Below are 55,811 nucleotides of genomic sequence, written 5' to 3'. Positions count from 1 at the left end.
GTACGCCGCCAAGGCCCGCAAGGAGCTCGGCGCGCAGACCACGTTCAACATCCTGGGCCCGCTCACCAACCCGGCCCAGGTGCGCGCCCAGGCCGTCGGGGTGGCCGACGTCCGCATGGCGCCCATCGTCGCGGGTGTCCTGGCCGACCGGGGCAACTCCGCGCTGGTCTTCCGGGGGGACGACGGGCTCGACGAGCTGACGACCACCGCCACCTCCCGGGTCTGGGTGGTCCGCGACGGCGCGGTCCGCGAGGAGCCGTTCGACCCGCGTGACGTCGGGCTGCCCATCGTCCCGGTCGAGGCGCTGCGCGGCGCCGACGCCTCGTACAACGCCGATGTGGCCCGCCGCCTGCTGGACGGTGAGAGGGGCGCGGTGCGCGAGGCGGTGCTGCTCAACTCGGCGGCCGCGCTGGTCGCGCTCGACCCGCGACCCGGCGCGCTCACCGAGCAGATCGCGGCGAAGATCGCCGTGGTGGCCGAGGCCATCGACTCCGGCGCGGCCAGGCGCGCCCTGGAACGCTGGGTCGCCGCCAGCAACGCCTGAGCACGCCGGAGAGACACCTCCAGCGCACACGGTGTGACGCAGGGCGCAGTCCGGATACCGGACTGCGCCCTTGCGCGCGTGCGGGCGTATGGCAAGATGCTGCGCAGGTCATGAGTGACAGCGACTACGGCCCCGGCCCGCTGTCCGGCAACCCTCCGTCCGTGGCGGGGTGCCCCGGGTGAAGACCAGGCCGTAGGCAGCGAGGTCTGCGGCAAGCGCGGGCCCCTCGGCATCCAGCGGATGCCAGCCCCCGGGGTCCTGGTCCCTAGGGAGCCTCTTGTGAGCAAGCGAATGCGTTAGGGCCCGTCGTTCGGCTCCGGCCGTGCTCGCGGGCCCAGGGCTGACCGCCCTCTTCCGCGCACTTTTTCCTTTCTTCTCCCGCGCTGCCGCGTACCCGCCGGCGCGTGGATCTCGCCTGCCTGTTACGGGAGTTCGTCATGCCTGTCTCCACCGCTGCCCTCGACCCGTCAGTTTGTGCCCCGCTGCCCGTTCTGGGGCAGGACGTCACCGTTCCGCTCGTCACCGGCGGTGAGGTCGTCTACGCCGCACTCGACTACGCCGCCAGCGCCCCGGCCCTCCAGCGGGTCTGGGACGACGTCGCCGCGTACGCCCCGTACTACGGCAGCGTCCACCGCGGGGCCGGATACCTCTCGCAGCTCTCCACCGACCTCTTCGAGAACAGCCGCCGCACGGTCGCGGAGTTCCTCGGCTGTCGCGCGGAGGACCAGGTGGTTTTCACCCGCTCCACGACCGACTCCCTCAACCTGCTGGCCGCCGCGATCCCCGCCGACTGCCAGGTGTTCGTGTACGAGACCGAGCACCACGCCTCCCTGCTGCCCTGGCGCGACGCCCAGGTCACCTACCTCAACGCGCCGCGCACCCCGGGCCAGGCCGTCGAGACCCTGGAGCGCGCGCTGGCCGACCGCGACCCCTACGGCCCCGCCCTCGTCTGCGTCACCGGGGCCTCCAACGTGACCGGTGAGCTGTGGCCGGTGAGGGAACTGGCCGCCGCCGCCCACGCGCACGGCGCCCGGATCGTCCTGGACGCCGCCCAGCTCGTCCCGCACCACCCCGTCGACCTCGCCGAACTCGACGTCGACTGGGTCGCGTTCTCCGGGCACAAGCTGTACGCGCCCTTCGGCTCCGGGGTCCTGGCCGGACGCGCCGACTGGCTCCGGGCGGCCGAGCCGTACCTCGCAGGTGGCGGGGCCTCCCGCAAGGTCGCCCGGCGCGCCGACGGCGGGGTGGAGGTCGACTGGCACACCACGGCCGCCCGCCACGAGGCCGGTTCGCCCAACGTCATCGGGGTCTACTCCATCGCCTCCGCCTGCAAGGCCCTGACCGAGGCGGGCTTCGACACCCTGGTCGCCCGCGAGCAGGAGTTGGTGCGCCGGGTCCGCGAGGGGCTCGCGGACGTCCCCGAGGTGCAGGTGCTCTCGCTGTTCGGCGACGACGCGCCCCGGGTCGGGGTCATCTCCTTCGTGGTGCGCGGCTGGAACAGCTCGCACTTCGCCGCAGCCCTCTCCGCGGAGTACGGCATCGGCGTCCGCGACGGCCTCTTCTGCGCCCACCCGCTCGTACGTACCCTCCTCGGCAGCGACCCGCAGGACCCGGGCGAGTGCGGCGCCCCCGAGGCCGAGCCGGGCGAGCGGTCCCTGAACGCGATCCGGGTCAGCTTCGGCGCCGGTACGCCGGACGAGCACATCGAGCGCTTCCTGCGCGCGGTCACCGAGCTGGTCCGCGAGGGCGCCCGGTGGAAGTACCGCACCGAGGGCGGCCGTTGCGTCCCGGACCGGGGCCAGACCGCCCAGGTCCGAGAGACCTCGTGAACCGCTTCGGCCGGGGGCAGGCGCGCCGCCTGTCCCCGGCCGAAGCGGTTCGCCTACGCGTCGAGGCCGATGGCGAACGCCGCTTCCAGGTCGTGCTGGGAGTACGTACGGAACGCCACATGGGTGTCGGTGCCCTCGACGCCCGGGATCTTGCTGATCCGGCCGGGGATGACATCGGCGAGGTCGTCGTGGCGGGCCACCCGGACCATGGCGATCAGGTCGTAGGTGCCGGTGACGGAGAAGACCTCGCTGACACTGTCCAGCGCGGCGATGGCCTCGGCGATCTCCGGAATCCGGTCCACGCTGGTCTTGATGAGCACGATCGCGGTGATCACGGCTGGCTGTCTCCCTCGGTGGCCGTGGCTGGAACCTTCACTCTAGCCCTACGCCCATAGCACCCCCAGGCGTACAGGAACCCGACGGCGAACCCGGCCACATGCGCCAGATACGCCACGCCGGGCCCGGCGTCCGCGCCCTGCGCCGCCGCCCACTGGAGCCCGAACCAGAAGACCAGCACGATCCAGGCGGGAAAGCGCAGCGGCAGAAAGAAGAGGAACGGGAACAGGCTGGTCACCCGGGCCCTGGGGAACAGGTACAGGAACGCGCCGAGCACCGCGGAGATCGCGCCCGACGCCCCGACCAGCGTCTGTCCGGAGTCCGCGTGCGCCGCCGCGTAGCAGACGAGGGCCACATAGCCGCAGCCCACGTAGAACAGGGCGAACCGCACCCGGCCCATGCGCTCCTCGGCCATCGCGCCGAACACGTACAGGAACAGCAGGTTCCCCAGCAGGTGCAGCCAGCTGCCGTGGACGAACAGCGCGGTGAACGGCGTGATCAGCGCATGCGCCGAGCCGTCCCACAGCTCCGCGGGGATCACCCCCCACCGCTCGAAGTACCCGGCCTGCGCGGCGAGCAGCGCGTCCTCGGCGCCGTACGGGGCGTGGAAGCCGGACAGCGGGCTGACCAGGAAGATCACGACGCACAGGGCGATCAGCCCGTACGTGACCGGGGCGCCGCTCGCCGTCGCCGTCTCCCGGAGCCTCCCTGCCGTGGCCCGCCAGTCGACCTGCCGCCAATCGATCATGTACAGAGCATGACGTACCGGCGGAGAAGGGGACGGAGCGCCTCGCCGTGCCGATGCTTATACGCGAGGCCGTAGGGTTACGCCAGGACTTCCGCAGTTCGACGGCGCACCGCGAGATCCTTGGCGTAGGACAGGAAGAGACGCGGCGGCGCGCCCGGCGCGGGCTCCGGCAGACGACGAAAGAGGACGCAACGATGACGACGGTTCCCCTGCCGACGGACGGGACCCGCTGGCGCTGCACGCTGTGCGGCAATCTCACGCGCTTCGACGTGACCCGCTCCTCCAAGGTCGTGGAGTACGTGCACCTCGACCTGGCCGGTGAGTCGAGTGTCGAGGAGCGGGAGGTGGTCAGTGAGACCATCGAGTCCGTCCGCTGTCGTTGGTGCAATGCGGTGGATCAGATCGAACTGGTGGACAGGCCGGGTGCCGCTTCCTGAGGGAGCGCACCCATCGACATATCTATGGGGTGACGGACGGTGGATCAGCCGACCAGCGGCGCCGAACCGGCCGATGCGGCCGACGGCGGTGCAGAGGCGCTCGACCGTCCGCTGCCCGAAGGTGTACGGCGGCGGGTCGTCGCCCTGGTCTCCGATGCCTTCGGCGGACTGACCGTCGCCGAACTGCCCACCCAGTTGCGGCAGTATGCCCGGTTCACCCCGACCCGTCGGGCCAAGTTCGCCGGGAACGCGATGGCCGCCGCGCTGGAGAGCGACGCCCTCTTCCGGCAGCGGATCGGTGAGCGGCTGGGCCAGTCCCAGCCGGAGCTGGCCGGTGCGCTGGAGGCGGGTTCGCCGCCCGCGGCCGCCGACCCCCTCGATGTGGCCGCCGCCGCGTACGTGCTGCGCCCGGTGGGCTGGGTCAAGCTCGTCGAAGCCGCGGGCGAGGAGGTCCAGCGCGCGGACGCGGAACGGGCCGACGAGGAGACCCGGCGCGAACTGGACCAGCTGCGCGAGGAGCTGGAGCGGGCACGCGCCCACACCCGCGCCGAGACGGAGCGGCTGCGCACCGAGCTGGAGGCGGCCCGCAAGGAGGCCGAATCGCTCCACCGCAAGCTGCGCAGCGCCCTGAGCGAGGTCAAGCGCGGCGAGGCCGCCCTGCGCCGCAGCGCCGCCGCCGCCGACGCCGTACGGGCCGAGGCGGCCGCCCAGGTCTCCGCCGCCGAGAGCGAGTCGCGCCGGCTCAAGGGGCGGCTGGGGGAGGCGGAGTCCGCCCTGGAGGCGAGCCGCCGGGCCGCCCGCGAGGGCCGCTCGGTGGAGGACATGCGGCTGCGCCTGCTGCTGGACACCGTGCTGGACGCCGCCTCGGGGCTCCGGCGCGAGCTGGCCCTGCCCCCGGTGACGACGCATCCCGCGGACACCGTGGACGCGGTGGAGCCGGGCCGGATGTCGCCCAAGGACATTGCCGCCAGAGCGCTTTCGGAGACGGATCCGGCGCTGCTGGACCAGCTGCTGGCGCTGCCGCAGGCCCACCTCATCGTGGACGGCTACAACGTCACCAAGACCGGCTATCCCCAGATGCCGCTGGAGAAGCAGCGGTTGCGGCTGCTGGGCGGCCTCTCGGTGCTGGCCGCGCAGACCGGCGCGGAGATGACCTGCGTCTTCGACGGCGCCGAGCTCGCCGTGCCCGTCCTGCTCGCGCCGCCGCGCGGGGTGCGGGTGCTGTTCAGCAAGGCCGGGGTCACGGCGGACGAGCTGATCCGCCAACTGGCCCGCGCGGAACCACCGGGACGGCCCGTGGTGGTCGTCTCCACCGACCGGGAGGTGGCGGACGGCGTGGCGAAGGCCGGGGCCCGGCCGGTCGCGTCCATCTTGCTCCTCAAGCGGCTTTCGCGCGTCTAGAGGGCCCTCTGGGGCGGATGTTCTGCATGTGTGGCATGTCGGATTCGCGGGAACGTACCGTCAAGTCGCTGCTACACGCGGTGGGGTGAGAGTAAAGAAGTGCCTGGTGTGACGAGAAAATTCCTGTGAGGATTTGAACTGATCACGAGATGGTCACTAGGGTCAGGCCTCGAACCTTCGCACGGTTGATCACCCACCCGGGGTGGCAGCGGAGGAACCGCCGAGTCCGTGACGTTGCTCCGTGACGTTGCACGGAGCCGGGGATTCTTTCCCCCACAGCCCGGTAGGCGGCTCAGAGGAAGAAGGAGCTCGCCTTCGTGGCGTCCCACCGTCGTCCCAAGCAGCCGAGCCGCACTCGTGTGACCGTGCTCACCGCGACCGCCGCTGCGGCCGTGGCCCTGACCTCCCAGGCCGCCCACGCCGACCCCAAGCCGAGCAAGAGCGAAGTCAAGGCGAAGGTCGACAAGCTCTACCACGAGGCCGAGGCGGCCACCGAGAAGTACAACGGGGCCAAGGAGCAGCAGGAAAAGCTCAAGAAGCAGGTCGACGCGCTCCAGGACAAGGTCGCCCGCGGACAGGGCGAGCTCAATGACCTGCGCGGCGAACTCGGTTCGATCGCCACCGCCCAGTACCGCTCGGGCGGCATCGACCCCTCGGTGGCTCTCTTCCTCGCCTCCGACCCGGACAGCTTCCTCGACCAGGCCTCCGCGCTCGATCAGCTGACGGTCAAGCAGACGGAGTCGCTGCAGAAGATCCAGTCCAAGCAGCGCACCCTCGCCCAGCAGCGCAAGGAAGCGCAGGACAAGCTCGGCGACCTCGCCGACGTCCGCAAGGCGCTCGGCGAGAACAAGAAGAAGTACCAGGGCAAGCTCGCCGACGCGCAGCGCCTCCTCAACAGCCTGACCGCCGCCGAGCGCGCGAAGATCCAGGAGGAGGAGAACCGCGCCAGCCGCGCCTCCACCGAGCGGGTCGAGCTCGGCAAGGAGGCCCCCGCCTCCAACCGCGGTGCGGCCGCCCTCGCCGCCGCCGCCACCCAGATCGGCAAGCCGTACGTCTCCGGCGGCTCCGGCCCCAACTCCTACGACTGCTCCGGGCTGACCCAGTGGGCGTTCGCCCAGGCCGGTGTCTCCATCACCCGGACCACGTACACCCAGCAGCACGACGGCACGAGGATCGGCCGCAGCCAGCTCAAGCCGGGCGACCTGGTCTTCTTCAACGGCCTGTCGCACGTCGGCTTCTACGCGGGCAACAACCAGATCCTGCACGCCCCCAAGCCCGGCACCGTCGTCCGCTACGAGTCGATGGACTACATGGGCACCTTCCAGTTCGGCGTCCGTATCTGACGCCACGGCGCGCCCGAACGAGGGAATCGCCGCACCGCACGCTGACGCCCCGCCCCGCCGGAGACCCGAGGTCACCGGCGGGGCGGCGGCGTTCGGCGCCCTTGTGCACCCCTCCCGTCCTCGGCGCGGTCTTTGGCCGGTGCGTAGTGGGCCGATTACTGTCTGGCTGCTGTGCAGCTCCCGGTCGTCGGTCCGCCCGCCCGGGCGGCAGGGGCTGCGCACGACCGCGTCAGCGGAAGGGAGTGCGGTTACCTGTGGTGTCCCATCGCCGTTCCACACAGCCCGGCCGGGTCCGGGGCGTTCGCGTCACGGTCCTCTCGGCCGCCGCCGCCACCGCGGCCGCGACGCTGACCGGGGCCCCGGCGAGCGCCGACCCCAAGGACACCCGGGAGAGCGCGAAGGCCGCCGTCGACCGGCTCTACGGCGAGGCCGAGCAGGCCACCGAGCGGTACAACGAGGCCGGGGAGCGCGTGGACCGGCTGCGCGGCGAGGCGGACCGCGCCCAGGACGCCACGGCCCGTGGCCAGGAGCGCGTCAACCTCATGCGCAACGAGCTCGGCGCGATGGCGGGCGCGCAGTACCGCAGCGGCGCCATCGACCCGGCCCTCGCGCTGCTGCTCTCCTCCGACCCGGACACCTACCTGGAGCGGGCCGCCGTCCTCGACCGGGTCGGCGCCCGCCAGGCGATGACCCTGGACCGGCTCCGCCAGGCCCAGCGCAAGGTCGCCCAGACCCGTGCCGAGGCCACCCGCGCCCTGGCCGCTCTGGAGCGTGACCGGGCCGCCCTCACCCGCCACAAACGCACCGTCGAGGCCAAGCTCCGTCAGGCCCGGCAGCTGCTGAACTCCCTGCCGCCCGAGGAGCGCGCCGACTTCGACCGCGCCTCCCGCTCCGGCCGCGACGGCGCGCCCGACCTCTCCGGCGTCGCCCCCGGATCACCCCGCGCCATGGCCGCCGTGGCCGCCGTCCACCAGGCGCTCGGCAAGCCGTACGTATGGGGCGCCAACGGGCCCTCCGGATTCGACTGCTCCGGGCTCATGCAGTGGGCCTACGCCCAGGCCGGGGTGACCCTGCCCCGCACCTCGCAGGCCCAGCGGTACGCGGGCCGCATGGTGCCGCTCTCCCAGGCGCAGCCCGGTGACCTGGTCGCCTACCGGGCGGACGCCAGCCACATCGGCATGTACGTCGGCAACGGCCAGGTCATCCACGCCCCGTACCCGGGCGCCCCGGTCCGCTACGACCCGGTCGGCATGATGCCCGTCTCCTCCGTCACCCGGATCTGACCGCCGCCCGGATCTGACCGTACGATCGGCAGGGTGGCCGTACGCAGACCTGATGTGCGACGGGGAGGCCCCCGTGGACGGCGGCGAGCGGCGGGACTCGTGCTCGCCGCCCTGCTGACCGCGTCCGCCTGCACGGCCGCCCCCGAGGAGACCCGCACCTCCCTCACCGCCGGGGAGATCACCGCCGTACTGGACGGCCGGGCCACCGCCGTCCTGGCGCGCGACCCGGCGGGCTACCTCGACGCCCTCGCCCCCGACGCCGAGAAGCTGCGGGCCGTCCAGCGCACCGAGCTCGCCAACCTCGCCGACGTACCCCTGAAGTCCTGGACGTACGAGGTGAAGGACATCGGAGGGCAGGACGGCGACTGGGCCACCGCCGAGGTGGAGCTGCGCTACCGGATCAAGGGCTACGACACCGCCCCGGTCACCACCCGCCGCACCCTGGAGCTGATGCGCGACGGCGGGCGCTGGTACATCACCGCCGACCGGCCCGCCAAGGGCTCCTCGGGGCAGCTGTGGCAGCAGGGGGACGTGGAGGTCGTGGAAAGCGCTCACAGCATCGTCCTGGGCGTCGGACGGACCGAGGAGGAGCTGCGCCGGATCGCCGACACCGTGGACCTCGCCGTACCGGCCGTCTCGGACGCCTGGCCCCGGCCCTGGAACCGCCGGGTGGTGGTGCTCGTCCCGGACTCCGTGGAGGACATGGCACGGCTGCTGGGCTCGCCGGAGGCCAGTTACCGGGGGATAGCGGCCGTCACCACCGGCGAGGTCGGCGGCGGCACCGGCAAGCCCCCGGCCATCGCCGACCGGGTGATCGTCAACCCGCAGGCATACGCCACCCTGGGCAGTTTCGGGCAGCGGATCGTCCTGACCCACGAGACGACCCATGTCGCCACCCGGACCAGCACCTCGACGGCCACCCCCGTCTGGCTCTCCGAGGGCTTCGCCGACTGGGCGGCCTACCGGGGCGAGGACCGCCCCGCCGACGTCGTCGCCCCCGAACTGACCACCGCCGTCCACGCCGGTGAGACGCCCGCCGGGCTCCCCGCCGACCGGGACTTCGGCTTCGACGGGGACCCCGCGAAGCTCGCCCGGGCCTACGAGGGCGGCTGGCTGGCCTGCGCGCTGATCGCGGAGAAGTGGGGCAAGGAGAAGCTGATCGCCTTCTACGCGGCCGTGGGGGCCCATCCGGGGCGTGAAGGGGCGGTGGAGCAGGCGATGGACGCGGTGCTCGGCACCACCCCGGAAGAGTTCACCGCCGACTGGCGCGACTACCTCGGAACCCGGCTCGGCTGACCGCCGCCCACCGGGCGCGCCGAAGCCTTCGGGCCCCCGCCCGGCACCGTCGACCGCCACAGCCGCCGCGCGGCGAGCAGCGAGGCCGCCACCAGCAGCCCGTTGCGGACGAACAGCAGCGTCACGCCCCACAGGTCGCTCGCCACCACATGGCCGAAGCCGATCGGGAACTCCAGCAGCGTCACCCCCGCCGCCACCACGACCAGCACGGCGGGCAGGGTCATCGCGGCCCCCCGGAAGACCAGGCACACCGCCGCGAGGCCGACCAGCCACACCACGTACTGGGGGCTGATCACCCGGCTCGTGACGGTGAACAGCAGCACCGCCGTGAACGCCGCCTCGGCCGGGGTGTGCACCGCGAACGTCCGGGCCCGCAGCCGCCACAGCAGCAGCCAGCCCAGCGCCAGGACACCCAGCCACAGCGCCAGCGCCGAGACCAGCTCCACGTGCGGCCCGACGAACTCCAGCGAGCCGTAGCGCAGCTCCACCCGGCCCTCCCAGCCGAACCGCCGCGCCACGTGGAGGACCAGCGCCCCCAGCGACTCGACCTCGGTGCCCCGGTCCCGCTGGAAGGCCAGGAACGCGAACGCCCCCGGCATCCACAGCGCGAAGGACAGCGCCAGCCCGCCCGCCGCGAGCGCCGCCGCCGACCAGGCCGCCCGCGTCGGCCGCCCCTTCCGCACCCCCACCAGCAGCAGTACCGGCCATCCCTTCAGCAGCGCCCCGAACGCCGCCAGCGCCCCCAGCGCCCGGGGCCTGCGCACCCCCGCGAGCAGCGCCGCCACCGCGACCGCCGTCACCATCAGGTCGTAGCGGGCGTACACGGTCGGCCCCAGCAGCGGCACCCCCGCGATCCACACCCAGGCCCCCGCCGCCCGCATCCCCGGCCGCCGCCCCGCGTACAGCAGCAGCCCCAGCACCAGCGCGTCGCACAGGAGCACCAGCACGACGAAGGCCGTCGCGTACTCCCAGAACGGCAGCAGGGCCGGGGAGAGGATCGCCAGGGCGGCGCCGGGCGGATACTGCCAGGTCACGTCGGACAGCGGATACGTGCCCGTCAGCAGCACCTCGTACCAGCCCCGGTAGATCACCGACACGTCCACCGTGACGTCCGGCCCCGGCACGGCAACGGCCTTGAACGCACACAGCAGCAGCCACACCCGGCTCAGCGCCCACACCACGTACGGCCACGGCCCGGTGCCGGTGGGTCCTCGTCCCGTCATCGCCGTCCCGTCGTCGCCCGCCCCAGGGGGTGTCCTGTCCCGCCGGATTCCCGGCGGCCCATGATGCCGCCGGGAGACGGCGTCAGCGGTGAAGCGCGGCCGTTCGGTACTGTCGGCCGCGATGGACAAGACCTTGATCGTGACCAATGACTTCCCGCCCCGCCCCGGCGGCATCCAGGCGTTCCTGCACAACATGGCGCTGCGGCTGGACCCCGACCGGGTCGTCGTCTACGCCTCCACCTGGAAGCGGAGCGCCGAGGGAGTGGAGGCCACCGCCGCCTTCGACGCCGAGCAGCCGTTCACCGTCGTCCGCGACCGTACGACGATGCTGCTGCCGACCCCGCGCGTCACCCGGCGGGCCACCGCCCTGCTGCGCGAACACGGCTGCACCTCCGTCTGGTTCGGCGCCGCCGCCCCGCTCGGACTGATGGCCCCGGCCCTGCGCCGCGCCGGCGCCCGGCGGCTCGTCGCCACCACCCACGGGCACGAGGCCGGATGGGCCCAGCTGCCCGCCTCCCGGCAGCTGCTGCGCCGGATCGGCGAGGGCACGGACACGATCACCTATCTGGGTGAGTACACCCGCTCCCGGATCGCGTCCGCCCTCACCCCCGAGGCCGCCGACCGCATGGTCCAACTGCCCCCGGGCGTCGACGAGAAGACCTTCCACCCGGCGTCCGGCGGCGACCGGGTCCGCGCCCGCCTCGGGCTCTCCGACCGCCCGGTGATCGTCTGCGTCTCGCGCCTGGTGCCCCGCAAGGGCCAGGACACGCTGATCCTGGCCATGCCCGCGATCCTCGCGCAGATCCCGGACGCGGTGCTCCTGATCGTCGGCGGCGGACCGTACGCCAAGGACCTGAGGCGGCTCGCGGCGGAGACCGGCGTCGAGGACTCGGTACGGTTCACCGGGCCCGTGCCGTGGGCGGAGCTGCCCGCGCACTACGGGGCCGGGGACGTCTTCGCGATGCCCTGCCGGACCCGGCGGGGCGGCCTCGACGTGGAGGGCCTCGGCATCGTCTACCTGGAGGCGTCCGCGACCGGACTGCCCGTGGTGGCCGGCGACTCGGGCGGCGCTCCGGACGCGGTGCTGGACGGCGAGACCGGGTGGGTGGTGCGCGGCGGCAGCGCCGAGGAGTCGGCGGACCGGATCGTCACGCTGCTCGGGGACCCGGAGCTGCGGCAGCGGATGGGGGAGCGGGGCCGGGCCTGGGTCGAGGAGAAGTGGCGCTGGGACCTGCTGGCGGAGAAGCTCAAGACACTGCTGTGAGTACGCGGAAGGGGCCCGCGCCGTCACGGGCGCGGGCCCCTTCTCCGTAGCGCTCAGGCGCGGTAGATCGACTCGACCTCGTCCGCGAAGTCCTTCGCCACCACGTTCCGCTTCAGCTTCAGCGACGGCGTGATGTGGCCCGCCTCCTCGGTGAACTGGGCCGGCAGGATACGGAACTTGCGCACCGACTCCGCCTTGGAGACGGCCGCGTTCCCGTCGTCCACCGCCCGCTGCACCTCGGCCAGCAGCTCCGGGTCCTCGCGCAGCGAGAGCGCCGTCGAACCGGCCGGCTTGCCGTGCTCCTCGGCCCAGCGGCCCAGGAACTCCTCGTCCAGGGTGACCAGCGCGCCGACGAACGGGCGGCCGTCGCCGACGACCATGCACTCGGCGATCAGCGCGTGGGCGCGGATGCGGTCCTCGATCACCGCCGGGGCGACGTTCTTGCCGCCCGCCGTGACGATGATCTCCTTCTTGCGGCCGGTGATCGCGAGGTAGCCGTCCTCGTCCAGCGTGCCGACGTCACCGGTGTGGAACCAGCCGTCCGCCAGCGCCTCGACGGACGCCGACTCGTTCTTCCAGTAGCCGGTGAACAGGTGCTCGCCGTGCAGCAGCACCTCGCCGTCGTCCGCGATCCGCACCACCGAACCGGGCAGCGGCTGGCCGACCGTGCCGATCTTCTGCCGGTCCCACGGGTTGAAGGCGGTCGCCGCACAGCTCTCGGTCAGGCCGTAGCCCTCCAGGACCGTGAAGCCGATGCCCCGGTAGAAGTGCCCGAGCCGCTCGCCCAGCGGGGCGCCGCCGGAGATCGCGTGCTCGCCCCGGCCGCCGAGCACCGCGCGCAGCTTCCCGTAGACCAGCTTGTCGAACAGCTTGTGCTTGAGCCTCAGCCCCAGCGAAGGCCCCTGCGGGGTGCTCAGCGCCCGGCTGTAGGCGATCGCCGTGTCGGCGGCCCGGTCGAAGATCCTGCCCTTGCCGTCCGCCTGCGCCTTGGCGCGGGCCGCGTTGTAGACCTTCTCGAAGACCCGGGGCACACCGAGGATCAGCGTCGGCCGGAACGAGGCCAGCTCTTCTGTGAGGTTCTTGATGTCGGGCACGCAGCCGAGCTTGATCGGCGCCATCACCGAGGCCACCTCGACCAGTCGGCCGAACACATGGGCTGCGGGCAGGAACAGCAGCACCGAGCAGTCGCCCGTACGGAACAGCGGCTTCAGCCGCTCCACCACGTTGCCGCACTCCGCGAAGAAGCTGCGGTGCGTCAGCACACAGCCCTTGGGGCGGCCCGTGGTGCCCGAGGTGTAGACGATGGTCGCCGGGTCGTCCGCCTTGGCGCTGACCATCCGCAGGTCCATGGTCTCGTCCGAGACCTCGGCCCCGGCCTCGACCAGCGCCTCGACCGCGCCCGCGTCGATCTGCCGGACCTGCGTCAGCTCCGGCAGCGAGTCCCGCACGGAGGCCACGGCCGCCGCGTGCGCGTCACTCTCCACGAGCACCGCCACCGCCCCGGAGTCACCGAGGATCCACTGCAACTGCTCGGCGGAGCTGGTCTCGTACACCGGCACGGTCACCGCGCCGGCGCTCCAGATCGCGAAGTCCAGCAGCACCCACTCGTAGCGGGTGCGCGACATCAGGGCGACCCGGTCGCCGGGCTGCACGCCCGAGGCGATCAGCCCTTTGGCGGCGGCTCGCACCTCGGCCAGGAACTGGGTGGCGCTGACGTCCGTCCAGACACCGGCCACCTTGCGGCTCATCACCGCGACTTCGGGATGCTGAGCGGCGTTGCGGCGGATGAGATCCGTCAGATTGCCGTCCGTCGGGACCTCGTACAGGGCCGGAAGGCTGAACTCGCGCAAGACTGCTGCTCCTCATCGGGCTCCGGTGCCACGGCTCTGTGTGACGCACCGGCTGCGGTCCAAGAATGGCGGGTGCTCAGTGGGGTGAGCACGACTGGACTGCCCGGACGTTACCCACCAGTACTCGGTTCCGGATAGGGGGTTCCGGCCAGATGTCTTATGCATCACACATATAAATGGCCCTTTCGCGCACAGTAGTCCACTGCTGTGACGACTCGGAAGTAACCGCAGGTCCGGAACGGTCTACCCAGCGTTGGAAGGGGCGCTCTAGGGTGATCCCATGCGAGGCAGCGAACCGGACAGCCGGGACCGGACCGGGAGGTCGACCCGGATCCATGTGATCAGCGATGTGCACGGCAACGCCGAGGCCCTGGCCCGCGCCGGGGACGGCGCCGACGCCCTCATCTGCCTCGGTGACCTGGTGCTCTTCCTCGACTACCGGGACCACTCGCGCGGTATCTTCCCCGCACTCTTCGGCAAGGAGAACGCGAGCCGCATCGTCGCGCTGCGCACCGCCCGCCGGTATGAGGAGGCCCGCGCCTTCGGCCGCGAGCTGTGGGCGGGCCGCGACCGCCACACCGAGATCCTCGGCGCAGTACGCCGGCAGTACGCCGAACTCTTCGCCGCCTTCCCCACTCCGACGTACGCCACCTACGGCAACGTCGACGTCCCCGACCTCTGGCCCGAGTACGCCCGCCCGGGCACGACCGTGCTGGACGGGGAGCGGGTGGAGATAGGCGGCCGCGTCTTCGGCTTCGTCGGCGGTGGCCTGAAGACCCCGATGAACACCCCGTACGAGATCAGCGACGAGGAGTACGCCGCCAAGGTCGAGGCGCTCGGCCCGGTCGACGTCCTCTGCTCGCACATCCCGCCCGAGGTCCCCGAGCTGACGTACGACACCGTCGCCCGCCGCTTCGAACGCGGCAGCCGAGCCCTGCTGGAGGCGATCCGCACCACCCGCCCCCGGTACGCGCTTTTCGGCCATGTTCACCAGCCGTTGGTCCGCCGGATGCGGATCGGGACCACCGAGTGCGTCAACGTCGGCCACTTCGCCTCGACCGGAACGCCCTGGGCGCTGAGCTGGTGAGTGCGGGCAGCCGGGCCGTGGACCGGGGCGCCCCGGGCACGCGATAGCCTGCACAGCGGCAGGCTTCTGCCGAACGCGACCGGTTACACCGCACTGGAGGGCCACGGCGATGGCTGAACACACCAGCTCGAACATCACGATCGAGGCGGCACCGGCCGACGTCATGGGCGTCATCGCCGACTTCGCCCGCTACCCGGAGTGGACCGGCGAAGTGAAGGAGGCCGAGGTCCTCTCCACCGACGACCAGGGCCGCGCCGAACAGGTCCGACTCGTCCTGGACGCCGGAGCGATCAAGGACGACCACGTCCTCTCCTACACCTGGACCAGCGAGAACGAGGTCAGCTGGACCCTCGTCAAGTCCCAGATGCTCCGCTCCCTGGACGGTACGTACGCCCTCACCCCGCTCGGCGGCGGCCAGCGCACCGAGGTCACCTACAAGCTCGCCGTCGACGTCAAGATCCCGCTGCTCGGCATGATCAAGCGCAAGGCCGAGAAGGTCATCATCGACCGTGCCCTCGCCGGTCTGAAGAAGCGCGTCGAGTCCGTCCCGCAGGCCTGAGAGCCGTGCGTACGGTCCTGGTCACCGGCCCCGGCGGCGCGGGCCGCACCACCGTCGCCGCGGCGAGCGCGCTGGCCGCGGCCGAGGGCGGCAGCCGCACCCTCCTGATCTCCGCCGAGGCCATACCCGGCTTCCCCGACGGCACGGCGCCCACCGAGGTCACCGAGGGTCTCGACCACGCCCGGATCGACTCCGGCGAGCACTTCCGCGCCGAACTCACCGAACTCCAGAAGCGCGCCTCCGGTGTCCTGGACCTGCTCGGCGCGGGACGGCTGGAGGGCGAGGAGATCACCGAACTCCCCGGCTCCCCGCAGTTCGCGCTGCTGCACACCCTGCACCGCGCCGCCGCGGGCGACTGGTCCACCCGTGGCTACGACACCCTCGTCGTCGACCTCCCGCCGCTGCCCGACGCCCTCGCCCTGCTCGCCCTCCCCGGGCAGCTGCGCCGCTATCTGCGCCGGCTGCTGCCCGCCGAACGCCAGGCCGCCCGCGCCCTGCGCCCCGTCCTCGCCCAGCTCGCCGGGGTCCCCATGCCCGCCCAGTGGCTGTACGAGGCCGCCGCCCGCAAGGACACCGAGCTGGCCGCCGTACAGGCCCTGATCGAGGACGAGGCCACCACGCTCCGTCTGGTCGCCGAACCGGGCCCCGCCGCCGAGGACACCCTGCGCGCCGCCCGCGCCGGGCTCGCCCTGCACGGGCTGCGCGCCGACCTGCTGGTCGCCTCCCGCGTACTGCCCCGGCACTCCTCCGACCCGTTCTTCGCCGGGCTCGCCGCCCAACAGGAGAAGTGCCTGGACCACTGGCACCAGGAATGGGCCCCGGACGTTCCCGTGCACGAGGCCGCCCACCAGGGACGCGAGCTCCAGGGCCCGGCGGACCTGGCCGAGCTGGAGGTTCCCGCCCCGGACGCCCGCCCGGCGGGCCGGGCCGAGGACCCCTGGTGGATCGAGGAGGAACCGGACGCCGAGGGCGGCACGGCGACCCTCACCTGGTGCCTGCCGCTGCCCGGCGCCGCCAAGGAGGACCTGCGCCTGGTCCGCCGGGGCGACGAACTCCTGCTGACCGTCGGACCGTTCCACCGCATCGCGCGGCTCGCCTCCGCGCTGCGCCGGTGCACCGTCTCCGGCGCGGCCCTGACCGGCGGGGTGCTGCGGGTCCGGTTCACGCCGGACCCGGCCCTGTGGCCCCGCACCTCCTGAACGCGGTGCGGCCGTTCGGGTAACGTCGGTAGTACGTGAACGGCAGGCCGACCGTCGGCCGCCCGCGTCGCAGGAGCCCGCCATGAGTGAAGCCACCGATCGTCCCGTCGACGGCGACGCGTGGGCCGATGCCTGCGCCGAGGACCTCGCAGCGGAGAAGGCCCGCCGCCGAGCCCAGTACGGCCCGCAGCCCGGCTCCGCCGCCGAGGAGCTGCGCAAGCTGGTGGACGCCGTCGCCGACAAGGTCTCCTCGCTCCAGACCCCGCTGCTCGGCTCCGCCGCCCAGGGCGCGGTGCAGCAGGCCATCCGGCAGGCGAAGTCCGCCGTCGAACCGGTCATCGAGCGCAACCCGGAGCTCTTCGACCACCTCGCCGCCGCGGGCAACGAGCTGCTGGCCGCCTACCGCTCCGCCGTCGAGGGCCAGGAGAGCCGCTGGACCCGCACCACCGAGGGCGCGTCCGGCACCACGAGCCCCTCGAAGAAGGCCGCCGAGGACCCGTCCGACCCGCGCGACGAGGGCCCGTCCGGCACCGAACGCATCGACCTGGACTGACCCGCTCCGGCGGGTCCGGGCCCCTGCCTCGGGTACGGTTGCCCCTAGCGGGGCTCGACCGGAACTGAGGGATTCATGGGACTCACCATCGGCGTCGATATCGGCGGCACGAAGATCGCGGCTGGAGTGGTCGACGAAGAGGGCCGGATCCTCTCGACGTTCAAGGTGGCGACCCCGCCGACGGCCGAAGGCATCGTCGACGCGATCTGCGCGGCGGTCGCCGGCGCGAGCGAGGGCCACGAGGTGGAGGCCGTCGGCATCGGCGCCGCCGGATATGTCGACGACAAGCGCGCCACCGTCCTGTTCGCACCGAACATCAACTGGCGTCACGAACCGCTCAAGGACAAGGTCGAACAGCGCGTCGGCCTGCCCGTCGTCGTCGAGAACGACGCCAACGCCGCCGCCTGGGGCGAATACCGCTTCGGTGCGGGCCAGGGCCACGACGACGTCATCTGCATCACGCTCGGCACCGGCCTCGGCGGCGGCATCATCATCGGCAACAAGCTGCGCCGCGGACGCTTCGGCGTGGCCGCAGAGTTCGGCCACATCCGGGTCGTCCCGGACGGCCTGCTCTGCGGCTGCGGCAGCCAGGGCTGCTGGGAGCAGTACGCCTCCGGCCGCGCCCTCGTGCGGTACGCGAAGCAGCGCGCCAACGCCACCCCCGAGAACGCCGCCATACTGCTCGGCCTCGGCGACGGCACGGTGGAGGGCATCGAGGGCAAGCACATCAGCGAGGCCGCCCGGCAGGGCGACCCGGTGGCCATCGACTCCTTCCGCGAGCTGGCACGCTGGGCCGGCTCCGGACTGGCCGACCTCGCCTCGCTGTTCGACCCGTCCGCGTTCATCGTCGGCGGCGGCGTCTCCGACGAGGGCGAGCTGGTCCTCGACCCGATCCGCAAGTCGTTCCGGCGCTGGCTGATCGGCGGCGAGTGGCGCCCGCACGCCCAGGTGCTCGCCGCCCAACTCGGCGGCAAGGCAGGGCTCGTGGGCGCCGCCGACCTGGCCCGCCAGGGCTGAGCGCACCCGCACCGCAGGACCGTACGACGCATCAGGCGCCCGCCGCAGCCCTCCGGGGCCCCGGCGGGCGCCCGTCGTATCGTGGCCCGCATGGTCCTGACGCCGCTGCCCGACTCCCGTACCGAGCCGGACGGTTCAGCCGTCATCAGAGTGCTGAGCTACAACGTGCGCTCGATGCACGACGACACCGCGGCCCTGGCCCGGGTCATCCGCGCCTGCGCCCCCGACCTCGTCCTCGTCCAGGAGGCCCCGCGCTTCTTCCGCTGGCGCAAGGCCGCGGCGCGGCTGGCGAAGAGCAGCGGCCTCGTGGTCCTCAGCGGCGGGGCGACCGCCGCCGGGCCACTGCTGCTGTGCTCGCTGCGGGCGGCCGTCGAGCGCACCGAGGACGTCCTGCTGCCGCTCACTCCCGGCCTGCACCGCAGAGGCTTCGCCACCGCCGTGGTGAGGATCGCCGGGACCCGGCTCGGCGTGCTGAGCTGCCATCTGAGCCTCCGGCGCGACGAACGCCTCGCCCAGGCGGACCTGCTCCTGGAGCGGCTGGCGTCGATGGGCGTGGAACACGCCGTGGCGGGCGGCGACCTCAATGACGTACCGACCGGGAAGGCGTTCAGACGTCTGGCCGGGCGGCTCCAGGACTGCCGGGCCGTGGCGCCCTGGGGCGAGGAGCTGACCTTCCCCCCCAACGACCCGCGCAAGCGCATCGACGCGGTGTTCGCGACACCGGGCATCGAGGTGCTCGGCTGCGGCGTCCCGGCCGGGCTGCCCGGGGTGACCGCGGCAGACCTGAGGGCGGCCACCGACCATCTGCCGGTCCTGGCCGCCCTCAGACTGCCCGCCGGGTGACGCTCACACCACCGCGCCGCGCCCCGGATCGCCGTAGGTGTCGTCGTCATCGTCGTGCGGCATCCGGGCCACCAGGGTGGCGAAGCCGCCGAGGAAGCCGCCGATGCAGAGCGTGGTGAGCCACCACGTCATCTCCCACTGGAGCAGCACCGCCACCAGCATCAGCACCGGCCCGCCGATCACCGCGAGCCAGGCGAACTTCGCCGTGACGTCCGCCTCCGGCAGCGGCGGCGGCTCCGGGGGCACGAAGTGGCCCTCGTCGCCGTCGTCCGGCTCGTCGATGCCGTCGTCCTTGGACTCGGGCAGTTCGTAGTCGCGGGGGCCGGCCACGCCGGGCGCGAAGACGACGGAGCTGCCGAGAGGCTTCTTCTCCGGAGGCTTGGGGGGCGTCTTGCCGGACCCCTTGTCCGCCGGGCCCCCGGCCGGACCGTCCTGCGGGCCCACCGCGTTGCGCTGGTCGTCCTCCAGCAGGGCCAGGTCCTCCACCGACTTGAACGGCTTGGCGCCCGGCGGGTCCGGCGGCTCCTCCCCGTACCCCGCGACGATCGCGGCCCAGGCCGCGTCCTCGTCGATCGCCCGCTCCTGCTCAGCGCCCTCCGCCGCCGGAGGCTTCGTCCCCTCCGGGACGGCCGCGGGCTCCGTGGGGCGCGGTTCACGCCCCTCGTCGCCGCCTGGGCGTTCCGCGTCGTGCTCAGCCACCGGACGTGCTCCCCTTCTTCCCGACGCTCGGTGCGAGACGGCCGATGAACCGGTAGCTCTCATCGAAGATCCGCTCCGCATCATGGTCCAACGTCGCGACGTGGTAGCTCTGTTCCAACAGGATCTCCGTGACATCCGTGGAGGAGATCCGGCTCAGGATGCGGGCGCTGTCCGCGGGCGGCACGACATGGTCCTGCGGGCTGTGCAGCAGCACCACCGGCTGCGTCACCTGGGGCAGCTCGCCGTCGACCAGCCGGAAGAACTGCCGCAGCGAGTGGGCGGCGTGCAGCGGCACCTTGTCGTAGCCCACCTCGTGGGCGCCCGGGAGCGCGATGTCGTCGGCCACGCCCTTCGTCGTGCGCACCAGATGGCGGGCCACCGGCAGCGCGTACGCCGAGAGGCCGTGCACCTTGTTGGCCGGGTTGACCAGCACCAGACCGCTGATCGCGTCCCCGTGCTTGGCCGCGAGCCGCAGACTCAGCGCGCCGCCCATGGAGAGCCCGAAGACGAAGACCTGCTCGCACCGCTCGCGCAGGGCCCGCAGCTCCCGGTCCACCTCCGCGTACCAGTCCTGCCAGCCGGTGACCGCCATGTCCTCCCAGCGGGTCCCGTGGCCGGGCAGCAACGGCAGCGAGACGGTCAGCCCGCGCGCGGCGAGGTGGTCGGCCCAGGGACGCAGCGACTGCGGCGATCCGGTGAAGCCATGACAGAGGAGGACGCCGACCTCTCCGCCCTCGTGGCGGAACGGCTCGGCTCCAGGGAGGACCGGCACCAGGGTCTCCTGTTCGTGGGACGGGGCGGGGGGCGTGCGCGCACCTGGGGGAGTGCTTGACGGATGACTTCACCGTACGCGACCGGACCGACACCGACCAGGGCCGTCACGGCCTCGCGGATGCCCCGGGTTAAGGTCTGACCGACAGCACACAGGAGGCACAGCAGTTGATCTACGGCGCAATGAAGTTCTCCATCGGCGGGTCCCTGAAGCTCGCCTTCCGGCCGTGGGTGGAGGGCCTGGAGAACATCCCCGAGCGGGGGCCGGCGATTCTCGCGAGCAACCACCTGTCGTTCTCCGACTCGTTCTTCCTCCCGGCCGTGCTGGACCGCAAGGTCACGTTCATCGCCAAGGCCGAGTACTTCACCGCACCCGGGGTGAAGGGCAGGCTCACCGCCGCCTTCTTCAAGGGCGTCGGCCAGCTCCCCGTCGACCGCTCCGGAGCCCGCGGCGCCGGTGAGGCCGCGATCAAGGCGGGCATCCAGGTCGTCGAGAGCGGCGGCCTCTTCGGTATCTACCCCGAAGGCACCCGCTCGCCCGACGGCCGCCTCTACCGGGGCAAGCCCGGCGGCCTCGCCCGCGTGGCCCTGGCCACCGGCGCCCCCGTCATCCCGGTCGCGATGATCGACACCGAGAAGATCCAGCCGCCCGGCCAGGTGGTGCCCAGGCTGATGCGCCCCGGCATCCGGATCGGCGAGCCGCTGGACTTCAGCCGCTACCAGGGCATGGACGGCGACCGCTTCATCCTGCGCTCGGTGACCGACGAGGTCATGTACGAGATCATGAAGCTCTCCGGCCAGGAGTACGTGGACATCTACGCCACCGCCGCCAAGCGCCAGATCGCCGACGAGGCGAAGGCGAAGGCCGAGGAGGCCAAGCGCGACCGGAGGCAGGCCGCCGCGCGCGACGAGAACGGAACGGAACGGTCCGGCGCCTGACCGCGTCGTTCACCGTCCGGGGGGTGGGCCATGGCCAAGCGTGAACGGGTCGTACGGATGTCGGTCGAGCTGCCGCTGTGGCGTGCGCTGACGGGCTACCGCGTCCTGACGATGATCTACGCGGTACTGCTCGCGATCTTCGGGAAGGACGACTTCGGCGGGCAGAGGTTCGAACGGCCCTGGGTGGCCGTCGCCTATCTGGCGTTCCTCTTCGTCTGGACGCTCGCCACGCTGCCCAAGGTCCGCTCGGCGGCGAGCTGCACCAAACGCTTCCTCGGCGCGGACCTGGTCGTCGCGCTGACCGGCATCCTGCTCACCCCGCTCGCCGACTTCGACTCCCAGTCGTTCGACGGCCCGACGCTGCCGTCGATCTGGACGGCCGGCTCGGTCCTCGCCTTCGCGATCAAGGGCGGCTGGCGGTGGGCGGCCTTCGCCTCCACCTTCGTCGCCGTCGCCAACATCATCCAGCGCGGCGAGCCCAGCCGGGACACCTACCACAACGTCCTGCTGGTCTGGGTCGCCTCCATCGCCATCGGGTACGTCGTCGAGGTCGCCCGGGCCAGTGAACGCACCCTGGCCCGCGCCCTGGAGATCGAGGCGGCGACCCGCGAACGCGAACGCCTGGCCCGCGACATCCACGACAGCGTGCTCCAGGTCCTCGCCATGGTGCAGCGCCGGGGCACCGCGCTCGGCGGCGAGGCGGCCGAGCTGGGCCGGATGGCAGGGGAGCAGGAGGTCGCCCTGCGCACCCTGGTCTCCAGCGGCCTGGTCCCGCCCACCCGGGTCTCCGAGGACGCCGCCGAGGGAGCCGTGGTCCGTACGGTCGACGAGGGGGAGGGGCCTGGCGACGACGCCACCTGCGATCTGCGGACCCTCCTCGCCCCGCACGCGGGCGCCCGCACCAGCTTCGCGGAGCCGGGCGCTCCGGTGCTGCTGCCCGCCGCGGCCGCCCATGAGCTGGCCGCCGCCGTCAGCGCCGCCCTGGACAATGTCCGGGTGCACGCGGGGGCGGACGCGCAGGCCTGGATCCTGGTCGAGGACGAGCCGGACGAGGTGATCGTCACCGTCCGGGACGACGGCCCCGGCATCCCGGAGGGGCGGCTCGCCCAGGCGGAGGGGGAGGGGCGGCTCGGCGTCGCGCTGTCCATCCGCGGCCGGCTGCGCGATCTGGGCGGCACGGCAGAGCTGATCTCGGTCCCCGGACAGGGCACCGAGGTCGAGTTGAAGGTTCCCAAAGCACCGAAGGTTTCCCGGGGGAAGGCAGGATCGGCCCGATGAGCACGCAGTACACACCCAAGGACGAACAGCGAGGAGCCCCCGACCGGCCCATCAGGGTCATGGTCGTCGACGACCACCCGATGTGGCGCGACGCGGTCGCCCGCGATCTGACCGAGTCCGGTTTCGAGGTCGTGGCGACCGCCGGGGACGGCCCGGGGGCGGTCCGCCGGGCCGGGGCGGCCCAGCCGGACGTCCTGGTCCTCGACCTGAACCTCCCCGGTATGCCCGGAGTCCAGGTCTGCAAGGAGCTCGTCGGCTCCCACCCGGGCCTGCGCGTCCTGGTCCTCTCCGCGAGCGGCGAGCACGCCGACGTCCTGGAGGCGGTGAAGTCCGGCGCCACCGGTTATCTCCTGAAGTCCGCCTCCACCCAGGAGCTGACCGACGCCGTCCGCTCCACCGCAGTCGGCGACCCGGTCTTCACCCCGGGCCTGGCCGGACTCGTCCTCGGCGAGTACCGCAGGCTCGCCTCCGACCCCGCACCCGCCGCGTCGGACGAGCCCAGGGCCCCGCAGCTCACCGACCGGGAGACCGAGGTGCTGCGGCTGGTCGCCAAGGGACTCTCGTACAAGCAGATCGCCGAACGCCTGGTCATCTCGCACCGCACCGTGCAGAACCACGTGCAGAACACCCTGGGCAAGCTCCAGCTGCACAACCGGGTGGAGCTCGTGCGGTACGCGATCGAGCGCGGCCTCGACGACGTCTGACCGGGCCGTTCGGCCCGGGCGGGTCCGGGGGCAGGGCCGTATATTCGCGGTATCCGCGTATGTCCGGCCCTGCTTTGTGTACCGCCCCAGATCGGGAGAACCCGTGGAAATCCTCGCCTTCGGTGTGCAGTCCGACGAGAAGCCCCTGATCGAGAAGGCCTTCGCGGGGCTGCACGAGGTCCGCTGTCTGGACGTCTTCCTGAACCAGGACACCGCCCCGATCGCGGCGGGCTACGAGATCATCTCCACCAGCGTCAACGCCGACCTCGGCAGCAAGGTGCTCCAGACGCTCGCCGCGGGCGGCACGCAGATGATCGCCCAGCGCTCCACCGGCTTCAACAACATCGACCTGGACGTCGCCGAACGCCTCGCCCTGCGCGTCGCCCGCGTCTCGCACTACTCGCCGTACTCCGTCGCCGAATTCGCCTGGACCCTGGCCATGGCCGTGAACCGGCGCATCATCCGGGCCGCGAGCCGCACCCGGGACTTCGACTTCCGCCTCGACGGGCTCCTCGGCCGGGACATGCGCGGCCGGACCGTCGGCGTCCTCGGCACGGGCAGGATCGGTGAGGCGTTCACCCGGATCGCCCACGGCTTCGGCATGAAACTGCTCGGCTGGGACGTCGTGGAGAACCCGGCCTGTACCGAGCTGGGCATGGAGTACGTCGACAAGGAGCGGCTGCTCGCGGAGGCCGACCTGGTCAGCCTGCACGTCCCGCTGCTGCCCGCCACCCACCACATCATCGACGCGGCCGCCCTCAAGGCGATGAAGGACGACGCGATCCTCGTCAACTCCAGCCGAGGCGGCCTCATCGACACCGCCGCCCTGGTCACCGAAGTGCGCGCCGGGCGATTCCTCGGTGTCGGACTCGACGTGTACGAGGCGGAGGCCGGGCTGTTCTTCCTCGACAAGTCCCTGGAGGGCATCGACGACGACACCCTGGCCAGGCTGGTGACCTTCCCCAACGTCATCGTCACCTCCCACCAGGCGTACTACACCGAGGACGCGGTGGGCCAGATCATCGACGCGACCGTCAAGAACGTCACCGACCACCTGGCCCGCCGCCACAGCGAGAACGTCCTCGTGCCGAGGACGTGAAGCCGTTCCTCAGCCCGGCACGGGCAGCCCCGCCAGCAGCTCCGTCACGATCACCGAGCCCCGCACGGTCAGCACCGACTCCGGGTGGAACTGCACCGAGGCGAAGCCCGGACCGCGCAGTGCGTGCAACTCACCGCTCCGCTCGTCCCGGCTCACCTCGATGCCGTGCGCGGCCAGCTCGGCGGCGGCCGGGCCGTCGCACCGCCCGGTGAAGCTGTTGTAGAAGCCCACCGTCTCCGGCCGCCCGAACAGCTCGATCCGGGTCTGCGCCCCCTGGTACGGCACCGCCTTGCGCACGATCGGCAACCCCAGCTCGGCCGCGATCAGCTCATGCCCGAGGCAGACCCCCAGCAGCCCGTGCCGGTGGTCCCGCACCAGCTCGGCGGTGATCTCGCGCAGCAGCCGCATCTTCGGGTCGGCGAGGTCGCCCGGGTTCCCGGGGCCGGGGCCGAGCACGACCGGCCCCGGGTGCGCCCGGACCACCTCGCGCAGCTCCGGCTCGTCGTACCGCCGCACCGACACATCGAGCCCCGAAGCCCGCAGCAGATGGGCCAGCATCGCGGTGAACGTGTCCTCGCCGTCGACCACCAGAGCGTGTCCGGCCAGATCCCGGGCGCGCTCCTGCATCCGCAGCCAGAACGGGGCCAGCGAGCCGCGCCGGTCGTCCAGGGCCGCCTGCACCCGGGGGTCGGACGCCAGCTGCGGACGGTCCGCCTCCGCCTCGGGCCGCCCCGGCCGCACCCCCAGCGCGGCCAGCACCCCGGCGGCCTTGGCATGGGTCTCGGCCACCTCGCTCTCCGGGTCCGAGTGCCGTACGAGCGTGGCGCCGACGGGCACCTTCAGCGAGCCGTCCGCAGCGATGTCGGCGGTACGGATCAGGATCGGCGAGTCCAGGGTCTGCGCCCCGTTGGCATCCCGTCCCAGCAGGGCCAGCGCGCCCGCGTAGTAGCCGCGGCCCCCGGACTCGTACCGCTCGATCACCCGGCAGGCGTTCTGCACCGGCGAGCCGGTGACGGTGGCGGCGAACATCGTCTCGCGCAGGACCTCGCGCACATCCAGCGAGGACCGGCCGCGCAGCTCGTACTCGGTGTGCGCGAGGTGCGCCATCTCCTTCAGCCGGGGCCCGACCACCACCCCGCCCATGTCGCCCACCGTGCACATCATCTTCAGCTCCTCGTCGACCACCATGGACAGCTCCTCGCTCTCCTTGCGGTCGCCGAGGAACGTCAGCAGGCTCTCGGGGGTGGGCCCCTCGGCCGGGTAGCGGTACGTTCCGCTGATCGGGTTCATCACGACCGTCCCGCCGGACATCCGTACGTGCACCTCCGGGCTGGCCCCCACCAGCGTCCGCCCGCCCGTCGCCCGCCGCCCCGAAGCGGAGGCCCCTTCGGCACCGCTGCCTCCTGTGTGCACGACGAACGTCCAGTACGCGCCCCGCTCACCCGCCAGCAGCCGCCGGAACAGCGCCAGGGCGTCCCTCCGCCCGAACCCCGGGATCTCGCCCCGGAACGTCCGCCGGATCACGAAGTTCGCGCCCTCGCCCTGTCCGATCTCGTCCCGGATCACCCGCCGGACGATGTCCGCGTACACGTCGTCCGCCACATCGAAGCCCCGGTCCTCCACCGTCACCTCATGGGCGGGCAGCGCCGCCAGCACCTGCGCGAGCTCCAGCTCGTACGTCTCCTCCGCCACCAGCACGCTCAGCGGGGTCCCGTCGTCGCGCACGTCGAAACCGCGCTCGGCGATCTGGTGGAACGGCACCAGGGCGAGCGCCGGCGACGCGCCCACCGGCAGCTCGGCCAGCCGGTTCACCTGCCGCACCTCGCCGATCAGCAGTTCCACGTGATCGTGGTCACGGCCGGGCGTACGCCGGCGCAGCAGGGCGAACGGCGGGGCGTCGTCGGCCAGCAGCCGACGCAGGAGTTCGGAGGCGGGGCGGGGCGTGTTCTGGGGCATGGGAGCAGGTTCCTTCCGGACGGAGGAACGGCCGCTCAAAGCAGAAAGGGCCGCCCCTCGGGCGGCCTTCGCGAAGTGTCAGCGCGATGAATCAGCGGGCCGCCGGATGAGCGGTCCACCACCAGTTCTGAATCGAGATCCGGATCTGTCGCGTCGACATGAACCGAACCCTAGCGGACGTCACGGGGACATCACAGAGTGCGAGGTTCACGTCTCATCTGCTGAGCGTTCGAATGGAGGGGCTGCGCGACCCCGTAATGTTGTGTCCGTGACCGTGAACGCCAATACCTCCGCCGCCGGTGGCAACACCTGGCGAGACCTTCCCGCGGCGCAGCAGCCCGAGTACCCCGACTCCGAGGCGCTGCGCGATGTACTCGCGGACCTCGCGTCGTATCCGCCGCTCGTCTTCGCGGGCGAGTGTGACCAGCTGCGCGCCCGCATGGGAGCCGTCGCCAAGGGCGAGGCGTTCCTGCTGCAGGGCGGCGACTGTGCCGAGGCCTTCGACGCCGTGTCCGCCGAGCACATCCGGGCCAAGCTGAAGACGCTGCTCCAGATGAGCGCCGTCCTGACCTACGCCGCCTCCGTACCCGTCGTGAAGGTCGGCCGGATCGCGGGCCAGTACTCCAAGCCCCGCTCCAAGTCGACCGAGACCCGCGACGGCGTGACCCTGCCGACCTACCGCGGCGACTCGGTGAACGGCTTCGCCTTCACCGAGGAGGCCCGGATCCCGGACCCCCAGCGGCTGAAGCAGATGTACCACGCATCCGCCTCCACGCTGAACCTGGTCCGCGCCTTCACCACCGGCGGCTACGCCGACCTGCGCCAGGTCCACGCCTGGAACCAGGACTTCGTGAAGTCGTCGCCCTCCGGCCAGCGCTACGAGGCCCTGGCCCGCGAGATCGACAACGCGCTGAACTTCATGAAGGCGTGCGGCACCGACCCGGCCGAGTTCAAGGCGGTCGAGTTCTACGCCTCGCACGAGGGGCTGCTGCTGGACTACGAGTCGGCCCTGACCCGTACGGACTCGCGCACCGGCGAGCTGTACGACACCTCAGGACACATGGTCTGGATCGGTGAGCGCACCCGCCAGATGGACGGCGCGCACATCGAGTTCGCCTCGAAGATCCGCAACCCGATCGGCATCAAGCTCGGCCCGACGACCACCGTCGACGAGGCGCTCGGCTACGTCGACCGCCTCGACCCCGAGCGCGAGCCGGGCCGACTGACCTTCATCGTCCGGATGGGCGCCGACAAGGTCCGCGACAAGCTCCCCGAGCTGGTCGAGAAGGTCACCGCCTCCGGCGCCACCGTGGCGTGGGTGACGGACCCGATGCACGGCAACACCTTCGAGGCCGCCTCCGGCCACAAGACGCGCCGCTTCGACGACGTCCTGGACGAGGTCAAGGGCTTCTTCGAGGTCCACAAGAGCCTCGGCACCCACCCGGGCGGCATCCACGTGGAGCTGACCGGCGACGACGTCACCGAGTGCGTGGGCGGCGGCCACGAGATCTTCGTGGACGACCTGCACCAGCGCTACGAGACGGCCTGCGACCCGCGGCTCAACCGCAGCCAGTCCCTCGACCTGGCCTTCCTCGTCGCCGAGATGTACCGCGACCAGTAGAAGTCCTCACTGGACGCACCTGTGGGGCACGGATCGATGTGATCCGTGCCCCACAGGCCGTTCCAGGACTTTTACGCCACTTGAGGGACGGGTAAGGTTAGGTTAGCCTCACCGACAGAGACCCGGGGCGGCGCCAGTGACCGACCCGCAGGGAGGTGAACCGCATGTACGTCTGCTCCTGCTTCGGCATCACGGAGGCGCAGGTGAAGAAGCATGCGGACGCCGGTGCCTGCACCCCCCGCCAGATCGCCTCGGCCTGCAAGGCCGGTACGGACTGCGGTGGCTGTGTGCGCCGTATCCAGGCCCTGCTGGGGCGCGGCGACTGCCCGCGCCGCGAGCTGCTCGACCAGCGGCAGGAGCCCGCAGCCGCCTCCGCGGCCCACCCGGTCCTCTCCGACGCGGCCTGAGCGTTCAGCTCTCCGGCTGCTCGATCAGCTGGGCGATGTAGAGCGGCTCACCGAGCTTCTCGACCAGCTCCAGCTGAGTGTCGAGATAGTCGATGTGGTGCTCCTCGTCCTCAAGGATCGACTCGAAGATGTTCGCGGACGTGATGTCGCCCTTGCCGCGCATCACCTCGATACCGCGCTTGAGGCGGTCGATCGCCTCCACCTCGACCTGGCGGTCCGCCTGGAACATCTCGGTGACCGTCTGGCCCACCCGGACGTGGAACAGCCGCTGGTAGTTGGGCAGTCCGTCCAGGAACAGGATCCGGTCGGTGAGGATCTCGGCGTGCTTCATCTCGTCGAAGGACTCGGCCCGGGTGTATTTCGCGAGCTTCGTCCAGCCGAAGTTGTCCTGCATCTTGGCGTGCAGGAAGTACTGGTTGATCGCAGTCAGTTCGGCGGTCAGCTGCTCATTGAGAAACTCAAGGACCTCGGGGTCGCCCTGCATGGCAAAGGCTCCTTCCAACCGGTGATCGATCTGGCAAGTTGGCCAGATCCTCGCACCGCGCTCAGCGGCCGTCCAGTAAGTGCACGCTTAGTACGAGTTGCCCGGATGCGGGTCTGCCCTGGTCATGACCACCCCTGGCTGTCTGTCACCATGGAGGCATGGGTCAGCCGGAAAGCCGGGAATACCGCGAATCAGAGCAGTCCGAGCTTCCGCCGGGACAGCGACTGCAACGCGGATGGCCGGTCACCCATTACGGGCCCGTTCCCAAGTTCAAGCCCGACCGCTGGGAGTTCCGGGTCTTCGGGGCCACCGCCGACGGTGACAAGCACTGCTGGAACCACCAGGACTTCTCGGCGCTGCCGTTCTCCTCGGTGGTCGCCGATCTCCACTGCGTGACGAAGTTCAGCATGATCGGCGCCGAATGGGGCGGGGTCCTCGCCCGCACGGTGCTCGACCTGGCACCGCCCGCACCCGATGTCACCCATGTGATGGTGTGGGCCGAGTACGGCTTCTCCTCGAACCTGCGCCTGGCCGACTTCGCCTCGGAGCGCGCCCTCTTCGCCACCCACAAGGACGGCGAACTGCTGACCGCGGAGCACGGCTTCCCGCTGCGCCTGGTCGTCCCCCACCTGTACGCCTGGAAGGGCCCGAAGTGGGTCCGGGGCATCGAGTACATGACGGCGGACCGGCGCGGATTCTGGGAGGAGCGGGGCTACCACAACATCGGCGACCCCTGGCGCGAGCAGCGCTATTCGTATCAGGAGGAGCCCGGGGACGGTCCCGAGCTCTGACGGGCCTCGCTCCGACGGGTCTCGCGGAGGGCCTTCAGCCGGGCCACGTCCGCCGCGTGCCCCTCCTTGCCGCCGGGCGTCTCGATGATGAGCGGTACGCCCTCGGTCGCCGGGTGCGTGAACAGCTCCCCGAAGGGCTCCGCCCCGATATGACCGGCGCCGATGTTCTCGTGCCGGTCCTTGTGGGCGCCCACCACGTCCTTGGAGTCATTGGCGTGGATCAGCTTCAGCCGGCCCTCCCCGACCGTGTCCACCAGCAGATCGAGCGTCTGCCGCATCCCCGAGGGGCCGGTCAGATCGTGTCCGGCGGCGTAGATGTGGCAGGTGTCCAGGCAGATCCCCAGCTTCGGGTGGGAGTCCAGCGCCTCGAAGTACGGCCCGAAGTCCCAGGTCCGCGAGCAGAGCGAGAACCCCTGCCCGGCGGTCGACTCCAGCAGCAGGTCCGGATCGTCCTCGTGCGTCAGCTCGTCCAGCAGCGGCCGCAGGTGGGTCCGCACCTGGGTCAGCGCCTCGGCGCGCGGCCGCCCGCCGGTCGCCGACCCCGTGTGCACCACCACGCCCAGCGCACCGATCTCCCGGGCCCGGCGCAGTGAGTGGCGCAGGGACTCCACGGACTTCTCGACCGTCGCCTCGGTGTGCGAGCCGAAGTTGATCAGATACGGGGCATGGACGTACGCCGGTATCGAGGCCGCCGCGCACTCGGCGCGGAACAGCTCGTCCTGGGCCGGGTTCCCGGTGGGCGTCGCCCAGCCGCGCGGGTTGGCCACGAAGACCTGCACGGTCTCCGCCGCCAGCTCCCCGGCGTACTCCAGGCCGACCTTGGCGAGACCGCCCGCCACCGGTACATGGCCGCCCACAGGGTTACGCATGTCGTCCTACAGCCCCTTGGTCCTGATCGTGATGGTGGAGCCCTCGGGGGCCTGTTCGCCGCCCTCCACGGACTGGCGCGCGACCGTGTCGCTGAAGGAGAGGAACGGCCGCTCGACCTTCACTTCGAAGCCCGCCTCCTCCAGGGTGCTCCGTGCCTCGTCGACGTCCCGTCCGGTGACGTCCGGGACGTCCAGCATCCGGGGGCCCTTGGAGACGGTCAGCTGGATCGTGTCGCCCTCGGCGGCCTCGGCGCCCCGGCCCGGGGACTGCTCGGCGATGTCGCCCGCGGCCTCGGAGGAGTGGACCCGGCCGGGCAGCACCTCGGCCTTGAGCCCCTCGGCCTCCAGCTCGGCGGTGGCGTCCTCGACCGGGAGCCCGGTGACGTCCGGGACGTCGACGGGGCTGCCCTTGCTGACGACGAGGGCCACCGCCGTGTCGGGGCGGCGGTCGGTGCCCGCGCGCGGGTCCGAGCGGATCACCTCGCCCCGGGCGACGTCCTCGCTGAACTCCCTGGTCACCATGCCGGGGATCAGGCCCACCTGCTTCAGGGAACGCCGGGCGTCCGCGAGGGAGCTGCCCGCCACACCGGGCACCCGCACGATCTCCGGGCCGCGCGAGACGACCAGCCGCACTGAGCCGTTGCCCCGGATCCGCTCGCCCGACGCGGGGTCGCTGCTGACGACCGAGCCCCGTTCGACCGTGTCGCTGAAGACCCGGTCCACGCCCTTCAGCCCGAGCCCGGAGTCCGCGAGCCGCTGCTCGGCGGTCTTCTGGGTCTGGCCGAGCAGCGAGGGGACCTGGGTGAACTGCCCGGAGTTGATGTACCAGACGCCCGCACCGACGCCCAGGGCCAGCAGGACGGCGGTGAGCACGGCGATCAGCTTGCGGTGCGGCCCGCCGAAGAGGCCGCGCCGGCCCCTCCCGCGCCGCTGTGCGGGACCCGGCGGGGGCGCCTCCAGACGGCTCGTGCGGTGCACGCCGTCGCCGGCGCTGTCGCCCGTGCCGTCGCCGCTCGCCGGGAGAGCCCGGGGGATCACGCTCGTACGGTCGTCCGCGCCGTCGTGCGCCTCCGACAGCGCCTGCGGCGGCAGGGCGTCCAGCTCGGCGTCGGTCAGCGCGGCCCGGGCCTCCCGGGCCTCGGCCAGCAGCAGCACCGCGTCGTGCGGGCGCACCTCGGGATTGCGGGCGGTCGCGCTCGCCACCAGGCTGTCCAGCGCCACCGGGAGCCCCGGCACGACGGCGGACGGGGCCGGGACATCGGCGTTCAGATGCTGGTAGATCACCTGGGCGGCGTTCTCGCCGGTGTGCGGCTTGGTGCCGGTCAGCATCTCGTACAGCACGACCCCGCAGGCGTACACGTCACTGCGGGTGTCGGCCGAGCCGTGCTCGATCTGTTCGGGGGCCAGATACGACACCGTGCCCAGCAGCGAACCGGTGGTGTCCGTGGCCGTGCCGACCGCCCTGACCAGGCCGAAGTCGGCGACCTTGACCCGGCCGTCGTCCCCTATCAGGACGTTCTCCGGCTTCATGTCCCGGTGCACGAACCCCGCCCGGTGCGCGGCGCCGAGCGCGGCGAGGACCGGCTCCAGGATGTCCAGGGCCGCCCGGGGCTTCAGGGCGCCCCGCTCGCGCAGCACATCGCGCAGGGTGCAGCCCGCGACGTACTCCATCGCGAGGTAGACGTACGCGCCCTGGGCGCCCTGGTCGAAGACCGCGACCACATTGGGGTGCGCGAGGCGGGCCACCGACTTGGCCTCACGGATGAAGCGCTCGACGAACGAGACGTCGGTGGCGAGCGCCGGGTGCATCACCTTGAGGGCGAGCACCCGGTCCAGGCGGGTGTCCACGGCCCGGTAGACCGTGGCCATCCCGCCGACGGCGATGCGCGCCTCGATGCGATACCGGCCGTCGAGCAGCTGCCCCACGAGAGGGTCCTGGAGGGTCGTGTCCACCCGGAGAGTCTACGAGCCGCCGCCGACACTCCGGACGGTCCGGGGCACCCCCGGGGCGGTTCTGCAGCCGATCCGTGACCGGGACACGACCCCGGGCGGGGAGCGGGCGACGGCCTCAGAACGCCGGGCGCTCCGGGTCGAGCACGGCCCGCCCTTTTGCGGGTGACGAGGCCTCGGCGAAGTGGCGGCGCGGAATCCGGCCCGCCCGGTACGCGAGCCGCCCGCCCTCCACCGCGTGCCGCATCGCGCCCGCCATCAGCTCCGGCTCCTGGGCCCGGGTCACCGCCGAGGCGAGCATCACGGCGGCGCACCCCAGCTCCATGGCCTGTGCCGCGTCCGAGGCGGTCCCGGCCCCCGCGTCGAGGATCACCGGCACCCCGGCCCGCTCGACGATCAGCTCGAAGTTGTGCGGGTTGCGGATGCCGAGCCCGGAGCCGATGGGGGAGCCGAGCGGCATGATCGCCGCGCACCCCACGTCCTCCAGCTTCCGGGCGAGGACCGGGTCGTCGTTGGTGTAGGGCAGCACGGTGAACCCGTCGTCGACCAGGATCTCCGCCGCGTCCAGCAGCTCGATCGGGTCGGGCAGCAGGGTCCGCTCGTCGGCCACCACCTCCAGCTTCACCCAGTCGGTGCCGAGCGCCTCCCGGGCCAGCCGGGCGGTCAGCACGGCCTCGCCCGCGGTGAAGCAGCCCGCGGTGTTCGGCAGGACCTGGATGGAGAGCCGCTCCAGCACCGAGAGGACCGAGCCCTGCACGGTCGGGTCGAGCCGGCGCATCGCGACCGTGGTCAGCTCGGTCCCGGACGCGATCAGCGAGCGTTCCAGGACCTCCAGGCTGGGCGCCCCGCCGGTGCCCATGATGAGCCGGGAGCCGAAGGCGGCCGGTCCCAGCGCGAAGACGTCGTCGGACACGGTCAGCCTCCCTGTACGGCGGTGAGCACTTCGACGCGGTCGCCCTCGCCGAGCGGGGTGGCGGCCCACTGGCTGCGCGGGACGACGCTCTCGTTGACAGCGGCGGCGACCCCCGAGCGGGCCGGGGTGAGGGTGGCCACGAGGGCGTCCAGAACCGTCCCTGCGGGAACGGCACGCGCCGCGCCGTTGACGGAGACGGACACGGTGGCGGCGGGTTCCGGTGCGGTGGGCTGCTGGGTCATACGGGCTGCTCCTGGAGTACGGGGGCGGCGGGCGCGAAGCGGCAGGGGGAGAAGGGGCGGGCCACCTCGGGCAGCTCGCCGGTGGTCAGGGCGTCGGCCAGCGCCTCGCCGGTGACGGGTGTCAGCAGGACCCCGTTGCGGTGGTGGCCGGTGGCGAACAGGAGGCCGGGCAGGGCGGTCGGGCCGAGCAGCGGCGCGTTGTCGGGCGACGCGGGGCGCAGACCGGCCCGGGTCTCGGTGAGCGGCAGCTCGGTGATGCCGGGCACCAGCTCGTGGGCGTCGCGCAGCAGCTCGTACACCCCGCCCGCGGTCACCGTGGTGTCCCAGCCCATCTCCTCGCTGGTGGCGCCGACGACCAGCTCGCCGTTCTCGCGCGGTACGAGATAGAGGTGGCCGCCGCGGACCACGGCCCGCACCGTGCGGCTGAGGAAGGGGGCGTACGCCGGGGGCACGGTGAGCCGGAGGACCTGGCCCTTGACCGGGCGGACCGGCGGCACGAGCTCCGGCGGGAGCCCCGCGAGCCGGCCGCTGAGGCTGCCCGCGGCGAGCACGACCTGGTCGGCCGCGAACTCCGTACCGTCGTCGAGCAGTGCCCCGGCGGCCCGGCCCCCGGTCACCGTGAGCCGCTCGGCGGCCGCCCTGCGGAAGCCGACCCCGGCCCGCTCGCACGCGGTCAGCAGCGCCGCGGCGAGGCGGCGGGGGTCCACCTGGTGGTCGCCGTCGACCCGCAGCCCGCCCCGGACGCCCGGGGCCAGCATCGGCTCCAGGCGGCGGCACTCGCGGCCGCTCAGCCAGACCGACTCCAGGCCCGAACGCTCCTGGAGGGCGTGCAGTTCGCGCAGATGCGCGCGGTCGTCGGCGTCCAGCGCGACGGCGAGGGTGCCGCAGGCGCGGAAGCCGGTGTCCCGGCCGCTCGCCTCCTCCAGCTCCGCCACGAACGCCGGATAGCGGGCGGCGGAGGCGAGGTTGAGCCCGAGCAGCATCTCCTCGCCGTAGTGCAGTTCGGTGACGGCGGCCAGCATGCCCGCCGCGACCAGGGCGGCGCCGCCGCCCGGACCGGGATCGGCCACCGTGACCCGCAGACCGCGCTGGGCGGCCCGCCAGGCGGTGACCAGGCCGATGATTCCGCCCCCGATGACGAGGACGTCGGATCCGTCGGACCCGGAGGTCTTCCCCGATACGCGCATGGGTGTCCAGCCCCTCCCTTCGCCGGCATGACCCGGATCAGGTTCGTACGGTCGGAGGCCGTCCAGCCTCCCTCTCAGCCCGGTGCGTCCGGGCTCCCGCGAGTGTTCTACCTTGGCCACCCTAAACCCACCCGCCCATGGCCAGTAAGGCCGCCAGCAAGGGAGCAGCCACCGTGGCCCGTTCGCTCGACGGACTCGTCCTCTCGCCCGTGGCCGACCAGGCCCCGGGCCAAGTGGGCACCCGTACCCGCTTCACCTACCACGAGCGGGACGGCCGGATCTGGGCCGAGTACGCGGGCGGCGACGTGGTCCGCGGCCATCTCGTCGGCACCCGGGACGGGGACGCGCTCGACTTCCGCTACGTCCAGCTCAAGCGGGACGGAACGACATCCTCAGGCCACTGCGTCTCCACCGTCGTCGACCTCGCGGACGGCAGGGTGCGGCTGGAGGAGCGCTGGGAGTGGGAGTCCCAGGAGGGCGGCGGAACGAGCGTGGTGGAGCAAGTCGCTATCTGACGTTGCGTCAGATGAATACACTGGTACGTGTGAGCGAGCAGACGGAACACCACACGACCCGGCAGCGGGCCCGCCACGTCGTGGTCGTCGGAGCGGGCATGGCGGGGGTGCAGAGCGCCGTGGCCCTGCGGGAGGCGGGCTTCACCGGAGCCGTCACCCTGATCGGCGCCGAGCCCCACCAGCCCTACGACCGCCCGCCCCTGTCCAAGGCGGTCCTGCTCGGCAAGGCCGAGGACTCCGCCTTCGACGTGGATTTCGAGGCCCTGGACATCACCCTGCGCCTCGGTCTGGACGTCACCGCCCTGCGCGCCGCCGACCACATCCTGGACACCGTCGAGGGGCCCGTCCCCTACGACGTCCTGGTCCTCGCGACCGGCGCGGAGCCCGTCACCCTGCCCGGCGCCGAAGGCGTGCCCGGCGTCCATCTCCTGCGCACCCTGGACGACGCCGCCCGGCTGCGGCCCGTCCTGGACCGGCAGCACGACGTGGTCGTCGTCGGCGCGGGCTGGATCGGTGCGGAGTTCGCCACCGCCGCCCGCGCCGCAGGCTGCACGGTCACCGTCGTCGAGGCCGCCGCCCGTCCGCTCGCGGGCGCCCTGCCCGCCGAGGTGGCCGCGCCCATGGCCGACTGGTACACGGAGAGCGGCGCCGAACTCCTCACCGGCGCCCGGGTCGACCGCGTCGAGGAGGGGGCCGTGGTCCTCTCGGGCGGCCGGTCCCTGCCCGCCGGGGCCGTGGTCGTCGGCATCGGCGCCCGCCCCGCCACGGGCTGGCTCGCCGGGTCCGGGGTCGCGCTCGGCCCGGACGGCTCGGTCACCGCCGACAGCGCGCTGCGCACCTCGCTGCCCGATGTGTACGCGGTCGGCGACTGCGCCTCCTTCCCCTCCGCCCGCTACGGGGCACGCCTGCTGGTCCACCACTGGGACAACGCCCTCCAGGGCCCGCGCACCGTGGCCGCCGCGATCCTGGCCGCCGGGAACGGCGAGCCGATGCCCGTCTACGACCCCGTCCCGTACTTCTGGTCCGAGCAGTTCGGCCGCTTCGTGCAGTACGCGGGCCACCACGCGCACGCCGACACCCTGCTGTGGCGCGGGGACGGGGCCGAGGCCGCCTGGTCGGTGTGCTGGCTGCGCGACGGCGCGCTGGTCGCCGTGCTCGCCGTGGGCCGCCCGCGCGACCTCGCCCAGGGCCGCAAGCTCATCGAGTCGGGGGCCGTCCTCGACCCGGAGCGGGCCGCCGACCCCGCCGTACCGCTCAAGTCCGCTGCCCTGTGACGACCGGGGCCCTCGTGCCCGCCCCCCGTACGGTCGGACCCGGCTACCGACTGTCAGTCCCAGGTGGCACGCTTGTCCCTGTGACCGAGATTGACGCAAAGACCGATGCTCTCGTCCCCGCCTGGCTCCACCTTCCCGACATCGCGGAAATGCTCGATGTCGAGGTGACGCGTGTACGGCAGCTGGTCAAGGAAGGCCAGCTCATCGCCGTACGCCGTGGTGAGAACCGGACGCTTCAGGTGCCTGCCGCCTTCATCGACGGCGACAAGGTGGTCAAGGGCCTCTCCGGCACCCTGACCCTCCTGAGGGACGACGGCTTCTCCGACGAAGAGATGCTGGAGTGGCTCTTCACCCCCGACCCGACCCTGCCCGGCACCCCCGCGCAGGCCCTGAGCGAGAATCGCGGTACGGAGGTGAAGCGCCGCGCCCAGGCGCTCGCCGTCTGACCGACACGACAGAGAGTGGTGGGGGGGGGGGGGGGGGGGGGCGCCCACCCCCCCCCCCCCCCCCCCCCCCCCCATCCCCCCCCCCCCCCCCCCTTTCCCCCCCCCCCCCCCCCCCCCCCCCCCCCCCCCCGCCACGACCACGGGGGAGCCACACCATGCCCACGCCTCGCGAGCAGCTGTCCGACGCCCGGCTCTACCTGTGCACGGACGCCCGCAAGCGGCAGGGGGACCTCCCCGCCTTCCTGGACGCCGTGCTGACCGCCGGTGTCGACATCGTCCAGCTCCGGGACAAGGGCATGGAGGCCGCCGAGGAGTTGGAGCACCTCGCGGTGTTCGCGGACGCCTGCCGTCGGCACGGCAAGCTGCTCGCGGTGAACGACCGCGCGGACGTGGCCCACGCCATCGGCGCGGACGTCCTGCACCTCGGCCAGGGCGACTTTCCGGTCCCCGCGGCCCGCGCGATCATCGGCGCGGACCGGGTGATCGGCCGCTCCACGCACGCCGAGTCCGAGGTCGACGCCGCCGTCGCCCAGGACGGCGTGGACTACTTCTGCACCGGCCCCTGCTGGCCCACTCCCACCAAGCCCGGCCGTTACGCCCCCGGCCTCGACCTCGTCCGCTACGCCGCGTCGCTCGACCAGCCGCGCCCCTGGTTCGCCATCGGCGGGATCGACGCGGACAACCTGGACCAGGTACTGGACGCCGGGGCCCGCCGGATCGTCGTCGTCCGGGCGATCACCGAGGCCGACGACCCGGCCGCCGCCACCGCCGATCTGGCGAAGCGGATCAGGGCCCGCGCGCACTGAAGTCCCCTCACCTCCGTCGAGGGAATCTCTGGGGCGATTGTCCGAGGAGTGGACAACAGTCCGGCAAAACAAGACAAAGTCCCCTGCTCTGGTTGGGTGAGTGTCCACACCCTGGTTAATCTCGCCTTATGGCCCTCGGCACCCCCTCCACCAGGACAGACCACGCCCGTACCGTGCGTGACCTGCTCGCGACCGGCAAGACCTCGTACTCCTTCGAGTTCTGGGCGCCCAAGACCGAGAAGGGCGAGCGGAACCTCTGGAACGCGCTGCGCCGGGTCGAGGCGGTGCGGCCGAGCTTCGTCTCCGTGACCTACGGCGCCGGCGGATCGACCCGCGCCGGGACGGTCAAGGCCACCCAGGAGATCGCCGCCGACTCCACCCTCACCCCGGTCGCCCACCTCACCGCGGTCAACCACTCGGTCGCCGAGCTGCGCAACATGGTCGGGCAGTACGCCGACGCGGGCATCAGGAACATCCTCGCGGTCCGCGGCGACCCGCCGGGCGACCCGATGGGCCAGTGGATCGAGCACCCGCAGGGTGTGAAGTACGCGGCCGACCTCGTCCGGCTCATCAAGGAAGCGGGGGACTTCTGCGTCGGCGTCGCCGCATTCCCCGAAATGCACCCCCGGTCCACCGACTGGGAGACCGACATCGGTCATTTCGTCGACAAGTGCCGCGCCGGAGCGGATTACGCGATCACCCAGATGTTCTTCCGTCCGGCGGACTATCTCCGGATGCGTGACCGGGTGGTCGCTGCGGGTTGCGAAACGCCCGTGATCCCCGAGGTCATGCCGCTCACCAGCGTGAAGCAATTGGAAAAGTTCCCCCAGCTCAGCAACGCGACCGTGCCCGCGTCGTTGAAAGAGCGCATCCTCGCAGCCAAGGACGATCCGGCCGCTGTACGCTCCATTGGCATCGAGTTCGCAACGGAGTTCTGCGCGGAGCTGCTGTCCGAAGGTGTGCCCGGACTGCACTTCATCACGCTCAACAACTCGACGGCAACGCTCGAAATCTACGAGAAACTCGGACTGCACAAGCAGTCGTGACCGGCCGTACCCGCCCCCCGAGCGGCTGCGGCCGAAGGAGGGGGCGGGCGTGGGCTGGACGGTCCTCTACATCGCATTCGGCCTGGTGGCGCTCTGGCTGCTGGGCGAGGTACTGCTTCAGTACAAGGCGCGACTGCGGTGGCGGCTCCTCGCCTTCGCCGGATTCCTCGGCGTGGTCGTCGGCGTGCTGCTGGCCTCCGTCCCGGTCATCGTCATCGGGACGCTCGCCTTCGCCACCGGCCAGACCTTCGTCACGCTCTCCTTCCGGCGCGGCTTCTCCACCGGCTGGGCCATAGGGGGAAGCCCGGGGGAGAGCCGCCGCCGCAAGGGCGGCGAGCGCGCGGCCGTGAAGGAACCCACGCTGGAGGTCTCGGGCCTGGAGGTGTCGGACCTGGAGGGCGCCGCCCCCGGCTACGACCAGCCCCCGGCCGCGCCGCCCGCGGAGTCCGTCCACGAACCGCAGCCGCTCCCCGACGACACCGGCCAGTACGGCGTGTACGGCGCCACCGGCTACGACAACGGCACCGGCCAGGAGGCGGACCCCCCGGCCCAGCCGCACTACGCCTCGTACGACCCCTACACCGGCTACGACCAGCAGCCCGCCCAGGACCCCTACGCCGGAACGTACGACTACGGCACCGGGCAGCAGAGCTACGCCGCCTACTCCGACCCGTACATCGGCACCACCAACCCGAGCCCTTCCTACGGCGGTTACGACAGCTACGGCAATGGCGACGCCGGCCAGGGCGGCCAGCAGCAGTACGCCGACCCCTACGCCCAGAGCTACGGCGCGGAGGCTTACGGCACCGACACCCCGCCCGGCGGTGTGTGGGTCCCGCAGCAGCGCGACGCCGAGCACTACCCCCCGATGCCCCCGGAGCAGCCCGCGCAGCCCGCTCCGTACGGCAACGGCTACGACACCGGCCAGAACGAGCAGTACCGCTACTGAGAACCGCACCGCTGCCGAGGGATCGCTCCGTCGGCAGCGGGATTGCCGCGGGATCGCAGTGGGGCTCAGGGGCGGCCGCCGGGCGCGAGCAGATGCCGGACGGCACCCCTCCGCTCACCTGGAGCCGCTCACCAGAAGTTGCTCACCGGAAGCAGCTCACCGGGAGCCGCGGAAGTCGTCCCCCTCCACGATGAGTCCGGCCACCAGCGTCCCCGACATCCCGGCGTGCGCGAGCCCGCCGCCCGGGTGCGACCAGCCGCCCGCGAGATACAGCCCCGGCAGCCGGGTGAGGTTGCCCGGGTGCAGCTGCGCGCCGCCGGCCCCGGCCAGCGCGGGCGGCGGCACCGCACCGCCCTCGGCCCCCGTCTCGGCCTCGGTCTCCGCCGGCGTACGGATCTCCGTCCACCGGACGCGCTCCCGCAGCCCGGGAACGGCTGCCCCCGCCCGCTCCACCAGGACGTCCGCGAACCGCTGCCGCAGCGCCGGGTCCCTCCAGTCGACCGGGCCCTGCGGAGCCACCGTCGCCGTGAGCGTCACCGCCTCGTGCGCCGCGTCCGGGCGGGTCGCCGGGTCGTCGGGCCGCAGCACCGTCACCGTGGGGTGCTCGGCGACCCGGCCCCCGAACACCGCCTCCTGCTCCGCCGCCCCGTCCGCGCTGTGCACCACGGTCCGGTGCACCGCGTCCGCCTCCCGGGCCCCGCGCAAGGACAGCAGCACCGAGAACCGCCCCGGCACCGCACCCTCCCTGACCGCCACGTCGTCCGCGCCCCACAGCTGCTGACCCGGCACCAGACCGGGGCGCGGCCGCACCCCGAGCACCACCCGGTCGGCCTCGGCGACCTCACCGCCCGTCAGCTCCACGCCCGCCGCCCGGCCGTCCTTCTCCACGACCCGGACCACCTCGGCCCCGAAGACGAACTCCACCCGCCGGGCCAGGCACCGCTCGTACACCGCCCGGGCCAGCTCCCGTACCCCGCCCATCACGTACCAGCTGCCGAAGGTCTGCTCCATGTACGGCAGGAGCGCCGAGCTCGCGGGGGCGGTGCGCGGGTCGAGACCGTAGGAGAGCGCGTACCCGTCGAGCAGGGCGGCCAGACGGGGGTCGGCCAGCTCCCACGCACCGATCTCCGCGACCGTGCCCGCCTGCCGGGCCCCGCGCAGCAGACGGCGCCGCCGCAGCGCCGGATACGGGTCGCGCGCCAGCACCCGGTGGTCCGCCCGCAGCGGCTCCTCCAGCAACGGCCGCCGCGACCGGTCCCAGGCGTCCCGCGCCCGGTCCATGAAGCCGCTCCAGCGCTCACCGGCACCCGCGCCGAGGGCACGGTCCAGGGCGTCGGCCACCCCGGCCCGGGACGCGTTGGGCAGGGACACCGCGGTGCCGTCGGCGAAGACGTGGCGGCTCGCCGGATCGACCTGGGTCAGCGTGACGCACTGCTCCAGCGGCTCCTTGCCGGTCTTCACGAAGAGGTCCCGCTGGACGGCCGGCAGATGCAGCAGTCCCGGACCGGTGTCGAAGACGAAGCCCTCGTGCGCATGGCGGCCGACCGAGCCGCCGTAGCTCGCGGAGCGCTCGTACACCGTCACCTTGTTGCCCGCCACGGCGAGCCGGGCCGCCGCCGCCATGGCGCCCGTCCCGGCGCCGATCACCGCAATTCGTGCCATGCCGCCGACTTTAGCGACCACCACTGACAGCTGAGGGCCCGCCGGGTGTCCTCGGCCGGATGGCGGACACTCGGCGGGCTCTCAGCCGGGAGGCCAGGTGCCACCCGTTCCCGCCAGCCGTTTCTCCTCGCGGCGCTGTGCCCGGCGGCGCAGGAAGCGGCGGATGCGCGAGGCCAGGAAGATCACTGTGACGATCCCGAGCACCAGGAGAACCCCGGCGATCACCGCGGCCGCGACCGGATTGAATATGGCGAAGGTGACGATCCCCGCGACCCCGAGGTCCTCGGCGATGCTGATCCCGATGTTGCTGAAGGGCTCGGGGGAGGTGTTGACGGCCATCCGCGTGCCCGCCTTCACCAGGTGGCTCATCAGCGCGGTGGAACCGCCGATCGCCCCCGCCGTCAGCTCCGGCAGCGAACCGCTCTCCCCGGCCAGCAGCGCGGCCACCACCGCCCCGGCCACCGGCCGGATCACGGTGTGCGCCGTGTCCCAGACCGAGTCCACATAGGGGATCTTGTCCGCGACCACCTCGCAGAGGAACAGCACACCGGCCACGATCAGGACATCGGTGCGCTGGAGTGCGGCGGGCACTTCGTCGGACACTCCGGTCGCGCCGAAGACGCCGAGCAACAGGACCACCGCGTAGGCGTTGATCCCGCTCGCCCAGCCGCTTGTGAACACCAGGGGGATTACGGACACGCAGGTGATCGTAACGACCCCCTCGCCACGCCCGGGACGGGGTCCGGCGCGCAGCCCTGAGTACCCGTACCTAGGGACACAGATGAGTAGCTGCGCGGATAGGCCCCCACCTGCGCGGACGGCAGAGTGATGACCACGGAAGGGGCGCTGCGCCAGGACCGCCGGCACGGGGCGGCGGAACGGCGCGGTTCCCCCGACGCAACGGGGGTGCACGGCGGAGGCCCGGGGACCACGGGGGGAATACGGGGTCACGGGGAACGGGTTTCCGCAGCACGGAAGACGCCGGTCCGATGGAGTTCACGGGGGACGCGAACTCCAGCGGCCGGCGTCTTCGGCTTTTCCGGTACCGCACGCCCCGGGCGGTTTCAGTGCCCGCTGACCCGCCCGTGCAGCAGCAGGGACAGCGCCGAGTGGACCTCGTCGATCGAGCGCTCCGGCTGGAACGCCTGCCAGTCCAGCGCCGCCACCAGCACCATCCCGACCAGCGCGGCGGCCGTCAGCGGGATGTCGATCTCCTCGCTCAGCTCACCCGTGCGCACCGCCTCCCGCAGCACGTCCTCGACGACCGCGACGGCCTCCTGACGTACCACCAGCAGCGTGGACTGCCAGGCGCGGTTGGTGCGCCAGAGCTCGGCCACGTACAGCTGGGTGAAGGCCGGGTAGCGGTCGATGAAGTCGAGCCCGGCCCGGATCATCGCGTCCAGGGCCTCGACCCGGGTGCCACCGCGCTCCGCGGACTCCTCGGCGGCGGCCCGCAGCGAGGCGGTGAGCAGCCCCACGCCGTGCCGGAGCAGCTCCTCGAACAGCTCGGTCTTGCTCTTGAAGTTGTAGTAGACCGTGCCCTTGGCGACCCCGGCCCGCTCGGCGATCTCGTCGACGGTGGTCGTCGAGAAGCCCTTCTCGGCGATGAGGGTCACCGCCGCCTCGTAGAGCCTCTGCCGGGTGGCCTGGCGCCGCGTCGTGCCACTGCTTTCCATGACCCCGATTCTCCCAGGTCCCGCCGTGCTCACAGGCTCAGCTCCGGGTGCAGCCTGCTCAGGCTCCACACCTGCTTGCGGCGCGCCGTGAACGCGGTGAGGGCGAGCGCGCCGACGGTGAAGGCCGCCAGCACCGCGCAGCCCACCCAGACCGGGGTGAGCGGGCCGCCCGTGATCAGCCTGCGCAGCCCCTCGACGACGTACGTCATGGGGAGGAACGGGTGGATCGCACCGAAGAAGCCGGGGCTGGTCTGGACGGGGTAGGTCCCCCCGGCCGAGGTCAGCTGGAGCATCAGCACCACCAGCACCAGAATCCGCCCGGCCGCCCCGAAGCAGGCGTTCAGCCACTGCACGATCGCGGCGAAGCAGCAGGTCACCAGGGCCAGGAAGCCGAGGGTTCCGGCGGCGTGCTCCATCTGGAGGCCGAGACCCCAGTGCAGGACGGCCATCAGGGCACCGACCTGGAGGGCGCCGAGGGAAGCTACCGGCAGCCAGCCGGCCAGCGCGATCCGCCACGAGGAGGCTCCGGCGGCGAGCGCCCGCCGGTTGAGCGGCTGGATCAGCATGTACGCCACCATCGCGCCGACCCACAGGGACAGCGGGATGAAGTAGGGGGCGAAGCCGGTGCCGTAGTTGGGTGCCGCGTGCAGCGACTTGGAGGCCAGCTGCACCGGGTCGGCCATGACGTCGGTCCGCGCGTCGCGGTCCTTCTTGTCGTAGTTCGGGATCTTGTCCACGCCGTCGTGGAGGCCCTGGGCCAGCTCGGCCGAGCCGTCGCCGAGCCGGAACAGCCCGCCGTCCAGGTTCTCCGCACCGGTCTTCAGCTTGCCGACACCGGTGTCCAGGTTGCTGGAGCCGGTCTGCGCGTTGCCGAGTCCGATGTGCAGCGCCTGTGCGCCCTTGGCGACCTTGTGGGCGCCGGTGTTGAGCTCGTTGACCTTGCTGACGGCCGCCGCCAGGTCGTCGTCCAGCGTCGGGGCGCGCTTCGCGAGCGCCTCGGCCTGCTTCTGGAAGGTGACCAGCTGGCTGCTCAGCTTCTTCAGATCGCCGTTCTGGTTGCTGACCAGGGTGTTCACATCGGCGGCGATCTTCGCGGCATCGTCGGCCGCGACCTTGGCCCGCTCCAGCGGCGGGCAGGCCGTCGCGTCGGGCTCCGCGGCCTCCTCGCACTGGGTGCGGTGGATCTCGGCGAGGTCGTCGGCGGCCTTGCCGGCGCGGGTGGCCGCGGTGGGCGCGTTCTTCACGAGCAGGTCGAGGTTGTGCCGTACGGCCCCCGAGGTGTCGGCGACCAGCCGGGCGGTGTCCCCGATGGACTTCCCGTTGTCCTTGAAGAACGGGCGTACGTCCCCGGCGATCCCGTTGACCTTGTCGGCCAGGACCTGGGTGCCTCCGGCGACCTGACGGGAGCCCGTCACGAGGTCGCGGGAGCCCTGGTTCAGCTTGACGATCCCGTCGGAGAGCTTCTTGCTGCCCGCCTTGGAGTCCTTGAGTCCGTCCGCGAGGTCCTTGGACCCCTGCTTCGCCTTGGAGATGCCGCCCTTGAGGTCGTCGGCGCCCTTGGCCGCCTCGGCGGTCTTGTCGTGCAGATCGGAGAAGTTGATGAAGATGCGGTCCAGGAAGCCCCGGGAGGCGTTCGTGGAGGCGGCGTTGCGCACCTCGCCGAAGACCGTCTTGGAGATCTGCCCGACGATGTAGTTGTTGGCGTCGTTCGTCCGCACCTGGAGCGCGCCGGCCTCGGGGGAGTCCCCGCCGCTGGACGCGATCTTCTTACTGAACTCGGACGGCATGGTCAGCGAGAGGTAGTACGTGCCGTCCTCGACGCCCTTGAGGGCCTCGGCGGAGCTCACCTCGTGCCAGGCGAACACCTTGGAGTCGAGCAGCTTCTTGCTGATCTCGTCACCGGCGGCGACCCGCTTGCCGTCGCTGGTGGCCCCCTTGTCGTTGTTGACCAGCGCTACGGGCAGCTTGTCGAGCTTCCCGTACGGGTCCCAGAAGGAGCACAGGTACAGGGCGCCGTAGAGCAGCGGCAGGAGCAGCAGGGCGACCAGTGCGGCGGCGGGCAGCTTCCCCCTGCCGAACCGCTTCAGCTCAAGCGCGGCCAGCTTCGGCGAACGCATCGGCCGTCTCCTCTCCGGTGGTGGGTGCGGTGGCGGGTGCGGACGCGGTACGCACGACGTGGGTGCCTTCGGGGGCCTCGCTGCACACGGCGAGCACGGTCGTCCCGGCCTCGGCCACGGAGCGCAGCAGCGCCCAGGCCTCGGCGCGTTCGGCGTCCGAGAGCTTGAGGTCGGTGTCGTCGACGGCGAGCAGCCGCGGCTTGCCGATGAGCGCCAGGGCGACGGAGAGCCGCAGCGCCTCAAGACGCTCCAGGTCCCGTACGGAGGTGCGGCCCGACTTCGGCAGGGCGGCGGGGTCGAGCCCCGCGGCTTCGAGAGCCTCGTCGACCCGGGCCTCGGCGGCGGCCCGGCGCTCGGCGCGCGGGCGCAGCAGGGTGCGCAGGGAGGTTCCGTAGCGGCCCTGGAGCAGGGAGCGTTCGCCCAGGTGCTCGGCGACGGTGAAGGCGGGGTCCAGCTCACTGACCGCCGGGACCGGACCGAGGGCGGCGATCCGGCGGACGGCGGCGGCGTGCTTGGGCAGCTGCAGCCCATCGACCTCCGCGTGCCCCTCGGTGGTGCGCATCCGGCCGGTCAGGGCGAGCAGCAGGCAGGTGCGTCCCGTCCCCGAAGGCCCCTCGATCGCCACCAGTGCACCTGGCTCGGCACTGAACCCCACGTTCCGAAAGGCCCAGCCGCGCGGCCCCTTGAGTCCAAAGTCCTCGGCGCGTACCGCTGCGCCGTGCGGGCTCTCCACAGACCCTCCCCTATTTGAACTGACCGGTCAGTGCAAAAAATAGTCCGAACTCGCACTCGAAGCAAAGTGGCAGGTCAGAGGGGTGACCGAGTCGATTGTCAGTGGGGGCCGCCACCATGGACACAGACGGCCACGAAGCCGTCACACGACGACAGGAGGTTCGTCATGGCCAGCTCGTCCGCAGCCGCCGCCCCGCGGCGCCGCGCAGGCAGCCCTGCCCCCTCACTGACCGGTGCGCCCAGCGATGTCCACCCCGTTCCGCGCCGTGCCTCGGCACCGCCCGCCGCACTCGATCTGCTCGCCAAGGCCCGGTCCGGCCTGGACGAGGCCGCCGTGCTCCACGAGCCCAACGAGCGCTATGCCACCGCCCACCTCGCCGCCCTGCGCACCGCGGCGGCCGTGCTGGCCGCCCGCGGCCGCCCCGAGACGAACAAGCGCCGCCGCGAGCGCATCCGGAGCGCCTGGGAAGTCCTCCCGGAGATAGCCCCCGAGCTGACCGAGTGGAGCGCCCTGTTCGCCGCGGGAGCCCTGCGACGGGCCCGTGCGGAGGCGGGTATGCCGGGGGCGGCCAGCGGACGGGACGCGGATGATCTGCTCCGCGACGCGGCCATGTTCCTGCGCCTGGTGGAACGGCTGCTGGTGCTCCAGCCGGTGCTTCCCCAACCCCGCCCGGAGCGCCCCGGCGGCGGGTGACCTGGACGGCGGGGCGAGGCAATAGGGTGGTGACCGCTCACATCACCACCCGCACTGTTCACGCTCCGCCGCCCCCGGCGGCACCGTGCCGAGGAGTCATCTGCCGTGTCGGACCAGCCGCGCCCCCGCGCCTCCCTTCGTACCGCCGTGGTCTGGGAGGTCCTCAAGGACGCCCTGGACCGTCAGGTCAAGGCGACCGGCAGGGACGCCCTGGACGTCCTGGACACCGGCGGCGGCACCGGCAACTTCGCGGTGCCCGCCGCCCGGCTCGGCCACCGGGTCACCGTCGTCGACCCCAGCCCCAACGCGCTCTTCGCCCTGGAGCGCCGCGCGGCCGAAGCCGGCGTTGCCGACCGGGTCCGCGGGGTCCAGGGCGACATCCTCGGCCTGTTCGACGTCGTGGAGCGCGGCGGCTTCGACGCGGTGCTCTGCCACGGCGTCCTGGAGTACGTCGACGAGCCCGCCGAGGGCGTACGCAACGCGGTCGAGGCGCTGCGCCCCTCCGGCGCGCTCAGCCTGCTGGCCGCCGGAGTGGGCGGAGCCGTCCTGGCCCGCGCGCTCGCCGGTCACTTCACCGAGGCCCGCCACGCGCTGACCGACCCGGCGGGCCGCTGGGGCGAGGGCGACCCGGTGCCCCGCCGCTTCACCGCCGAGCAGCTCGCCGACCTGGTTTCCGGGACCGGTCTGGAGGTCGGCGCGGTGCACGGTGTGCGGGTCTTCGCCGACCTCGTGCCCGGCGTCCTGGTGGACACCGAGCCCGGTGCCGTCGAGGCCCTCCTGAAGCTCGAAGCGGCCGCCGCCGAGCAGCCCGCTTTCCACTCCGTCGCCACACAACTGCACGTTCTGGGCGAGAAGCGCCGCTGATCAGCAACGCAGCTCCGGACGGAGTCGGTCTCAGGACCCCCGTACGGGGCGTACGCCCCGTATGATCGGGTGACACCATCCGGCATGACGGATCGGTCGTCGGGGAATCTACGCCTCAGCAGCCGAGCCGACATAGCGGTCCGGACTGGCTGAACGCTAGAGGGCGGGTTTCACGGGGGCGAATCCCTGCCTATCCTGGAAGGGCCGCATACCGGTCGCCCCCGCGGCCGACGACGAGGAGGATCCCGTGCCGCTCTCGGAGCACGAGCAGCGCATGCTCGAGCAGATGGAGCGAGCGCTGTACGCCGAAGATCCCAAGTTCGCGACAGCGCTCGAGGGAAGCGGACTGCGTACGTACACCCGGAAAAGGGTCTATCAGGCGGTCGCTGGCTTCCTGGTGGGTATCGCGCTCCTCATGGCCGGAATGGTCGCCCAGCAGATCTGGATCAGCGTGGTGGGGTTCCTCGTCATGCTCGGCTGCGCCGTGCTCGCGGTCACCGGATGGCGCAAGGCGCCCAAGCCCGGTGAACAGCAGCAGGCCGCCGCAGGCAGCGGGGAGAGCAGTGCACGCCGCCGACCCAGACAACGCAGGTCCATGATGAACCGCATCGAGCAGCGGTGGCAGCGCCGCCGCGACGAACAGGGCTAAGGGCTGCCCCGTCATCCCCGGCGGGTGCACGACGTATGACACTGATGGCTGAGGGGCGCCCGCATTTCTGCGGGCGCCCCTCAGCCATCAGTGCGCTCGGACCCCGCCGGGTCCGCCCGGAGCGGCAACCGCGAGGCCCCGGCCAAGGGACCGAAGCCGGTCCTGGCCGGGGCCCTCGCCCATGCCGCGCGTGGTGGCCCGCGCCTCGCGGTCAGCCGTGCTGGCGGGCGAGGCGGCGCAGCCGGGCCGTCCAGCGGCCGTGTCCCGGACGGTTCACCCAGCGCTCCGCGAGTGCCGTCCGACGGTCCGCGACCGCCCACACCACCCGGACGGACGAGCGGGGCAGCAGCGTTGCCCGGAGCCGTGCCCCGCGGTCGGCCGAGGCCTGGAGGCCCGCCCGTACCGACACCGCGTCCTCGGTCAGGCCGGACGCCGGGCGAGGCCCGGGGGCGTACAGCACCTGTTCCACCGCGCTCGCGATCCGGTGCACGGCCTCGGCCGCGGTGGTGTCGAGCCGGCCCACCCGCACGATCCTGGCCGCCGCCTTCCGGGGCGTCAGCGATTCGTCCGGCGCGATGCCGTGGTCCCAGGCCGTGTCGATGACCTCCTGCCAGGCCGCCAGCGTCCGTGCGGCGGCGTCCGAGGGTGTCCGGCCCCCCGAGCCCAGCCGCCGGTTCCTCGTCCGGGTGCGCCAGAGCAGCGGTGCCAAGGGCAGTACCAGGACCAGGACCGCGCCGAGGATCAGCAGCAGCACCGTGCCCACCGGAGTGCCCCGGTCGGCCGGCAGCGCCGCCCCCGGCTCCTGCGAAGGGCCGCACCCGCCTTCCTGACGCAGCTGCGGCGGGCAGCTGTCGTCGGCGGACGGGGCGGCCGGCGGGGCGGCCGAGGTGTCCGCCGAGGGCTGCGCCGGGTCGCTCGCGTCGTCCGTGGGGACCTGGGGCCGGGTGTACTCCGGAGCGCTGCCCCGGCTCGGGGTGGGCTCGAAGCGGGTCCACCCCACCCCCTCGAAATACAGCTCGGGCCAGGCGTGCGCGTCGCGCAGTCCCACCGAGGTCGCCCCGTTCGCCTTGACGGTGCCCGGGGTGAAGCCCACCGCGACCCGGGACGGGATGCCCAGCGTCCGGGCCATCGCGGCCATCGAGAACGAGAAGTGGACGCAGAAGCCCTCCTTGTCGCGGAGGAACCGTGAGATGGCCGAGGACCCGGTCCCCGAGGCGACGGACGTGTCGTAGGTGAAGCCCCCCTCGGAAGCGAACCAGTCCTGGAGCTTCACGGCCTGCTCGTAGGCGTTGGCCGAGCCCTCCGTGACCTTCTCGGCGGTCTCCGCGACCACGCTCGGCAGCGATTCGGGGACCCGGGTGTACTCCTGGGACAGGCTCTGCGACGGCGGTCCGGCCGCCGCCAGCTGCTCCGCCGTCGGCTCGACGACCAGACTGCCGACCTCGTACTGCGCACCGCGTGTGGTCTGCCCGTCGTCGCCGACGAGGGTGCGGCCCTCCGGCTCGTACCGCCAGCGGCCGTCGATGCGGACCTCGCTCGCCGGGTAGGGGAGCGGCAGATAGGTCTGCTGGTACGAACGCGAGGCGGAGATGTTCGTCCGGACCTCGGTGACGGAGACGTCCCGGCCGAGCCCGGTCGGCTGCGGGAGGCGGTTGGGAACGTCCGTCAGCCGGCGCGTGGAGGAGCGCCACTCGCTGCCGTTGAACTCGTCCAGGGCCAGGATCCGGAGATACAGGCCCTGCGGGTCCTGGGTGTTGCTGCGATACGTCATCACCTCCCGGTTCTCCGGCTGGTTGAGGTTGTTCTGCAGTGACACCAGGGGGTTCACGGCGGAGATGGTGCCGCCCCCGCTGCCCTTGCCGGTCCCGGGGCCGTCGCCGCCCAGCAGGCCGCTGTCCAGGGTGGGCAGGGCCAGCGGCACGACCAGGGCGATGCCGAGCGCCAGCACGCCGATCCGCCGCCCCGTGCGGACCGGGGAGGACCCGCCGCCCGCCCCGGCCAGCCCGTCCGCCAGACCGCCCGAGGAGCGCGAGGCGCCGCTGAAGACCCGGCCCCACTGGGAGAGCCGGTCCCGGCCCTCCGCCAGCAGGAGCAGCAGATAGCCGGAGGCGGCGAGCAGGAACCACAGCCAGCCCGCCCCGCCGCCGGAGAGCCCGGCCGCCACCGAGTAGAGGGCGAGCAGCGGCAGTCCGGCCGGGGCCGCGCTGCGGAAGGACACCGCCAGGGCGTCCACCACGAGCCCGATGAGCACCACCCCGCCGATCACCATCAGCCGGATGCCGTCCGTCAGCGGGGCCGGAATGGCGTACGTGCCGACGTCCTCACCGCCTGCCACCAGCAGCTCGCCGAGCCGCATCACGGCCTCCGGGCCCGGCACCACCCCGAACAGGGCGTGATCCCGGGCGAACAGGACGGTCAGCAGCAGCAGGGTGACCAGGGCCTGGCAGACGATGGTCAGCGACCGCGCCAGCGGAACCCGGCGCGCGAGAGCACCCACCCCGCTCTGGACACCGAGGACCAACGCCGCCTGGAACAGCCAGCCCACGCCGTCCACCAGCGGGAGCATTGCCCCCGTCGCCAGCAGCGTCGCCGCGTAGGCGCACAGCGCCAGCCGGGTCCGCCCGCTCATGACCATCCCCCCGCGAAACCTGTCTGACCGCCGCTCCCGGCGGACTGTGTGTCCGTGCGCATCCGGCCCACCTGCTGCCACAGCGCGGGCAGCTCGGCACCCGGCTCCACCAGCACCGCGATCCAGCCCGACTCGCGCAGCTGCCGCAGCCGCTTCTCGGTGGCGGCCGCGGAGGGCACCTCGCCCGCCCAGGCGGCGCTCTCCAGGACGAACGCGACCGCGGCGCCGGCCCGCTGCCGCATCCGGGCCGCGACCTCGGCCTGCTCCTCGTCGAGATCGCCGAAGAAGGCGATGAGCAGCCCCTCGTTGCCGCCGCGCAGCACGTCATGGGCGCGCGAGAGGCCCCCGCCCTCGGAATGGCCGACGACCGCGAGCGTGTCGAGCATCAGCCCGGCCGAGTCCGCGGACTCCTGGGTGGAACCGGCGAAGCCACCGGCCCCCTCGCCGGGCACCGCGTTCCCGTCGTCGGTGAGCAGGCGTACGGCGAAGCCGCGCTCCAGCATGTGCACCAGGGCGGAGGCCGCGCCCGACACCGCCCACTCGAAGGCGGAGTCCGGCCCGGCCCCGTGATAGCCGATGCGCCGGGTGTCCAGCAGGACCGTGCACCGGGCGCGCTGCGGCTGTTCCTCCCGGCGCACCATCAGCTCGCCGTGGCGTGCGGTGGAGCGCCAGTGGACCCGGCGCAGATCGTCGCCGTGGCGGTAGCCGCGCGGAATGATGTCGTCCTCGCCGGCGAGCGCGAGCGAGCGCTGCCGCCCGTCCCCGTACCCGGAGGCCTCGCCCGCCAGCCGCAGCGCGGGCAGCGGCACCGTGCGCGGGATGACGACGAGGGTGTCGTACGCACTGAAGGAACGGGTCAGCTCGCACATCCCGAACGGGTCGCTGAGCCGCAGCTGCAACGGGCCGAGCGGATAGCGGCCGCGCAGATCGGAACGGACCCGGTAGGACACCTCGCGCCGCCCGCCCGCCTCCACCCGGTCCAGCACGAAGCGGGGACGCGGTCCCAGCACGTACGGCACGCGGTCCTGAAGCATCAGCAGGCCGGTGGGCAGCCGCGACACGTTGTCCATCCGCAGATGGACCCGGGCCTCCGAGCCCGCGGGCACCCGGGACGGCGAGAGCCGCCGGGTACCCGTGACCCGGTAGCGGGTGCGGTAGAGCACGGTCACGCAGACCAGGGGCAGCACGGCCAGCAGCAGCCCGACGCGCAGCAGGTCGCCCTGGCCGAGGACGTACGCACAGACGGCGGCGGCCACCCCGGCGGCCAGGAACGAACGCCCCCGGGTGGTCAGCCCGCCCAGCGCGGCCCGCAGACCGCCCTTCCTGCCGCCGTCCTCGACGGCGCCGGGCTCGCCGGCCGTCATCACAGCCGCCGTGCCCCGGGCTGCTGCTGGTTGTACAGCGGGCGGCCCGGCTCGTGCAGACCCGGCACGGGCGGCGCGGTGCCGCCTGCCGAGGTCGGGACCGGAGTGCGCTGGACGATTTCCAGGACCACCTGCTCCGCCGTGCGGCGGTTCAGCTGGGCCTGGGCGGTGGGCAGCAGCCGGTGTGCGAGCACCGGGGTGGCCAGTGCCTGGACGTCGTCCGGCAGGGCGTAGTCGCGCCCGCTGAGCGCGGCGGACGCCTTCGCGGCGCGCAGCAGATGCAGGGTGGCGCGCGGCGAGGCCCCGAGTCTGAGGTCCGGGTGGCTGCGGGTGGCCCCGACGAGCTCCACGGCATACCGCCGGACCGCGTCGGCCACGTGCACTGTGCGGACGGCGTCGATGAGCTTCACGATGTCGTGGGCGTGGGCCACCGGCTGGAGGTCGTCCAGCGGTGAGAGCCCGCCGTGCACATCGAGCATCTGGAGCTCGGCGTCCGGGCTGGGATAGCCGATGGACACGCGCGCCATGAAGCGGTCGCGCTGGGCCTCGGGCAGCGGGTAGGTGCCCTCCATCTCGACCGGGTTCTGCGTGGCCACCACCATGAACGGGTCGGGCAGCTCGTAGGTGTGCCCGTCGATGGTGACCTGGCGCTCCTCCATCGACTCCAGCAGCGCCGACTGCGTCTTCGGCGAGGCGCGGTTGATCTCGTCGCCGATCACGATCTGGGCGAAGATCGCGCCCGGCTTGAACTCGAAGTCCCGCCGCTGCTGGTCGAAGATCGACACGCCGGTGATGTCCGAGGGCAGCAGGTCCGGCGTGAACTGGATCCGCCGCACGGAACAGTCGATGGACCGGGCCAGCGCCTTGGCCAGCATGGTCTTGCCCACCCCGGGCACATCCTCGATGAGGAGATGCCCCTCGGCGAGCAGCACGGTCAGCGAAAGCCGTACGACCTCGGGCTTGCCCTCGATCACACCCTCCACCGACCTGCGCACCCGCTCCGCTGTGGTGGTCAGATCAGTGAGGCTCGCTCGATCGTCATAGGTCGTCACCCGGCCCTCCTCGGCCCTTTGCGCATGGGCCGACACATCCCGCGCGGCCCACCCCGAAATTCGGACACCCTTCCGGAAGGCCCGGAGGGCGTCACACCCGCATTCTTGTTGCCGCTACCGCTTCGTGTCACTCGCCTGTGGATAAGTGCGTGCGAAATGTCAGTGTCTGTTGCGATTTCGGCACTGTGGTGGATGGGTGAGGTGGAGACGGGAGGCCGGGGAGGGAGTGGCCCGAACCGTTCAGGACTCGGAGTGGATCTCGCGCAGCAGACCGGTGGTCACGTCGAAGACGAAGCCCCGGACGTCGTCGCTGTGCAGCAGGAACGGCGAGGTGCGGACCCGCTGCATGGACTGGCGTACGTCCTGGTCGGCGTCGGTGTAGGCCTCCACCGCCCACACGGGCCGCTGCCCCACCTCACGCTCCAGCTCCTGCCGGAAGTCCTCGGTGAGGGATTCCAGGCCGCAGTTGGTGTGGTGGATGAGGATGATGCTGCGGGTGCCGAGCGCCCGCTGGCTGATGGTCAGCGAGCGGATCACGTCGTCGGTGACCACGCCGCCCGCGTTGCGGATGGTGTGGCAGTCGCCGAGTTCGAGACCCAGCGCGGCGTGGAGGTCGAGGCGGGCGTCCATGCAGGCGACGATGGCGACCTGGAGAACGGGCCGGGCGTCCATGCCCGGATCGCGGAAGTCCTTCGCGTACCGGGCGTTCAGCGCGACCAGCTGGTCGGTGACCTCGCCGCTCTCGCGGACCGCCGCGGCGGTGGACGTCACGGGCTCGGTGGAGGAGTGAGCGGAAGTCGACATGGCTACGACGTTAGCCTTCCCACCTGGTCCGGGAGTGCTGTGAGAAGCGGACAAAGAACATCAACGCGGCTTGTTGTGAGGTAACCCACAGGCCCTGGAGTGCGCCCGTTCGAGTGAGATCGCCGCGTCCGGACGGGTGGGACGACTCGCTGCCTGGTTCGTTGATCGCGAATCGATCGAATGGCAGGGTGGACTAAAGTAACGCGAAGTCACCATCCCCCTTCCATAACCCACCGCCCCATCGCACCCCCTGCATATTCCCGTTTTTTCCCCGTGATGTGCGGCGTACGTGCGGCCCGGCCCTCTCCCGCTCCCGGTCGGCCGACGCCCCTTCCCCGGCGCCGGCGGACCTCCCCTTCGGAGCGGGCGGGGACCAGGACGTACGTGCCGGCCGCGCGGGACAGAGCCTGAGAGGGCGCATTGAGCCAGACCCGACACGTCCCGGTGATGCTCCAGAGGTGTCTGGACCTGTTGGCCCCGGCTCTCCAGGACCCGGCCCACCCGGAGCCCGTGGTCGTCGACTGCACCCTCGGCCTCGGCGGTCACAGCGAGGCCCTGCTCGCCTCCTTCCCCACCGCACGCCTGATCGCCCTGGACCGGGACAAGGAAGCCCTGCGCCTCTCCGGCGAACGGCTCGCCCCCTACGGAGACCGGGCCACCCTCGTCCACGCGGTCTACGACGAACTTCCCGACGTCCTCGCCCGCCTCGGCACCCCCAAGGTCCAGGGCGTGCTCTTCGATCTCGGCGTCTCCTCCATGCAGCTCGACGAGGCCGACCGCGGATTCGCGTACGCCCAGGACGCCCCGCTCGACATGCGCATGGACCAGTCCACCGGCATGGGCGCCGCCGAGGTGCTCAACACCTACCCGCCCGGCGAACTGGTCCGGATCCTGCGGGCGTACGGCGAGGAGAAGCAGGCCAAGCGGATCGTCTCGGCCATCGTGCGCGAGCGCGACAAGGAGCCGTTCAGCAACAGCGCCCGGCTCGTCGAGCTGATCCGCGACGCGCTGCCGCAGGCCGCCAAGCGCACCGGTGGCAACCCCGCCAAGCGCACCTTCCAGGCCCTGCGCATCGAGGTCAACGGGGAGCTCAGCGTCCTGGAGCGGGCCATCCCGGCGGCCGTGGACAGCCTCGCCGTCGGGGGCCGGCTCGCCGTCCTGTCCTACCACTCGCTGGAGGACCGGCTCGTCAAGCAGGTCCTCGCGGCGGGCGCCGCCAACACCGCGCCGCCCGGACTCCCCGTCGTCCCCGAGCGCTACCAGCCCCGCCTGAAGCTCCTCACCCGGGGCGCGGAGCTCCCCACCGAGGAGGAGGTCGCCGAGAACCGGCGCGCAGCCCCCGCCCGGCTGCGCGGCGCCCAGCGCATCCGCGAGGAGGAGCGATGAGCGCCACGGGAGCCGTGCGGTGAGCAAACCGGCCGCACCGCTGAAGGGGCGGGCCGGACGGCTCGCCCGGCTGATGCCGTCCACCGGGCCCAGCACCGCGGCCCGCACCCCCTTCGTCCTGCTGGTCGTCCTGCTCCTGGGCGGTGGGCTCATCGCCCTGCTCCTGCTGAACTCCGCGCTCAACGAAGGGTCGTTCAGGCTCAGCAAGCTCAAGCGGGAGACCACCGGGCTCACCGACGAGCAGCAGGCCCTCCAGCGCGACGTCGACAGCCGCTCCCAGCCCGACGCCCTGGAGCGCCGCGCCCGGGAGCTGGGCATGGTCCCCGGCGGCAACCCCGCCTTCCTCAACCCGGACGGCACGGTCCGCGGCGTACCCACCGAGGCCACCGCCCCGCCGTCGCCCAGCCCCAGCCCCAGCGCCAGC

General features: G+C 72.4%; 55 protein-coding genes and 2 riboswitches (2 of these 57 cut by a window edge). Of the genes, 32 read left to right on the top strand and 23 right to left on the bottom strand.

Annotation, left to right across the window (positions count from 1 at the left end; translation table 11 throughout):
- A protein-coding gene (trpD, locus tag ACZ5WC_RS01495) for an anthranilate phosphoribosyltransferase (RefSeq protein WP_468538845.1) crosses the window boundary here: on the top strand, window positions 1-544 show its 3' portion. Its footprint begins 521 nt before the window's first position; 544 of the gene's 1,065 nt are visible here — the last part of the coding sequence; the start codon falls outside the window, past its left edge; it ends in the stop codon at window positions 542-544.
- A gap of 106 nt (window positions 545-650) precedes the next feature.
- A riboswitch (SAM riboswitch) is annotated at window positions 651-768 on the top strand.
- Between the two features lie 213 nt (window positions 769-981).
- Window positions 982-2,373 (top strand): aminotransferase class V-fold PLP-dependent enzyme, encoded by a 1,392-nt coding sequence (locus ACZ5WC_RS01490; protein WP_468538843.1) that lies wholly within the window; start codon window positions 982-984, stop codon window positions 2,371-2,373.
- A 53-nt stretch (window positions 2,374-2,426) separates the two neighbouring features.
- Here the strand turns inward: ACZ5WC_RS01490 and ACZ5WC_RS01485 are convergent, their stop codons facing one another.
- Together ACZ5WC_RS01485 and ACZ5WC_RS01480 are read right to left on the bottom strand one after the other, a co-directional pair.
- Entirely contained in the window at window positions 2,427-2,708 is a 282-nt protein-coding gene (locus ACZ5WC_RS01485; RefSeq protein WP_003969641.1) for an Lrp/AsnC family transcriptional regulator, read from the bottom strand.
- Window positions 2,705-3,457 (bottom strand): rhomboid family intramembrane serine protease, encoded by a 753-nt coding sequence (locus ACZ5WC_RS01480; RefSeq protein ID WP_468538841.1) that lies wholly within the window; start codon window positions 3,455-3,457, stop codon window positions 2,705-2,707. The genes ACZ5WC_RS01485 and ACZ5WC_RS01480 overlap by 4 nt, the downstream gene beginning before the upstream one ends.
- Window positions 3,458-3,651: 194 nt before the next feature.
- On the opposite strand from ACZ5WC_RS01480, the gene ACZ5WC_RS01475 reads away from it, so the two are divergent.
- The 5 genes from ACZ5WC_RS01475 to ACZ5WC_RS01455 all read left to right on the top strand — a co-directional run bounded on the left by ACZ5WC_RS01475 (window position 3,652) and on the right by ACZ5WC_RS01455 (window position 9,217).
- Complete coding sequence (locus tag ACZ5WC_RS01475) at window positions 3,652-3,894, top strand: hypothetical protein (RefSeq protein WP_015608051.1); 243 nt, start codon at window positions 3,652-3,654, stop codon at window positions 3,892-3,894.
- A gap of 39 nt (window positions 3,895-3,933) precedes the next feature.
- Window positions 3,934-5,295 carry an NYN domain-containing protein gene (locus ACZ5WC_RS01470; RefSeq protein ID WP_468538840.1) on the top strand — a complete coding sequence of 454 codons (1,362 nt, stop codon included), beginning with the start codon at window positions 3,934-3,936 and terminating at the stop codon, window positions 5,293-5,295.
- A 317-nt stretch (window positions 5,296-5,612) separates the two neighbouring features.
- A complete protein-coding gene (locus tag ACZ5WC_RS01465) occupies window positions 5,613-6,638 on the top strand; it encodes a C40 family peptidase (RefSeq protein WP_468538838.1) in 1,026 nt (341 codons plus the stop codon).
- Between the two features lie 254 nt (window positions 6,639-6,892).
- Entirely contained in the window at window positions 6,893-7,921 is a 1,029-nt protein-coding gene (locus ACZ5WC_RS01460) for a C40 family peptidase (RefSeq protein ID WP_468538837.1), read from the top strand.
- Between the two features lie 99 nt (window positions 7,922-8,020).
- Window positions 8,021-9,217 (top strand): Cif family virulence factor, encoded by a 1,197-nt coding sequence (locus tag ACZ5WC_RS01455; RefSeq protein ID WP_468539389.1) that lies wholly within the window; start codon window positions 8,021-8,023, stop codon window positions 9,215-9,217.
- Here the strand turns inward: ACZ5WC_RS01455 and ACZ5WC_RS01450 are convergent.
- Window positions 9,193-10,440, bottom strand: a complete 1,248-nt coding sequence (locus ACZ5WC_RS01450; RefSeq protein WP_468538836.1) for a glycosyltransferase 87 family protein — start codon at window positions 10,438-10,440, stop codon at window positions 9,193-9,195. The two genes, ACZ5WC_RS01455 and ACZ5WC_RS01450, sit on opposite strands and share 25 nt — an antisense overlap.
- A gap of 121 nt (window positions 10,441-10,561) precedes the next feature.
- Between ACZ5WC_RS01450 and ACZ5WC_RS01445 the strand changes: the two genes are divergently transcribed.
- A complete protein-coding gene (locus tag ACZ5WC_RS01445) occupies window positions 10,562-11,704 on the top strand; it encodes a glycosyltransferase family 4 protein (protein WP_468538835.1) in 1,143 nt (380 codons plus the stop codon).
- A 53-nt stretch (window positions 11,705-11,757) separates the two neighbouring features.
- On the opposite strand, the gene ACZ5WC_RS01440 is transcribed toward ACZ5WC_RS01445, so the two are convergent.
- A complete protein-coding gene (locus tag ACZ5WC_RS01440) occupies window positions 11,758-13,554 on the bottom strand; it encodes an AMP-dependent synthetase/ligase (protein WP_468538833.1) in 1,797 nt (598 codons plus the stop codon).
- 280 nt (window positions 13,555-13,834) lie between these two features.
- Between ACZ5WC_RS01440 and ACZ5WC_RS01435 the strand changes: the two genes are divergently transcribed.
- The 6 genes from ACZ5WC_RS01435 to ACZ5WC_RS01410 all read left to right on the top strand — a co-directional run bounded on the left by ACZ5WC_RS01435 (window position 13,835) and on the right by ACZ5WC_RS01410 (window position 18,812).
- Window positions 13,835-14,641, top strand: a complete 807-nt coding sequence (locus ACZ5WC_RS01435) for a metallophosphoesterase family protein (protein ID WP_468538832.1) — start codon at window positions 13,835-13,837, stop codon at window positions 14,639-14,641.
- Window positions 14,642-14,750: 109 nt separating this feature from the next.
- A complete protein-coding gene (locus tag ACZ5WC_RS01430) occupies window positions 14,751-15,200 on the top strand; it encodes an SRPBCC family protein (protein ID WP_468538831.1) in 450 nt (149 codons plus the stop codon).
- A 5-nt stretch (window positions 15,201-15,205) separates the two neighbouring features.
- Window positions 15,206-16,399, top strand: coding sequence for an ArsA family ATPase (locus ACZ5WC_RS01425; protein WP_468538830.1), 1,194 nt, complete (start codon window positions 15,206-15,208; stop codon window positions 16,397-16,399).
- Window positions 16,400-16,481: 82 nt separating this feature from the next.
- Window positions 16,482-16,952 (top strand): DUF5304 domain-containing protein, encoded by a 471-nt coding sequence (locus ACZ5WC_RS01420; RefSeq protein WP_311119214.1) that lies wholly within the window; start codon window positions 16,482-16,484, stop codon window positions 16,950-16,952.
- Between the two features lie 75 nt (window positions 16,953-17,027).
- Entirely contained in the window at window positions 17,028-17,969 is a 942-nt protein-coding gene (locus ACZ5WC_RS01415) for an ROK family glucokinase (RefSeq protein WP_311119213.1), read from the top strand.
- A 90-nt stretch (window positions 17,970-18,059) separates the two neighbouring features.
- Entirely contained in the window at window positions 18,060-18,812 is a 753-nt protein-coding gene (locus ACZ5WC_RS01410) for an endonuclease/exonuclease/phosphatase family protein (RefSeq protein ID WP_468538828.1), read from the top strand.
- A 3-nt stretch (window positions 18,813-18,815) separates the two neighbouring features.
- Here ACZ5WC_RS01410 and ACZ5WC_RS01405 read toward each other — a convergent pair whose 3' ends face one another.
- The gene (locus ACZ5WC_RS01405; RefSeq protein ID WP_468538827.1) at window positions 18,816-19,511 is read right to left on the bottom strand and encodes a hypothetical protein; all 696 of its coding nucleotides are present in this window, start codon (window positions 19,509-19,511) and stop codon (window positions 18,816-18,818) included.
- Window positions 19,504-20,283: an alpha/beta hydrolase gene (locus ACZ5WC_RS01400; RefSeq protein ID WP_096629307.1), complete on the bottom strand. Its 780-nt coding sequence runs from the start codon at window positions 20,281-20,283 to the stop codon at window positions 19,504-19,506. The genes ACZ5WC_RS01405 and ACZ5WC_RS01400 overlap by 8 nt, the downstream gene beginning before the upstream one ends.
- 167 nt (window positions 20,284-20,450) lie before the next feature.
- On the opposite strand from ACZ5WC_RS01400, the gene ACZ5WC_RS01395 reads away from it, so the two are divergent.
- The 4 genes from ACZ5WC_RS01395 to ACZ5WC_RS01380 all read left to right on the top strand — a co-directional run bounded on the left by ACZ5WC_RS01395 (window position 20,451) and on the right by ACZ5WC_RS01380 (window position 24,302).
- The gene (locus ACZ5WC_RS01395) at window positions 20,451-21,221 is read left to right on the top strand and encodes a lysophospholipid acyltransferase family protein (RefSeq protein ID WP_468538826.1); all 771 of its coding nucleotides are present in this window, start codon (window positions 20,451-20,453) and stop codon (window positions 21,219-21,221) included.
- Window positions 21,222-21,251: 30 nt separating this feature from the next.
- Window positions 21,252-22,499: a MacS family sensor histidine kinase gene (gene macS / locus ACZ5WC_RS01390; RefSeq protein ID WP_468538825.1), complete on the top strand. Its 1,248-nt coding sequence runs from the start codon at window positions 21,252-21,254 to the stop codon at window positions 22,497-22,499.
- Window positions 22,496-23,203, top strand: a complete 708-nt coding sequence (locus tag ACZ5WC_RS01385; RefSeq protein ID WP_468538824.1) for a response regulator — start codon at window positions 22,496-22,498, stop codon at window positions 23,201-23,203. The genes macS and ACZ5WC_RS01385 overlap by 4 nt, the downstream gene beginning before the upstream one ends.
- A 103-nt stretch (window positions 23,204-23,306) precedes the next feature.
- Complete coding sequence (locus ACZ5WC_RS01380; RefSeq protein ID WP_468538822.1) at window positions 23,307-24,302, top strand: 2-hydroxyacid dehydrogenase; 996 nt, start codon at window positions 23,307-23,309, stop codon at window positions 24,300-24,302.
- 9 nt (window positions 24,303-24,311) lie between these two features.
- On the opposite strand, the gene ACZ5WC_RS01375 is transcribed toward ACZ5WC_RS01380, so the two are convergent.
- Both ACZ5WC_RS01375 and ACZ5WC_RS01370 read right to left on the bottom strand, forming a co-directional pair.
- Entirely contained in the window at window positions 24,312-26,258 is a 1,947-nt protein-coding gene (locus ACZ5WC_RS01375) for an anthranilate synthase family protein (RefSeq protein ID WP_468538821.1), read from the bottom strand.
- A 91-nt stretch (window positions 26,259-26,349) separates the two neighbouring features.
- Window positions 26,350-26,418: a trp operon leader peptide gene (locus ACZ5WC_RS01370; RefSeq protein ID WP_107403777.1), complete on the bottom strand. Its 69-nt coding sequence runs from the start codon at window positions 26,416-26,418 to the stop codon at window positions 26,350-26,352.
- 114 nt (window positions 26,419-26,532) lie between these two features.
- Between ACZ5WC_RS01370 and ACZ5WC_RS01365 the strand changes: the two genes are divergently transcribed.
- Together ACZ5WC_RS01365 and ACZ5WC_RS01360 are read left to right on the top strand one after the other, a co-directional pair.
- Window positions 26,533-27,879, top strand: a complete 1,347-nt coding sequence (locus ACZ5WC_RS01365) for a class II 3-deoxy-7-phosphoheptulonate synthase (protein WP_468539388.1) — start codon at window positions 26,533-26,535, stop codon at window positions 27,877-27,879.
- 164 nt (window positions 27,880-28,043) lie between these two features.
- Window positions 28,044-28,286, top strand: a complete 243-nt coding sequence (locus tag ACZ5WC_RS01360) for a (2Fe-2S)-binding protein (protein WP_096629317.1) — start codon at window positions 28,044-28,046, stop codon at window positions 28,284-28,286.
- Between the two features lie 4 nt (window positions 28,287-28,290).
- Here ACZ5WC_RS01360 and bfr read toward each other — a convergent pair whose 3' ends face one another.
- Window positions 28,291-28,770, bottom strand: a complete 480-nt coding sequence (bfr, locus tag ACZ5WC_RS01355) for a bacterioferritin (RefSeq protein ID WP_007451289.1) — start codon at window positions 28,768-28,770, stop codon at window positions 28,291-28,293.
- A gap of 158 nt (window positions 28,771-28,928) precedes the next feature.
- Here bfr and ACZ5WC_RS01350 point away from each other — a divergent pair, with 158 nt between their 5' ends.
- Window positions 28,929-29,561, top strand: coding sequence for a sulfite oxidase-like oxidoreductase (locus tag ACZ5WC_RS01350; RefSeq protein WP_311119206.1), 633 nt, complete (start codon window positions 28,929-28,931; stop codon window positions 29,559-29,561).
- Here ACZ5WC_RS01350 and ACZ5WC_RS01345 read toward each other — a convergent pair.
- From ACZ5WC_RS01345 to thiO, 5 genes are all read right to left on the bottom strand, one after another.
- Window positions 29,528-30,430: a deoxyribonuclease IV gene (locus tag ACZ5WC_RS01345; RefSeq protein ID WP_468538819.1), complete on the bottom strand. Its 903-nt coding sequence runs from the start codon at window positions 30,428-30,430 to the stop codon at window positions 29,528-29,530. The genes ACZ5WC_RS01350 and ACZ5WC_RS01345 overlap by 34 nt on opposite strands.
- Before the next feature lie 6 nt (window positions 30,431-30,436).
- Window positions 30,437-32,383 carry a Stk1 family PASTA domain-containing Ser/Thr kinase gene (pknB, locus tag ACZ5WC_RS01340; RefSeq protein WP_468538818.1) on the bottom strand — a complete coding sequence of 649 codons (1,947 nt, stop codon included), beginning with the start codon at window positions 32,381-32,383 and terminating at the stop codon, window positions 30,437-30,439.
- A 115-nt stretch (window positions 32,384-32,498) separates the two neighbouring features.
- Complete coding sequence (locus tag ACZ5WC_RS01335; RefSeq protein ID WP_468538816.1) at window positions 32,499-33,293, bottom strand: thiazole synthase; 795 nt, start codon at window positions 33,291-33,293, stop codon at window positions 32,499-32,501.
- 2 nt (window positions 33,294-33,295) lie between these two features.
- Window positions 33,296-33,535, bottom strand: a complete 240-nt coding sequence (gene thiS, locus ACZ5WC_RS01330) for a sulfur carrier protein ThiS (protein ID WP_468538814.1) — start codon at window positions 33,533-33,535, stop codon at window positions 33,296-33,298.
- On the bottom strand, window positions 33,532-34,722 hold the full coding sequence (gene thiO, locus ACZ5WC_RS01325; RefSeq protein ID WP_468538813.1) for a glycine oxidase ThiO: 1,191 nt from the start codon (window positions 34,720-34,722) through the stop codon (window positions 33,532-33,534). Before thiO ends, thiS begins: the two co-directional genes overlap by 4 nt.
- Window positions 34,720-34,832, bottom strand: a riboswitch (TPP riboswitch). Its footprint overlaps the gene before it by 3 nt.
- A 63-nt stretch (window positions 34,833-34,895) precedes the next feature.
- On the opposite strand from thiO, the gene ACZ5WC_RS01320 reads away from it, so the two are divergent.
- The 6 genes from ACZ5WC_RS01320 to ACZ5WC_RS01295 all read left to right on the top strand — a co-directional run bounded on the left by ACZ5WC_RS01320 (window position 34,896) and on the right by ACZ5WC_RS01295 (window position 39,758).
- Complete coding sequence (locus ACZ5WC_RS01320; protein WP_468539387.1) at window positions 34,896-35,237, top strand: avidin-fold protein; 342 nt, start codon at window positions 34,896-34,898, stop codon at window positions 35,235-35,237.
- Window positions 35,238-35,266: 29 nt separating this feature from the next.
- Complete coding sequence (locus ACZ5WC_RS01315; protein WP_468538811.1) at window positions 35,267-36,511, top strand: NAD(P)/FAD-dependent oxidoreductase; 1,245 nt, start codon at window positions 35,267-35,269, stop codon at window positions 36,509-36,511.
- 80 nt (window positions 36,512-36,591) lie between these two features.
- Entirely contained in the window at window positions 36,592-36,957 is a 366-nt protein-coding gene (locus ACZ5WC_RS01310; RefSeq protein ID WP_311119199.1) for an Rv2175c family DNA-binding protein, read from the top strand.
- 155 nt (window positions 36,958-37,112) lie between these two features.
- Window positions 37,113-37,763, top strand: a complete 651-nt coding sequence (gene thiE / locus ACZ5WC_RS01305; protein WP_468538809.1) for a thiamine phosphate synthase — start codon at window positions 37,113-37,115, stop codon at window positions 37,761-37,763.
- 128 nt (window positions 37,764-37,891) lie between these two features.
- A complete protein-coding gene (metF, locus tag ACZ5WC_RS01300) occupies window positions 37,892-38,809 on the top strand; it encodes a methylenetetrahydrofolate reductase [NAD(P)H] (RefSeq protein WP_096629334.1) in 918 nt (305 codons plus the stop codon).
- Window positions 38,810-38,858: 49 nt separating this feature from the next.
- Complete coding sequence (locus ACZ5WC_RS01295) at window positions 38,859-39,758, top strand: hypothetical protein (protein WP_468538807.1); 900 nt, start codon at window positions 38,859-38,861, stop codon at window positions 39,756-39,758.
- A 156-nt stretch (window positions 39,759-39,914) separates the two neighbouring features.
- Here ACZ5WC_RS01295 and ACZ5WC_RS01290 read toward each other — a convergent pair whose 3' ends face one another.
- The 5 genes from ACZ5WC_RS01290 to ACZ5WC_RS01270 form a co-directional block, all read right to left on the bottom strand.
- Window positions 39,915-41,420, bottom strand: coding sequence for a phytoene desaturase family protein (locus ACZ5WC_RS01290; RefSeq protein WP_468538806.1), 1,506 nt, complete (start codon window positions 41,418-41,420; stop codon window positions 39,915-39,917).
- 81 nt (window positions 41,421-41,501) lie between these two features.
- Window positions 41,502-42,119, bottom strand: coding sequence for a DUF4126 domain-containing protein (locus ACZ5WC_RS01285; RefSeq protein WP_096629338.1), 618 nt, complete (start codon window positions 42,117-42,119; stop codon window positions 41,502-41,504).
- A 365-nt stretch (window positions 42,120-42,484) separates the two neighbouring features.
- The gene (locus ACZ5WC_RS01280; RefSeq protein ID WP_096629340.1) at window positions 42,485-43,096 is read right to left on the bottom strand and encodes a TetR/AcrR family transcriptional regulator; all 612 of its coding nucleotides are present in this window, start codon (window positions 43,094-43,096) and stop codon (window positions 42,485-42,487) included.
- Between the two features lie 29 nt (window positions 43,097-43,125).
- Entirely contained in the window at window positions 43,126-45,213 is a 2,088-nt protein-coding gene (locus ACZ5WC_RS01275; RefSeq protein ID WP_468538805.1) for a YhgE/Pip family protein, read from the bottom strand.
- Window positions 45,185-45,946 (bottom strand): ATP-binding cassette domain-containing protein, encoded by a 762-nt coding sequence (locus tag ACZ5WC_RS01270; RefSeq protein ID WP_468538803.1) that lies wholly within the window; start codon window positions 45,944-45,946, stop codon window positions 45,185-45,187. The genes ACZ5WC_RS01275 and ACZ5WC_RS01270 overlap by 29 nt, the downstream gene beginning before the upstream one ends.
- A 165-nt stretch (window positions 45,947-46,111) precedes the next feature.
- On the opposite strand from ACZ5WC_RS01270, the gene ACZ5WC_RS01265 reads away from it, so the two are divergent.
- The 3 genes from ACZ5WC_RS01265 to ACZ5WC_RS01255 all read left to right on the top strand — a co-directional run bounded on the left by ACZ5WC_RS01265 (window position 46,112) and on the right by ACZ5WC_RS01255 (window position 48,152).
- Complete coding sequence (locus tag ACZ5WC_RS01265) at window positions 46,112-46,639, top strand: SAV_6107 family HEPN domain-containing protein (protein ID WP_468538801.1); 528 nt, start codon at window positions 46,112-46,114, stop codon at window positions 46,637-46,639.
- Window positions 46,640-46,744: 105 nt separating this feature from the next.
- Entirely contained in the window at window positions 46,745-47,503 is a 759-nt protein-coding gene (locus ACZ5WC_RS01260; RefSeq protein ID WP_468538799.1) for a class I SAM-dependent methyltransferase, read from the top strand.
- A gap of 247 nt (window positions 47,504-47,750) precedes the next feature.
- Window positions 47,751-48,152 (top strand): DUF3040 domain-containing protein, encoded by a 402-nt coding sequence (locus ACZ5WC_RS01255; RefSeq protein ID WP_468538798.1) that lies wholly within the window; start codon window positions 47,751-47,753, stop codon window positions 48,150-48,152.
- 211 nt (window positions 48,153-48,363) lie between these two features.
- On the opposite strand, the gene ACZ5WC_RS01250 is transcribed toward ACZ5WC_RS01255, so the two are convergent.
- The 4 genes from ACZ5WC_RS01250 to ACZ5WC_RS01235 form a co-directional block, all read right to left on the bottom strand.
- Window positions 48,364-50,781, bottom strand: coding sequence for a transglutaminase TgpA family protein (locus ACZ5WC_RS01250; RefSeq protein WP_468538796.1), 2,418 nt, complete (start codon window positions 50,779-50,781; stop codon window positions 48,364-48,366).
- Window positions 50,778-52,145, bottom strand: a complete 1,368-nt coding sequence (locus tag ACZ5WC_RS01245) for a DUF58 domain-containing protein (RefSeq protein WP_468538794.1) — start codon at window positions 52,143-52,145, stop codon at window positions 50,778-50,780. Before ACZ5WC_RS01245 ends, ACZ5WC_RS01250 begins: the two co-directional genes overlap by 4 nt.
- On the bottom strand, window positions 52,145-53,197 hold the full coding sequence (locus tag ACZ5WC_RS01240; protein WP_468538792.1) for an AAA family ATPase: 1,053 nt from the start codon (window positions 53,195-53,197) through the stop codon (window positions 52,145-52,147). Before ACZ5WC_RS01240 ends, ACZ5WC_RS01245 begins: the two co-directional genes overlap by 1 nt.
- A gap of 240 nt (window positions 53,198-53,437) precedes the next feature.
- Window positions 53,438-54,001 carry a beta-class carbonic anhydrase gene (locus ACZ5WC_RS01235; protein ID WP_468538791.1) on the bottom strand — a complete coding sequence of 188 codons (564 nt, stop codon included), beginning with the start codon at window positions 53,999-54,001 and terminating at the stop codon, window positions 53,438-53,440.
- Between the two features lie 420 nt (window positions 54,002-54,421).
- Between ACZ5WC_RS01235 and rsmH the strand changes: the two genes are divergently transcribed.
- Window positions 54,422-55,387, top strand: a complete 966-nt coding sequence (gene rsmH, locus ACZ5WC_RS01230) for a 16S rRNA (cytosine(1402)-N(4))-methyltransferase RsmH (protein ID WP_468538790.1) — start codon at window positions 54,422-54,424, stop codon at window positions 55,385-55,387.
- Window positions 55,388-55,406: 19 nt separating this feature from the next.
- Window positions 55,407-55,811, top strand: partial view of a cell division protein FtsL gene (gene ftsL / locus ACZ5WC_RS01225; protein ID WP_468538789.1) — the 5' portion only. Its footprint extends 165 nt past the window's final position; only the first 405 of its 570 coding nucleotides appear in the window; the start codon lies at window positions 55,407-55,409; its stop codon lies off the right edge, out of view.

This window comes from Streptomyces sp. NPDC033165, assembly GCF_055577965.1.
Note: the sequence above shows the minus strand (reverse complement) of the source record. Positions and strands in the feature narration are given on the sequence as shown.

Bases quoted from the DNA above. Each gene is read 5' to 3' on its own strand.
- ACZ5WC_RS01490 (WP_468538843.1), top strand. From the start codon at position 982: ATGCCTGTCTCCACCGCTGCCCTCGACCCGTCAGTTTGTGCCCCGCTG.
- ACZ5WC_RS01480 (WP_468538841.1), bottom strand. From the start codon at position 3,457: ATGATCGATTGGCGGCAGGTCGACTGGCGGGCCACGGCAGGGAGGCTC.
- ACZ5WC_RS01475 (WP_015608051.1), top strand. From the start codon at position 3,652: ATGACGACGGTTCCCCTGCCGACGGACGGGACCCGCTGGCGCTGCACG.
- ACZ5WC_RS01450 (WP_468538836.1), bottom strand. From the start codon at position 10,440: ATGACGGGACGAGGACCCACCGGCACCGGGCCGTGGCCGTACGTGGTG.
- ACZ5WC_RS01445 (WP_468538835.1), top strand. From the start codon at position 10,562: ATGGACAAGACCTTGATCGTGACCAATGACTTCCCGCCCCGCCCCGGC.
- ACZ5WC_RS01435 (WP_468538832.1), top strand. From the start codon at position 13,835: ATGCGAGGCAGCGAACCGGACAGCCGGGACCGGACCGGGAGGTCGACC.
- ACZ5WC_RS01430 (WP_468538831.1), top strand. From the start codon at position 14,751: ATGGCTGAACACACCAGCTCGAACATCACGATCGAGGCGGCACCGGCC.
- ACZ5WC_RS01420 (WP_311119214.1), top strand. From the start codon at position 16,482: ATGAGTGAAGCCACCGATCGTCCCGTCGACGGCGACGCGTGGGCCGAT.
- ACZ5WC_RS01415 (WP_311119213.1), top strand. From the start codon at position 17,028: ATGGGACTCACCATCGGCGTCGATATCGGCGGCACGAAGATCGCGGCT.
- ACZ5WC_RS01410 (WP_468538828.1), top strand. From the start codon at position 18,060: ATGGTCCTGACGCCGCTGCCCGACTCCCGTACCGAGCCGGACGGTTCA.
- macS (WP_468538825.1), top strand. From the start codon at position 21,252: ATGGCCAAGCGTGAACGGGTCGTACGGATGTCGGTCGAGCTGCCGCTG.
- ACZ5WC_RS01385 (WP_468538824.1), top strand. From the start codon at position 22,496: ATGAGCACGCAGTACACACCCAAGGACGAACAGCGAGGAGCCCCCGAC.
- ACZ5WC_RS01375 (WP_468538821.1), bottom strand. From the start codon at position 26,258: ATGCCCCAGAACACGCCCCGCCCCGCCTCCGAACTCCTGCGTCGGCTG.
- ACZ5WC_RS01360 (WP_096629317.1), top strand. From the start codon at position 28,044: ATGTACGTCTGCTCCTGCTTCGGCATCACGGAGGCGCAGGTGAAGAAG.
- bfr (WP_007451289.1), bottom strand. From the start codon at position 28,770: ATGCAGGGCGACCCCGAGGTCCTTGAGTTTCTCAATGAGCAGCTGACC.
- ACZ5WC_RS01350 (WP_311119206.1), top strand. From the start codon at position 28,929: ATGGGTCAGCCGGAAAGCCGGGAATACCGCGAATCAGAGCAGTCCGAG.
- ACZ5WC_RS01345 (WP_468538819.1), bottom strand. From the start codon at position 30,430: ATGCGTAACCCTGTGGGCGGCCATGTACCGGTGGCGGGCGGTCTCGCC.
- thiS (WP_468538814.1), bottom strand. From the start codon at position 33,535: ATGACCCAGCAGCCCACCGCACCGGAACCCGCCGCCACCGTGTCCGTC.
- thiO (WP_468538813.1), bottom strand. From the start codon at position 34,722: ATGCGCGTATCGGGGAAGACCTCCGGGTCCGACGGATCCGACGTCCTC.
- thiE (WP_468538809.1), top strand. From the start codon at position 37,113: ATGCCCACGCCTCGCGAGCAGCTGTCCGACGCCCGGCTCTACCTGTGC.
- metF (WP_096629334.1), top strand. From the start codon at position 37,892: ATGGCCCTCGGCACCCCCTCCACCAGGACAGACCACGCCCGTACCGTG.
- ACZ5WC_RS01290 (WP_468538806.1), bottom strand. From the start codon at position 41,420: ATGGCACGAATTGCGGTGATCGGCGCCGGGACGGGCGCCATGGCGGCG.
- ACZ5WC_RS01280 (WP_096629340.1), bottom strand. From the start codon at position 43,096: ATGGAAAGCAGTGGCACGACGCGGCGCCAGGCCACCCGGCAGAGGCTC.
- ACZ5WC_RS01275 (WP_468538805.1), bottom strand. From the start codon at position 45,213: ATGCGTTCGCCGAAGCTGGCCGCGCTTGAGCTGAAGCGGTTCGGCAGG.
- ACZ5WC_RS01265 (WP_468538801.1), top strand. From the start codon at position 46,112: ATGGCCAGCTCGTCCGCAGCCGCCGCCCCGCGGCGCCGCGCAGGCAGC.
- ACZ5WC_RS01250 (WP_468538796.1), bottom strand. From the start codon at position 50,781: ATGAGCGGGCGGACCCGGCTGGCGCTGTGCGCCTACGCGGCGACGCTG.
- ACZ5WC_RS01245 (WP_468538794.1), bottom strand. From the start codon at position 52,145: ATGACGGCCGGCGAGCCCGGCGCCGTCGAGGACGGCGGCAGGAAGGGC.
- ACZ5WC_RS01235 (WP_468538791.1), bottom strand. From the start codon at position 54,001: ATGTCGACTTCCGCTCACTCCTCCACCGAGCCCGTGACGTCCACCGCC.